The 53,917-nt window shown below is 70.0% G+C and carries 58 protein-coding genes (1 of these 58 running past the window's edge); 19 read left to right on the top strand and 39 right to left on the bottom strand.

The features are described from left to right. Positions 1–209: 209 nt before the first annotated feature. Positions 210–1,091: an outer membrane protein gene (locus tag MKK54_RS05320; protein WP_244009672.1), complete on the bottom strand. Its 882-nt coding sequence runs from the start codon at positions 1,089–1,091 to the stop codon at positions 210–212. Positions 1,092–1,342: 251 nt separating this feature from the next. On the opposite strand from MKK54_RS05320, the gene MKK54_RS05325 reads away from it, so the two are divergent. Beyond that, positions 1,343–1,669, top strand: coding sequence for an MmcQ/YjbR family DNA-binding protein (locus MKK54_RS05325; RefSeq protein ID WP_244009805.1), 327 nt, complete (start codon positions 1,343–1,345; stop codon positions 1,667–1,669). Positions 1,670–1,703: 34 nt separating this feature from the next. Here MKK54_RS05325 and glmM read toward each other — a convergent pair whose 3' ends face one another. The 6 genes from glmM to MKK54_RS05355 form a co-directional block, all read right to left on the bottom strand. Next, positions 1,704–3,047 (bottom strand): phosphoglucosamine mutase, encoded by a 1,344-nt coding sequence (glmM, locus tag MKK54_RS05330; RefSeq protein WP_244009674.1) that lies wholly within the window; start codon positions 3,045–3,047, stop codon positions 1,704–1,706. 250 nt (positions 3,048–3,297) lie between these two features. Then, entirely contained in the window at positions 3,298–5,214 is a 1,917-nt protein-coding gene (gene ftsH, locus MKK54_RS05335) for an ATP-dependent zinc metalloprotease FtsH (protein WP_244009676.1), read from the bottom strand. Between the two features lie 232 nt (positions 5,215–5,446). Then, the gene (gene tilS / locus MKK54_RS05340; RefSeq protein WP_279597193.1) at positions 5,447–6,514 is read right to left on the bottom strand and encodes a tRNA lysidine(34) synthetase TilS; all 1,068 of its coding nucleotides are present in this window, start codon (positions 6,512–6,514) and stop codon (positions 5,447–5,449) included. Then, positions 6,502–7,452 (bottom strand): tol-pal system protein YbgF, encoded by a 951-nt coding sequence (ybgF, locus tag MKK54_RS05345; RefSeq protein WP_244009679.1) that lies wholly within the window; start codon positions 7,450–7,452, stop codon positions 6,502–6,504. Before ybgF ends, tilS begins: the two co-directional genes overlap by 13 nt. A gap of 98 nt (positions 7,453–7,550) precedes the next feature. Continuing rightward, the gene (pal, locus tag MKK54_RS05350; RefSeq protein WP_244009681.1) at positions 7,551–8,051 is read right to left on the bottom strand and encodes a peptidoglycan-associated lipoprotein Pal; all 501 of its coding nucleotides are present in this window, start codon (positions 8,049–8,051) and stop codon (positions 7,551–7,553) included. Positions 8,052–8,370: 319 nt separating this feature from the next. Then, the gene (locus MKK54_RS05355) at positions 8,371–8,712 is read right to left on the bottom strand and encodes an Hpt domain-containing protein (RefSeq protein WP_244009683.1); all 342 of its coding nucleotides are present in this window, start codon (positions 8,710–8,712) and stop codon (positions 8,371–8,373) included. 205 nt (positions 8,713–8,917) lie between these two features. Between MKK54_RS05355 and MKK54_RS05360 the strand changes: the two genes are divergently transcribed. After that, positions 8,918–9,328 carry a response regulator gene (locus tag MKK54_RS05360; protein ID WP_244009684.1) on the top strand — a complete coding sequence of 137 codons (411 nt, stop codon included), beginning with the start codon at positions 8,918–8,920 and terminating at the stop codon, positions 9,326–9,328. An 11-nt stretch (positions 9,329–9,339) separates the two neighbouring features. Here MKK54_RS05360 and hemC read toward each other — a convergent pair whose 3' ends face one another. After that, on the bottom strand, positions 9,340–10,263 hold the full coding sequence (gene hemC / locus MKK54_RS05365) for a hydroxymethylbilane synthase (RefSeq protein ID WP_244009685.1): 924 nt from the start codon (positions 10,261–10,263) through the stop codon (positions 9,340–9,342). Positions 10,264–10,492: 229 nt separating this feature from the next. Between hemC and MKK54_RS05370 the strand changes: the two genes are divergently transcribed. Both MKK54_RS05370 and MKK54_RS05375 read left to right on the top strand, forming a co-directional pair. Then, positions 10,493–10,843, top strand: coding sequence for a hypothetical protein (locus MKK54_RS05370; RefSeq protein WP_244009686.1), 351 nt, complete (start codon positions 10,493–10,495; stop codon positions 10,841–10,843). Positions 10,844–10,998: 155 nt separating this feature from the next. Next, positions 10,999–11,454 (top strand): hypothetical protein, encoded by a 456-nt coding sequence (locus MKK54_RS05375; RefSeq protein WP_244009687.1) that lies wholly within the window; start codon positions 10,999–11,001, stop codon positions 11,452–11,454. Between the two features lie 4 nt (positions 11,455–11,458). Here the strand turns inward: MKK54_RS05375 and MKK54_RS05380 are convergent, their stop codons facing one another. Both MKK54_RS05380 and MKK54_RS05385 read right to left on the bottom strand, forming a co-directional pair. Next, positions 11,459–11,758 carry an antibiotic biosynthesis monooxygenase family protein gene (locus tag MKK54_RS05380; protein ID WP_244009688.1) on the bottom strand — a complete coding sequence of 100 codons (300 nt, stop codon included), beginning with the start codon at positions 11,756–11,758 and terminating at the stop codon, positions 11,459–11,461. 34 nt (positions 11,759–11,792) lie between these two features. After that, a complete protein-coding gene (locus tag MKK54_RS05385; protein WP_244009689.1) occupies positions 11,793–12,659 on the bottom strand; it encodes a Kdo hydroxylase family protein in 867 nt (288 codons plus the stop codon). Positions 12,660–12,944: 285 nt separating this feature from the next. Here MKK54_RS05385 and MKK54_RS05390 point away from each other — a divergent pair, with 285 nt between their 5' ends. Together MKK54_RS05390 and MKK54_RS05395 are read left to right on the top strand one after the other, a co-directional pair. Further along, a complete protein-coding gene (locus MKK54_RS05390; RefSeq protein ID WP_244009691.1) occupies positions 12,945–13,403 on the top strand; it encodes an RNA polymerase subunit sigma-70 in 459 nt (152 codons plus the stop codon). 88 nt (positions 13,404–13,491) lie between these two features. Continuing rightward, on the top strand, positions 13,492–13,794 hold the full coding sequence (locus MKK54_RS05395; protein ID WP_244009692.1) for a hypothetical protein: 303 nt from the start codon (positions 13,492–13,494) through the stop codon (positions 13,792–13,794). 64 nt (positions 13,795–13,858) lie between these two features. Here MKK54_RS05395 and MKK54_RS05400 read toward each other — a convergent pair whose 3' ends face one another. Beyond that, positions 13,859–14,332 (bottom strand): Hsp20 family protein, encoded by a 474-nt coding sequence (locus MKK54_RS05400; protein WP_244009694.1) that lies wholly within the window; start codon positions 14,330–14,332, stop codon positions 13,859–13,861. A 179-nt stretch (positions 14,333–14,511) separates the two neighbouring features. On the opposite strand from MKK54_RS05400, the gene MKK54_RS05405 reads away from it, so the two are divergent. Then, the gene (locus MKK54_RS05405) at positions 14,512–15,492 is read left to right on the top strand and encodes an alpha/beta fold hydrolase (RefSeq protein WP_244009696.1); all 981 of its coding nucleotides are present in this window, start codon (positions 14,512–14,514) and stop codon (positions 15,490–15,492) included. 3 nt (positions 15,493–15,495) lie between these two features. Here MKK54_RS05405 and hisN read toward each other — a convergent pair whose 3' ends face one another. The 5 genes from hisN to MKK54_RS05430 form a co-directional block, all read right to left on the bottom strand. After that, the gene (gene hisN / locus MKK54_RS05410) at positions 15,496–16,284 is read right to left on the bottom strand and encodes a histidinol-phosphatase (protein ID WP_244009698.1); all 789 of its coding nucleotides are present in this window, start codon (positions 16,282–16,284) and stop codon (positions 15,496–15,498) included. Positions 16,285–16,395: 111 nt separating this feature from the next. Next, positions 16,396–18,348: an AI-2E family transporter gene (locus MKK54_RS05415; RefSeq protein ID WP_244009700.1), complete on the bottom strand. Its 1,953-nt coding sequence runs from the start codon at positions 18,346–18,348 to the stop codon at positions 16,396–16,398. 282 nt (positions 18,349–18,630) lie between these two features. After that, complete coding sequence (gene pncB, locus MKK54_RS05420) at positions 18,631–19,923, bottom strand: nicotinate phosphoribosyltransferase (protein WP_244009702.1); 1,293 nt, start codon at positions 19,921–19,923, stop codon at positions 18,631–18,633. 209 nt (positions 19,924–20,132) lie between these two features. Beyond that, positions 20,133–20,636, bottom strand: a complete 504-nt coding sequence (locus tag MKK54_RS05425) for a pyridoxamine 5'-phosphate oxidase family protein (protein ID WP_244009704.1) — start codon at positions 20,634–20,636, stop codon at positions 20,133–20,135. A 119-nt stretch (positions 20,637–20,755) separates the two neighbouring features. Further along, entirely contained in the window at positions 20,756–22,024 is a 1,269-nt protein-coding gene (locus MKK54_RS05430; RefSeq protein WP_244009706.1) for a sensor domain-containing diguanylate cyclase, read from the bottom strand. A gap of 384 nt (positions 22,025–22,408) precedes the next feature. On the opposite strand from MKK54_RS05430, the gene MKK54_RS05435 reads away from it, so the two are divergent. Together MKK54_RS05435 and mobA are read left to right on the top strand one after the other, a co-directional pair. Then, positions 22,409–23,542 carry an Mrp/NBP35 family ATP-binding protein gene (locus tag MKK54_RS05435; protein WP_244009708.1) on the top strand — a complete coding sequence of 378 codons (1,134 nt, stop codon included), beginning with the start codon at positions 22,409–22,411 and terminating at the stop codon, positions 23,540–23,542. A gap of 7 nt (positions 23,543–23,549) precedes the next feature. After that, positions 23,550–24,170, top strand: a complete 621-nt coding sequence (mobA, locus tag MKK54_RS05440) for a molybdenum cofactor guanylyltransferase MobA (RefSeq protein ID WP_244009710.1) — start codon at positions 23,550–23,552, stop codon at positions 24,168–24,170. A 22-nt stretch (positions 24,171–24,192) separates the two neighbouring features. On the opposite strand, the gene MKK54_RS05445 is transcribed toward mobA, so the two are convergent. The 9 genes from MKK54_RS05445 to MKK54_RS05485 all read right to left on the bottom strand — a co-directional run bounded on the left by MKK54_RS05445 (position 24,193) and on the right by MKK54_RS05485 (position 33,435). After that, positions 24,193–25,104, bottom strand: coding sequence for an EamA family transporter (locus MKK54_RS05445; RefSeq protein ID WP_244009711.1), 912 nt, complete (start codon positions 25,102–25,104; stop codon positions 24,193–24,195). Between the two features lie 105 nt (positions 25,105–25,209). Then, positions 25,210–25,668, bottom strand: a complete 459-nt coding sequence (locus tag MKK54_RS05450) for a peptidylprolyl isomerase (protein WP_055950543.1) — start codon at positions 25,666–25,668, stop codon at positions 25,210–25,212. A 4-nt stretch (positions 25,669–25,672) separates the two neighbouring features. Continuing rightward, positions 25,673–26,179 (bottom strand): hypothetical protein, encoded by a 507-nt coding sequence (locus tag MKK54_RS05455; RefSeq protein WP_244009809.1) that lies wholly within the window; start codon positions 26,177–26,179, stop codon positions 25,673–25,675. Positions 26,180–26,288: 109 nt separating this feature from the next. After that, the gene (locus tag MKK54_RS05460) at positions 26,289–26,846 is read right to left on the bottom strand and encodes a peptidylprolyl isomerase (RefSeq protein ID WP_244009712.1); all 558 of its coding nucleotides are present in this window, start codon (positions 26,844–26,846) and stop codon (positions 26,289–26,291) included. Positions 26,847–26,881: 35 nt separating this feature from the next. Continuing rightward, positions 26,882–27,382 (bottom strand): pantetheine-phosphate adenylyltransferase, encoded by a 501-nt coding sequence (gene coaD / locus MKK54_RS05465; RefSeq protein WP_244009713.1) that lies wholly within the window; start codon positions 27,380–27,382, stop codon positions 26,882–26,884. Between the two features lie 125 nt (positions 27,383–27,507). Continuing rightward, entirely contained in the window at positions 27,508–28,329 is an 822-nt protein-coding gene (locus MKK54_RS05470; RefSeq protein WP_244009714.1) for an outer membrane protein, read from the bottom strand. Between the two features lie 200 nt (positions 28,330–28,529). Further along, the gene (gene gyrA, locus MKK54_RS05475; protein WP_244009715.1) at positions 28,530–31,265 is read right to left on the bottom strand and encodes a DNA gyrase subunit A; all 2,736 of its coding nucleotides are present in this window, start codon (positions 31,263–31,265) and stop codon (positions 28,530–28,532) included. A 314-nt stretch (positions 31,266–31,579) separates the two neighbouring features. Continuing rightward, entirely contained in the window at positions 31,580–32,164 is a 585-nt protein-coding gene (gene ssb, locus MKK54_RS05480; RefSeq protein ID WP_244009716.1) for a single-stranded DNA-binding protein, read from the bottom strand. Positions 32,165–32,418: 254 nt separating this feature from the next. After that, positions 32,419–33,435, bottom strand: a complete 1,017-nt coding sequence (locus tag MKK54_RS05485; RefSeq protein ID WP_244009717.1) for an NADP-dependent oxidoreductase — start codon at positions 33,433–33,435, stop codon at positions 32,419–32,421. Positions 33,436–33,634: 199 nt separating this feature from the next. Between MKK54_RS05485 and MKK54_RS05490 the strand changes: the two genes are divergently transcribed. After that, positions 33,635–34,087: a DUF4174 domain-containing protein gene (locus tag MKK54_RS05490; RefSeq protein ID WP_244009718.1), complete on the top strand. Its 453-nt coding sequence runs from the start codon at positions 33,635–33,637 to the stop codon at positions 34,085–34,087. Between the two features lie 7 nt (positions 34,088–34,094). On the opposite strand, the gene MKK54_RS05495 is transcribed toward MKK54_RS05490, so the two are convergent. Beyond that, the gene (locus tag MKK54_RS05495) at positions 34,095–34,583 is read right to left on the bottom strand and encodes a hypothetical protein (protein WP_244009719.1); all 489 of its coding nucleotides are present in this window, start codon (positions 34,581–34,583) and stop codon (positions 34,095–34,097) included. Between the two features lie 232 nt (positions 34,584–34,815). On the opposite strand from MKK54_RS05495, the gene MKK54_RS05500 reads away from it, so the two are divergent. Then, positions 34,816–35,616, top strand: a complete 801-nt coding sequence (locus tag MKK54_RS05500) for a phosphodiester glycosidase family protein (protein ID WP_244009720.1) — start codon at positions 34,816–34,818, stop codon at positions 35,614–35,616. 38 nt (positions 35,617–35,654) lie between these two features. Here MKK54_RS05500 and MKK54_RS05505 read toward each other — a convergent pair whose 3' ends face one another. From MKK54_RS05505 to MKK54_RS05530, 6 genes are all read right to left on the bottom strand, one after another. Continuing rightward, entirely contained in the window at positions 35,655–35,969 is a 315-nt protein-coding gene (locus tag MKK54_RS05505) for a hypothetical protein (RefSeq protein WP_244009722.1), read from the bottom strand. Between the two features lie 25 nt (positions 35,970–35,994). Then, positions 35,995–36,162, bottom strand: a complete 168-nt coding sequence (locus tag MKK54_RS05510) for a hypothetical protein (protein WP_244009724.1) — start codon at positions 36,160–36,162, stop codon at positions 35,995–35,997. A 36-nt stretch (positions 36,163–36,198) separates the two neighbouring features. Continuing rightward, a complete protein-coding gene (locus MKK54_RS05515; protein WP_244009726.1) occupies positions 36,199–36,558 on the bottom strand; it encodes a hypothetical protein in 360 nt (119 codons plus the stop codon). Between the two features lie 2 nt (positions 36,559–36,560). Beyond that, positions 36,561–37,679: an NADH:flavin oxidoreductase/NADH oxidase gene (locus tag MKK54_RS05520; protein WP_244009728.1), complete on the bottom strand. Its 1,119-nt coding sequence runs from the start codon at positions 37,677–37,679 to the stop codon at positions 36,561–36,563. 56 nt (positions 37,680–37,735) lie between these two features. Further along, positions 37,736–39,697 carry a propionyl-CoA synthetase gene (locus MKK54_RS05525; RefSeq protein WP_244009730.1) on the bottom strand — a complete coding sequence of 654 codons (1,962 nt, stop codon included), beginning with the start codon at positions 39,695–39,697 and terminating at the stop codon, positions 37,736–37,738. Positions 39,698–39,884: 187 nt separating this feature from the next. Then, a complete protein-coding gene (locus MKK54_RS05530) occupies positions 39,885–40,067 on the bottom strand; it encodes a YdcH family protein (RefSeq protein WP_244009732.1) in 183 nt (60 codons plus the stop codon). Between the two features lie 195 nt (positions 40,068–40,262). Here MKK54_RS05530 and MKK54_RS05535 point away from each other — a divergent pair, with 195 nt between their 5' ends. The 4 genes from MKK54_RS05535 to MKK54_RS05550 all read left to right on the top strand — a co-directional run bounded on the left by MKK54_RS05535 (position 40,263) and on the right by MKK54_RS05550 (position 43,498). Continuing rightward, positions 40,263–40,481, top strand: a complete 219-nt coding sequence (locus tag MKK54_RS05535; protein ID WP_244009734.1) for a YdcH family protein — start codon at positions 40,263–40,265, stop codon at positions 40,479–40,481. A gap of 140 nt (positions 40,482–40,621) precedes the next feature. Next, the gene (purE, locus tag MKK54_RS05540) at positions 40,622–41,119 is read left to right on the top strand and encodes a 5-(carboxyamino)imidazole ribonucleotide mutase (protein WP_244009735.1); all 498 of its coding nucleotides are present in this window, start codon (positions 40,622–40,624) and stop codon (positions 41,117–41,119) included. 13 nt (positions 41,120–41,132) lie between these two features. Further along, on the top strand, positions 41,133–42,248 hold the full coding sequence (locus tag MKK54_RS05545; protein WP_279597189.1) for a 5-(carboxyamino)imidazole ribonucleotide synthase: 1,116 nt from the start codon (positions 41,133–41,135) through the stop codon (positions 42,246–42,248). Positions 42,249–42,622: 374 nt separating this feature from the next. After that, complete coding sequence (locus MKK54_RS05550) at positions 42,623–43,498, top strand: tetratricopeptide repeat protein (RefSeq protein WP_244009737.1); 876 nt, start codon at positions 42,623–42,625, stop codon at positions 43,496–43,498. 54 nt (positions 43,499–43,552) lie between these two features. Here the strand turns inward: MKK54_RS05550 and ntrC are convergent, their stop codons facing one another. From ntrC to dusB, 3 genes are read right to left on the bottom strand one after another with little or no spacing between them, the layout of a single operon-like run. Next, the gene (gene ntrC, locus MKK54_RS05555) at positions 43,553–45,019 is read right to left on the bottom strand and encodes a nitrogen regulation protein NR(I) (protein ID WP_244009739.1); all 1,467 of its coding nucleotides are present in this window, start codon (positions 45,017–45,019) and stop codon (positions 43,553–43,555) included. A gap of 9 nt (positions 45,020–45,028) precedes the next feature. Further along, complete coding sequence (locus MKK54_RS05560; RefSeq protein ID WP_244009741.1) at positions 45,029–46,186, bottom strand: two-component system sensor histidine kinase NtrB; 1,158 nt, start codon at positions 46,184–46,186, stop codon at positions 45,029–45,031. Further along, a complete protein-coding gene (dusB, locus tag MKK54_RS05565; RefSeq protein WP_244009742.1) occupies positions 46,183–47,235 on the bottom strand; it encodes a tRNA dihydrouridine synthase DusB in 1,053 nt (350 codons plus the stop codon). Before dusB ends, MKK54_RS05560 begins: the two co-directional genes overlap by 4 nt. Positions 47,236–47,417: 182 nt before the next feature. Between dusB and MKK54_RS05570 the strand changes: the two genes are divergently transcribed. The 4 genes from MKK54_RS05570 (at position 47,418) to MKK54_RS05585 (ending at position 51,619) form a co-directional block, all read left to right on the top strand. Further along, entirely contained in the window at positions 47,418–48,713 is a 1,296-nt protein-coding gene (locus tag MKK54_RS05570) for a bifunctional 2-C-methyl-D-erythritol 4-phosphate cytidylyltransferase/2-C-methyl-D-erythritol 2,4-cyclodiphosphate synthase (protein ID WP_244009743.1), read from the top strand. Then, entirely contained in the window at positions 48,710–49,213 is a 504-nt protein-coding gene (locus tag MKK54_RS05575) for a CinA family protein (protein WP_244009744.1), read from the top strand. The genes MKK54_RS05570 and MKK54_RS05575 overlap by 4 nt, the downstream gene beginning before the upstream one ends. Before the next feature lie 289 nt (positions 49,214–49,502). Beyond that, complete coding sequence (locus MKK54_RS05580) at positions 49,503–51,290, top strand: ABC transporter ATP-binding protein (RefSeq protein WP_244009745.1); 1,788 nt, start codon at positions 49,503–49,505, stop codon at positions 51,288–51,290. Beyond that, the gene (locus tag MKK54_RS05585) at positions 51,287–51,619 is read left to right on the top strand and encodes a low molecular weight protein tyrosine phosphatase family protein (protein ID WP_244009746.1); all 333 of its coding nucleotides are present in this window, start codon (positions 51,287–51,289) and stop codon (positions 51,617–51,619) included. Before MKK54_RS05580 ends, MKK54_RS05585 begins: the two co-directional genes overlap by 4 nt. Before the next feature lie 3 nt (positions 51,620–51,622). On the opposite strand, the gene MKK54_RS05590 is transcribed toward MKK54_RS05585, so the two are convergent. The 4 genes from MKK54_RS05590 to lpdA form a co-directional block, all read right to left on the bottom strand. After that, the gene (locus tag MKK54_RS05590; protein ID WP_244009748.1) at positions 51,623–52,078 is read right to left on the bottom strand and encodes a type II toxin-antitoxin system RatA family toxin; all 456 of its coding nucleotides are present in this window, start codon (positions 52,076–52,078) and stop codon (positions 51,623–51,625) included. A gap of 7 nt (positions 52,079–52,085) precedes the next feature. Then, entirely contained in the window at positions 52,086–53,048 is a 963-nt protein-coding gene (lipA, locus tag MKK54_RS05595) for a lipoyl synthase (protein ID WP_244009750.1), read from the bottom strand. A 129-nt stretch (positions 53,049–53,177) separates the two neighbouring features. Further along, positions 53,178–53,462, bottom strand: coding sequence for a GlsB/YeaQ/YmgE family stress response membrane protein (locus MKK54_RS05600; RefSeq protein WP_244009752.1), 285 nt, complete (start codon positions 53,460–53,462; stop codon positions 53,178–53,180). Positions 53,463–53,627: 165 nt separating this feature from the next. Continuing rightward, a protein-coding gene (gene lpdA / locus MKK54_RS05605; RefSeq protein WP_244009753.1) for a dihydrolipoyl dehydrogenase crosses the window boundary here: on the bottom strand, positions 53,628–53,917 show its 3' end. 1,150 nt of this gene lie beyond the right edge of the window; only the last 290 of its 1,440 coding nucleotides appear in the window; the start codon falls outside the window, past its right edge; its stop codon occupies positions 53,628–53,630.

Here is a 53,917-nt window from a genome sequence, read left to right on the forward strand (position 1 = left end):
GCTCCGTAACCTTGCATGGAAACGTTAGAGAGGGCTTAACCCTAACGTTTCGTCGCCCCTAGGCCCGGAAGGGCCGGTCGGTTCTGGCCGGCGTCGGCTCCGGAGGTGAAACGCGCGAGGGCGCGGATCGAAATCCGCGCCCTCGCTCCCGACATATCCGGGTCGTGACAGATCGTCCGGCCGTCGCCGCCGATCCGATGTCCTCGCGCTCAGTACTTGCGCACCAGCGGACCCGGCTCGGGCTGATACTCCGCGACCACCGGCGCGACGATGCCGCCGAGCAGCCAGCGCATACCGATCTTCACGTCGTGCGAGGTGATTTCCTTGGCCGAGTAGCTGTAGGGCAGGTTGCAGCCGGCGTTGAAGCAATTGATCGTGCCGAGCTTGGCTTGACCGAGGTTCATGTAGCGGTAGCCGACTTCGAGCTTGACGTTCGGTGTGACGCTGTAGGCGAAGCCGGCCTGAGCGTTCCAGGCGAAGTTCGTGAAGTGCTTCTCGGGGGCGACACCGAACCCGCCCGAGGCGGCACCGGCACCGATGTCCGAGAAGCCGCTCACGTGGTGGAAGGCCGAGCCGACGCCGCCGCCCACGTAGGGGGTCACGCCGTACCAGGTCCCGAGATCGACGTAGCCGTTGGCCATCACGACGACGGAGGACAGGTTGGCCGTGTAGTTGTCGATGGACTTGTAGGGGCTTCCGTCGGGGAGGACGAAGCCCGTGAAGGCGCTGTCGGTGAAGCCCAGATGGGCACCGCCGCGATATTCGGCCGAGATGTCGCCGCGCAGGAAGGCGTTGAACTGGTATCCGACGCCGCCGCCCGCGAAGTAGGAGTCGCTGATCGACTTCTGCTCGATCCGATAGCCGCCCGGAAGACTTCCGCCCACCTGCGTGGTGACGATCTTGTCGACCTGCGTCGCGCCGACGCCGACGTCTCCGCGCAGGTACCAGCCGCCACCGACTTCGATCGGCGGGGGCAGCGGCTCGGGTGGCAGGGGTGGCAGCAGATCTGCCGCTTGGGCGAGGCAGGGCGCTGCCACGCTCGCAATGAGCGTGAGCGAGCGCGCCAAGGCAGACAGCTTGGTGCGGCGCATCGGATGTCCTTCAATCGACCGTGTGCCGGAAGCGCGAAACGCCGGCGGGATGACGAGGACATGATGGCTCGGAAGGGTTAAGTCGGGTTTAACGTTAAATCTTATCCTTGCTGGATCGTTGACCCGCGACGATGCTGATGCGCGGCGCGAGATCTTCGGCGCTCAAGTCCTCGTGAAATCGTCGAGCACGGAATCCCGCCGACGATCTCGTCGTGTGGTGCAGGAGACGAAGGCGGCAAGGGATCGGTATGATGAAACCCGAGGACGTCCGACGCCTTGCGACAGCCCTGCCGGAGACGGTCGAGGGCGCCCATAGCGGCCATCCCGACTTCCGGGTCGGCGGACGCATCTTCGCGACGCTGTGGGTCGACGAGGAGCGGGTCGTGCTGCGTCTCGGCCCGGCGGAGCAGGCCGCCTGGATCGAGGCGGAGCCCGATCTGTTCGAGCCGCTGGATGGGGCCTGGGGTCGGCGGGGCTGGACCAGCCTCGCCCTGTGGGATGCCGGGGAGACCATCCTCGCGCAGGCCCTCCTCGCCGCTTGGCGCGGTGTCGCCGCGGACGCCTATGACCGGATCTGATCGGTGGCGCCGGACATCCGCGCGTCGGGTTTCTTCAGGCGGCGGCCCGCGTCACGGCGTCCACGACCTCGTCCACGACTTCCAGAACGAGGCCACGATCGTCCCCTTCCGCCATGACGCGGATCACCGTCTCGGTGCCGGAGGGGCGGATGACGAGGCGGCCGCCGTTGCCGAGGCGCTCGCGCGCATGGGCGATGGCGGTGACGACCGAGTCCGCGCGCAGCGGCTCGCCGGAGCGGTAGCGCACGTTCTTCAGGATCTGCGGCAGCGGCTCGAAGCAGTGGCAGACCGCGCTCACGGGCCGCTCCTGGCGTTTGACCACGCTGAGCAACTGCAGGGCCGCCACGAGGCCGTCGCCGGTGGTGGCGTAATCGGACATGATGATGTGGCCGGACTGCTCGCCGCCGAGATTGTAGCCGTGCTCGCGCATGTGCTCGAGCACGTAGCGGTCGCCCACCGCCGTGCGGGCGAGGTTGAGGCCGATGCCGCCGAGATAGCGCTCCAGGCCGAGATTGGACATGATCGTGGCGACCAGCCCCGGCTGGGTGAGGCGGTCGTCCTCCTTCCACGAGCGGGCGATCACGGCCATCAGCTGGTCGCCGTCGACCGACTGGCCCTTCTCGTCGACGATGAGGACGCGGTCCGCGTCGCCGTCGAGGGCGATGCCGATATCGGCGCGCAGCTCCCGCACCTTGGCGGCGAGCGCCGCCGGGGCGGTGGAGCCGACATCCTGATTGATGTTGAAGCCGTCGGGATCGACGCCGATGGCGATCACCTCGGCGCCGAGTTCCCACAGGGTCTCGGGCGCGACGCGGTAAGCGGCGCCGTTGGCGCAATCCACCACGATGCGCAGGCCGTCCAGGGTGACGTTGCGCGGCAGAGAGCGCTTGGCGAACTCGATGTAGCGGGCATGCACGCTCTCGATGCGCTTGGCGCGGCCGAGATCCCGCGAGCCGGCGAGGCGCTTGTGCAGCTCGCCATCGATCAGGGCCTCGATCTCCCGCTCGACATCGTCGTTGAGCTTGAAGCCGTCGGGACCGAACAGCTTGATGCCGTTATCCTCGAACGGGTTGTGCGAGGCCGAGATCATCACGCCGATATCGGCGCGCATCGAGCGGGTCAGCATCGCGACCGCCGGGGTCGGCATCGGGCCGAGCTGCAGCACGTCCATGCCCACGGAGGTGAAGCCGGCGATCAGCGCCGTCTCGATCATGTAGCCGGACAGGCGGGTGTCCTTGCCGATGACCACGCGATGGCGGTGGTCGCCGCGCTGGAAGACCAGACCCGCCGCCTGGCCCACCTTCAGGGCGAGCTCGGGGGTGATGACGCCGTTGGCTCGACCCCGGATGCCGTCCGTGCCGAAATACTTGCGCGACATGGTCTTCGCGTCCCGTCTTCTGTTCGCCGTATAGGGGAGCTGAGTTCGCCTCAAGACGCAATCCTCACGCGCACCATCCGGGATGATGCTTCGGGATTAGATCGTCCGCTTCGCTTAAAGATCCGGTTTCCGGACGCATCGCGGGATGCGTGGATCGGCGAGGAACGCGCGGTAGCGTTAGCGGGGTCTTGATACGAACGAGCCCGCCGGCGGCGGGCTCGTGGTCTCGATGGATCGGGTCGAAGGCCGGTCAGGCCTGGGGCTGGGGCTCCAGACCGTCGCTGCCGCGCGGGCGGCCACGACCGGCGGAAGGCACCGAGGAACCGCGCAGGGTGGTGGGTCCGTCGCCCGCATCGCGGATCGGCGGCTTGCCGGCGATCAGGTTGCGGATCTCGTCGCCCGACAGGGTCTCGTATTCGAGCAGTCCCTGCGCCAGGGCCTCGAGGTCGTCCTTGTGCTCGCCGAGGATGCGGCGGGCCTCTTCCAGGCCGGTCTCGACGAGGCGGCGGACCTCCGCGTCGATCTTCTGGGCGGTGGCTTCCGAGACCGTCTGCTGACGGCCCATGGACATGCCGAGGAAGACCTCGTCGTTGTTCTCGCCGTAGGCAACGGTGCCGAGCTCGGGCGAGAAGCCCCAGCGGGTGACCATCATGCGGGCGAGACGCGTGGCCTGCTCGATGTCGGATTGGGCGCCCGAGGTCACCTTGTCGGCGCCGAAGGTCATCTCTTCGGCGATGCGGCCGCCCATCATGATAGCGAGACGCGAGGTCATCTGCTCGAAGCTCATCGACAGCTTATCGCGCTCGGGCAGCTGCATGACCATGCCCAGCGCCCGGCCACGCGGGATGATCGTCGCCTTGTGGACGGGATCGGTGGCCGGCACGTTGAAGGCGACGATGGCGTGGCCGCCTTCGTGATAGGCGGTGAGGCGCTTCTCGTCCTCGGTCATGACCAGGGTGCGCCGTTCGGCACCCATCATCACCTTGTCCTTGGCATCCTCGAACTCGTGCATCGTGACGATGCGCTTGCCGCGACGCGCGGCGAGCAATGCGGACTCGTTGACCAAGTTCATCAGGTCGGCGCCCGAGAAGCCGGGGGTGCCGCGCGCGATGACCTTGAGGTCGACGTCCGGCGCCAGCGGCACCTTGCGGACGTGGACGCGCAGGATGCGCTCGCGGCCGACGACGTCGGGGTTCGGCACCATGATTTGGCGGTCGAAGCGGCCCGGACGCAACAGGGCGGGATCGAGCACGTCGGGCCGGTTGGTGGCTGCGATGATGATCACGCCCTCGTTGGCCTCGAACCCGTCCATCTCGACGAGGAGCTGGTTCAGGGTCTGCTCGCGCTCGTCGTTGCCGCCGCCGAGGCCGGCGCCGCGGTGACGGCCGACCGCGTCGATCTCGTCGATGAAGATGATGCAGGGTGCGTTCTTCTTGGCCTGCTCGAACATGTCGCGGACACGCGATGCGCCGACGCCCACGAACATCTCCACGAAGTCGGAGCCCGAGATGGTGAAGAACGGCACGTTCGCCTCGCCCGCGACGGCCCGGGCGATCAGGGTCTTACCCGTGCCGGGAGGTCCGACGAGGAGCACGCCGCGCGGGATGCGGCCGCCGAGGCGCTGGAACTTCTGCGGATCGCGCAGGAACTCGACGATCTCCTGCAGATCCTCCTTGGCCTCCTCGACGCCGGCGACGTCGTCGAAGCTCACGCGGCCGGACGCCTCGGTGAGGAGCTTGGCCTTCGACTTGCCGAAACCCATGGCGCGGCCGGCCCCCGACTGCATCTGCCGCGACAGGAAGATCCAGGCGCCGATGAAGACGAGGATCGGCAGCCAGCTCACGAGCAGCTGGATGAACCAGGGCGTGTTGTCGGAGGGCGGACGCGCGGTGATCTGCACGCCCTTGCTCTGGAGCTTCGACACCAGGCTCGGATCGTTGGGGGCGTAGGAGGTAAAGTTACCGCCGCCGACATAGGTGCCGCTGACGTCCTGCCCGGAGATCACAACCGTCTGGATCTTGCCGGAATCGGCATCGTTCAGAAGCTGGCTGTAGGCGATCTCGGAGCCGCCACCGCGATGACCCGGATTCTGGAACAGGGTCACGAGGGCGAGCACGAGCAGGAAGATGACGACCCACAAGGCGAAGTTGCGGAAATTCGGGTTCATCGATCAATCCCTGGAGGCATCCGGATCCGCAGCGCGATCGGGGCGTATCATTCCGGACGCTTGGGGCCAATGTAGGCAGAGCGTCCCCCCTTGCCAAGTGAACGCACCCGCTGTGCCGTTCGCTGGCCCTGCGGCACGGCTGCTCCGGTCTCAGTGTCTCTCACAAAACTCCTGCTGCGCTGCCGTACCCAGAGTGAGGACCGGCGGTAGTCGAGAGTTTTGTGAGGCACTCTCAGTCCCGTCTGGTCTCGGGCGCTCTTCCAGCCCTCCCCCGACGCAAGGGCGCGCGCGACAGAGCCACATCACCGGCCATGTCACCGGCCACGTCACCGGCGTGGGTTACCTCCACCAGCGAGCCGCGCAGGGTTCGCCGCAGGGGGGCGCCCGCGCGCAGGGCCGGCAGGATCGCGTCGAGAACGAGGCGCTCCAGGCGTTCCAGGCGTTCCGCACCGTCCGGGCTCACCCGCTCCAGGGCGAGGCCGACGACGCGCAGGGCGATGGCCTCCGGCAGAGCCTTCAGGGTTTGGCCGTTGAGGCGGATGCTCCCCTCGGGCGACGGCCTTTCCGCCCCGGCGAACGCGGCCTCGGCCGCCGCCTCCAGCGCGGCCGTATCACGGGCGCACCGCTCGGCGAGCCGGCACAGGCGCGTGGCGGAAAGGCCCTCCCCCGCCAGGACCGGCATCAGCGCGCGCAGACGCGCGCGCGCGAAGCGGTCGTCGTGGTTCGACGGGTCGCGGGTGAAGCCGAGGCCGCGCGCCTCGCAATAGGCCACCAGGTCGGCCTTCGGGAGGGTCAGGAAGGGCCGCGCGAGGCGGAGTCCTCCCGGAAGGACCCGTTCGGCCCGCATGCCCGCCAGCCCGGCCGGGCCGCTTCCGGCGATGAGCCGCATCAGCACGGTCTCGGCCTGATCGTCGCGCGTGTGGCCGGTGAGCAGGAGGCGGGCCCCGATCCTGCTCGCATGGGCGGCGAGGAGGTCGTAACGGGCCGTCCGGGCCGCAGCCTGGAGGCCGCGCGCGGGCTTCGGCCCCGTCCAGGCCAGGGTCCGGTGCGGCAGGCCGAGGCGGGCGCTGAGGTCGGCCACGGCCCGGGCTTCCGCGGCGGATTCGGGTCTCAGCCCGTGGTCGACGGTCGCGACCGCGACCGCGATCGTGTCGGCCGTGCCGATCGCGGCGGCGGCTGCCAGGAGGGCCGTCGAATCGGGGCCGCCCGAGACTGCGAGCAGCACCCTGCCCCGCTCACCCGCGAGATGGGGACGAAGCGCGGCCTCGATGGCGGCGTCGGCCGGGCTCAGGCGCTGCAGCGCGCGCGCTTCTGCTCGCGCGTCACGCCCTGGCGAACGGATGCGCTGGCGGAGGGGAACTTGCGCTCCAGTTCCGCCAGGGTGGCGCAGGCCTGCTCGCGGGCGCCGAGGGCGTGGAGCGAGGCGCCGAGCTTCAGCATGGCCTCGGGGGCCTGGGCCGAGCGGGCATAGTCGGTGGAGACCTTCAGGAACTGCTCCGCCGCCTCGCGGTTGCGGTTGCGCTGGAGATAGCTCTCGCCGAGCCAATAGGTCGCGGACGGCACCAGGGCGTCGCGCGGATGCGACTGGATGAACTGGCGCAGGCCCATCTCGGCCTGCTCGTACTGGCGTTGGAGGATGTAGGCGTAGGCCGTCTCGTAATCGGCGCGCGCGTCGCCCGATCCGGTGGACGCGACGCTGGGCGCGCGGGGCGGGTTCGGCAGGGCGCCGGTGGTCGGCACCCGGCCGGGCGGCGCGAGGTCGACCGGACCGCCGAGGCCCGGCGGTGTCAGGCCCGGTTCCTCCTCGTCGGCCTCGACCACCGTCGGGGGCACGCTGCGCCCGCGCGGTGCCTCGGCCACGGGGACGCTCGGCGTGGTGGTGCCGAGCTGCATCGGCGTGCCGGGGCGGCCGGGATTCTGCTCGGGATCGAAGGCGTCGCTGCGCTTCTGCGGCTTCGTCGCGGCCGGATTGGTGCCGGACGGCGCGCTCGGGCGCCCGCCCTTCGCCTCTTGCAGGCGGAATTCCACGTCCTCCTGGAACTTGCGCAGCTGCTCCTTCAGCTGCCGGTTCTCGTGTTGAAGGGTCTCGATCTGCCCGGCGGTCTGGCGCGACTGGTTCTCGAGCCGGTTCAGCCGGACGACGAACTCCGAGGCGTCCTGCGCCATCGCCGGCCCCGGGGAGCCGGAAACGAGGCAGGCTGCGGAGGCGCAGGTTGCGAGGAGGAGGCGGCGGAGCATGGCGGTCGTCACCGATGATCGGATGGTGGAAGGGCGCTGGATAACAGTGGCGCCCCTCCACGGCAAAAGTCGGGCCTCGCGTGCCGGTCGGGTCGTCCCTACGAGCCGGCGCCGCGATCGAGGACGGTGACGGCGCGGCGGTTCTGCGACCAGCACGAGATGTCGTTGCACACCGCCACCGGGCGCTCCTTGCCGTAGGAGACGGTGCGGATGCGGCCGCCCGCGATGCCGCGCGAGGCGAGGTAGTCCTTCACCGATTGGGCCCGGCGCTCGCCGAGCGAGAAGTTGTACTCGCGCGTGCCGCGCTCGTCGGCATGGCCCTCGATGAGGAAGGTGTAGCGCGGGTAGCGCTGCAGCCAGTTCGCCTGCTTGTCGAGGGTGGCGGTGGCGGTCGGGGTCAGGTCGGTGGAATCCGATTCGAAGAACACCCGGTCGCCGACATTCACCACGAAGTCCTGGGCGCTGCCGGGCGTGTTGGCGCCACCGCCGAAGCCGGACGCGTCGGCGAGATCCTTGTCGTTGGTGCAGGCGGCGACGCTGAGCGCGGCGCAGAGGGCGGCCGCCAGCGGAAACACGCGGAAGCGCGCAATCATGGACATGATCCTGTTCTCCTGGGACGCAATCACCGACGGGGCCGAGGCGGGGCCGGTGATGTCGCCGCGTGGGCCCCCACGGGGCCACGTAGATGCCGGTACTTAGCGAGACTCGGTTAAGCGAAGGTTCCGTCAACCCTGATGGGGCCTTCGCTCGACGGGATCTTGCCGGATGCGAACGCGTCGAAAGCCTGACCGGCCGTCGATGTCACGCCTCCGGCCATCGGCCGAGATTGCGGCGGCGGCGCGTCGCCCGGCCGGTCGTGAACGATTACGGTCAAGCTGTTGCGGCGGCGCAACAGGCCGGATGGCGGCGCTCGTGCCGTCAGGCCCCTGCCTCGATCACGCCGATCGCCGAGATGGCGCGCGCCGCCGCCCGGCGGGCGGATTCCAGGGGGGCTGTCAGGTCGGCGCCGCCCAGACAAGCCTGTTCCATCTCCGAGCAGCGCTTGGAGAGGTCGTGAAATCCCAGGGACCCGCTGACCGAGAGCAGGGTGTGGGCGTCGTGCCCGAGCACGCCACGCTCCGAGGGAGACGCAAGCAGACGCTGGCCGATCTCGACCTTCAGGCGTCCGAGCAGATCCAGAAGCCGGTCGGCTCCGAAGATCTCCTCCAGTTCGCCGAGGGTGCGCGGGTCGTAGACCGCCTGGTCGGCGGGCGCGATCACGCCATCGGGAGTCGAACCGGACTTCGGAGCATTGGAGGAGCCGTCCGGGTCTGCTTCCGCCTGCGGTCTCTCAAGGGGCGGATCATTCGGCATGGCATCGTCCAGAGGTCTTCAGCCCGCAGGTGTGCGCGGAAACACTGCACCCGTTGATCGGGGCTTAACGAATATCTGACCAATTCGGCGTTGCAAAGATTTGGTGCGACCGATGCGACAGCGTCAAGTGCTCATCGTGGAAGACAATTACCTCCTGCTCGACATGCTCACGGGCGTGTGCGAGCGCTATGGCCTCGCTGTCGTCTCGGCGTCCAGCGGCGAGGCCGCGGTGGCGGCGATCCGGCAGGCGGGGTCCGACCCACGCGGCGGCGATCTCGCGCTGCTGATCACGGACATCCATCTTCCCGGGCTGATCGATGGCTGGGCCGTGGCGGATTCCTACCACGCGCTCAATCCCGGACTGCCGGTGATCTACACCTCCACCGGCGGCCGCAGCGATCGGCGCGCCGTGCCCAACAGCATCTTCCTCAGCAAGCCCTTCCGCATCCAGGACGTGGTCGCCCTCGCCGGCGTGATGATGCAGGCAGAGCCCCCGTCGACGGCGCTTCGCGCCGCGGGCTGAGTCGAGACCGTCTACTGGAGGTGCCGGGCGTAGGTATCGCCCGCCGCGCGCTTCAGTTCGGCGCCGGCCTCCTGCCCGATCCGGGCCGCATCGGCCACGGCGCCCGAGCGCCGCACGGCCCAATGGGCGCTGCCGTCGGGAAGGAACAGCAGGCCGTCGAGATCGAGCCTGTCGCCGTCGATGCGCGCGAGCGCCGCGATGGGGGTGCGGCAGGAGCCGTCGAGTTCCGCGAGCAGGCCCCGCTCGGCGGCGAGTTCGGTCGTCGCGCGCGCCGAGACCAGGGGTTCGAGCAGGGCGCGCACCGGCGCATCCGCCTCGCGGCACTCGATGCCGAGCGCTCCTTGCGCCACCGCCGGCAACATCTCCTCCACGGACAGGACGCTGCGCGCCATGTCGGCCATCCCCAAGCGCTCCAGGCCGCAGAGCGCCAGGAGGGTCGCGTCGCAGGTCCCCTCCTCCAGCTTGCGCATCCGGGTGTTGGCGTTGCCGCGCAAGGGCACGATCCGCAGGTCGGGCCGGCGCATCAGGACCTGCGCGGCCCGGCGCAGGGAGGAGGTGCCCACCCGCGAGCCGGGTGCCAGATCGGCGAGGCCGGCCGCCGCGCGGGACAGGAAGGCGTCGCGCGGGTCGTCCCGCTCCAGGATGCAGGCGATGATCAGCCCGTCCGGCAGCCAGGTCTCGACGTCCTTCATCGAGTGGACGGCGACATCGACGGCGTCAGCGTAGAGCGCCTGCTCCAGTTCCTTGGTGAACAGGCCCTTCCCGCCGATCTCCGACAGGGGACGGTCGAGGATGCGGTCGGCCACCGTGTTGACCACCACGATCTCGGTTTCCAGTCCCGGATGGGCCGCCACGATCTTGTCGCGGACCATGCCGGTCTGAGCCAGGGCCATCGGGCTGCCGCGTGTGCCGATACGCAGGGGACGTTGGATCATGGACGCGGATCACTCGGGCGCGGGACGAAGACGGTTGCTCTAGGTACGCAGTCCGGGCGGCGCTGTCACCGCCATCCGTCGCAACCGCGCGATCATCGGAACCCTTTCGAAACCACATCCACAGGTCGCAATCCATGACCCTGGCCGTGTTAAGGTGGTTCTCACCGCGTTCCGGCCAAGTTCCGCGTCACGGACACCCTCGGGATCGAGGCATCGCGGACGCCGGGTGATGAAGCGCAGCAAGCTCGAGGCCTATTACCGCGACCAGTTCGGTGCTCCCGAGAGCGACGCGGTCGAGCCGGACGACGCCCCACCGGTCCGCCGGCGCCGGCCCGAGCCCAGGCGGCGGGATGCGCGGCGGGGCGGATTCGGCGTGTTCCGGATGCTCAAGCTGACGCTGATGCTCGGTCCGATGGCGCTCCTGCTCGGCGCGACCCTGTTGATGGATTGCAACCGCTCGGCGCAGGGATCGTGGGTGCCGGAGATCCTGCGCGGCACGGCCTGCGCCCGCCGCGATCTCGCGGGCCGTGTCTTCTCCCTGGACAGCAACCTGCGCACCGTCGCCAACGCGATTCGCTAGGCTCGTGAAGGGGAAGGGCGAACATGGTTTGTCGCGAGAACGCCGCGCCCTCCGGGCATCCGGCCGGCGCGGGGACGGTCGCAGACCGAAGCCAAGTCGTCGCGCGCGCGTGACGGCAGGATCGTCGAGAAGTCCGGCGCAGCCGTGAGGTCGGAATGGAACGCTTGAGGGGCGCGATGGCCGCCGACGACACGATGCCGGGACGCGTGGCCGAAGCGCCGATCGGCGGCCCGACCGCGGAAGAACTCCGAAGGGACGAGGAGGCGCGGGCGCGTGAGCGTGCGATGCGGGAGCGCCTCGCCAGCGGCACGTCCCATGTGCCGTCCGCGCGGAGGGGGCCGTCCTGGTCCGCCGCGCTCCGCGAGGATGAGGAGTCGCGCCCGATCAGCCTCGGCTGGAAGGCCTCCCTCCTCCTCAACCTCGTCCTGCTGACCGGGCCGCTCGGCCTCGTCATCGCCCTGCCGCCGCTGCTGGAGTGCCGAGCCCGCGAGGCGCGCTTCGGGTTCTTCACCGGCGAGACTCTCGGGAACTGCACCGCCCGGGGCATCGAGGGCCGCCTCCGGCGGCTCGACGATCGCATCAAGATGCTGGTGCGCGGTTCGGGCCGCTGAGCCGTCAGAAGGCCTGTAGCGTCAGCTCGGTGTGCTCGACGCTCGGCGGCGCCTCGAAGCAGGGCGAGACCATCGCACGGTAATCCTTCCAGGCCTGCGAGCCGGTGAAGTCCACGGTGTGGTTCTCCAGGGTCTCCCACTCGATGTGCAGACGGTAGCGCTGCGGCTTCTCGATGGAGCGGCGCACCGCGAAGCTGCGGCAGCCCTTGGCGGCCTTGAAGATCGCCGAGGCCTTGGCGATGCCGGCCTCGAACTCGGCCTCCAGGCCGGGCTTGACGTCGATCTGTGCGATTTCGAGGATCATAGGGGGGCTCCGTCCGGAAGGGATGATGAGGGGGTCAGCGCAGGGGGCGTCCCAGCGCCTTGGCGAGGAGGCGCTGCGGGCTGCGCTCGGGCCGGGCCTGGTCGGCCACCGCGAGGTAGCCGGTCTGTTCCAGCATGTACTGTCCGCCCATGGCGCCGTGCATCACGAGGTCCGAGAAGGTCACCCAGGTCTGGCCGGGGGCGAAGCGCACGTCGGCCTGAGGGGCGGTTTCCTGGTAGGCCATGTCCTGCTTCAGGGCGTCGTGCAGGTGCAGCATCAGGTGGTCGTATTCCGAGCGCCGGGCCTTGGTGATCTTCAGGGCGGCCAGGAGCCGGGCCGAGAGCGGCGAGTAGCCGGGCAGGCGCGGCAGGAACTTCTCCGCCATGGCGGAGAAATCCTCGCCGACGCGCCAGTGGCGCGGCTGCCCGTTCGGATTGATGTTGCGGAAGATGCGCAGGATGCGCTTCTCGCCGATCGGGTTCGACGGAAAGGCATCGACGTGGAGCCGGGTGTCGTCGCGCCGCCAGCTCAGCTTGCGCTTGTCGACGTCGAAGGGGCGGTAGGACGTGCCGGCCAGCGAGACCTTGCCCATATAGGCTGGCAGGTGCTCGGCGATCAGCGCCTCGGCGAAGGCCCGGTAGCGGATCAGCACCTGGCGCAGGGCCTCCTGCTCCTCGGGTGTTCCGGCGGCCCCCCTCAGGGTCGCGGCCGGACCCCGGATGTTGACGTTCTTGGCCTTGCCGTCGGCGAAGGGGCGCTCGACGAAGCGCTGCTCGAAGGCGCTCAGGGGAAAGTCGAGATCGGGGAACATCAGCACCGCGCCGTCCTCAAGGGCATCCACCAGGGCGGGCGCTCCGGGCGCCGGGCCGTGACGCGAGACGGAAACGATCGGGCTGATCATCGGGCGGGGATCCTCGAAATCCGCGGCGGGACCGGCGGTTTAGCCGAAGAGCGAGCCGCTGACCACGCGGTTCCCGGCCGGCCCGACGCCGCGGACATTCGCGGGACCCCTTTAGCGAGTGCCGGTGCGAATACCGGTGGATGACGCGGCGGGCCCGTTGTCAGGGCGGGCGCGTCGGCTCAACCCTCGTCGCCTGGGCGGCGCAACCCTGGCGTTTCGGTGGCGTTGATGCAACGGTCGCGGTTCCGGATTTCACGGAACCCTGCGGCGATGAGGATGCCGACGATGGCGACGTTGAAGGAATTCGAGGACACCCTGCGCGAGCACGGCATGCACATGGCCCTCGCCCTGCTCGAACGCCTGCGCGACCGCGATCGGGCGACGCGCACGGTCAAGCCCGCCCGCCGCCTCACCGGCCAGAAGATGACCCCGGACCTCGCCCGCGCCATCCTGGAGCTTCATGCCTCCACCGGCATGACCCAGCAGGAAATCGCCTTCAAGGTCGGAGTGAACCAGGGCCGGGTGAACGAGGTGATCAAGCGCGGCAAGTGGCTCGACGACGATCCGCATGCGCCCGAGGCCATCGCCCGCGACAAGGCCAAGGCGCGGATGCGGGCAGACCCCGTCGCGAAGCGCCCGCCCACGCAGCGCGGCCCGGCCAAGGTGACCGCCAGGCGCGGCAAGCCGGCGCTCGGCGTCCGGCGTCCGAGCCCGCAGGGGCAGTTGGTCTTCGGAGATCTCTAGGTCACGGACCGGGCCTGGACATGGATCGGGCCTGGCCTCGGGCGCGTTTTCCGGGCCATGGCCGTCGCAGCATTCGGGGAGGCCCAGCATGCGCATCGCCGTCGCCCCCGTGGTCCTCTGCCTGGCGCTCGCCGCCACGCCTTGCCTGGCGCAGCGCCCCTCGACCACGGCAATGACCTGCCGTCAGGCCAAGTTTCTCGTCGACAGACGCGGTGGCCTCGTGCTCGGTACGGGCGGGCAGACCTATGACCGCTTCGTGCGCGACCGCAGTTTCTGCGAGGTGACCGAGATCACGGTTCCGGCCTTCGTGCCGGCGGGCGACACGCCGCGCTGCTTCGTCGGCTACCGCTGCATCGAGCCGGGGCGCGGCGACCGCTTCGACGATTTTTGATGTCACGGGACGGCGCCCCGGTTCGAGGGAACCGGGGCGCCTCCGCGCAGGTCTGTGAGGCGGATTACGCGGCCTGCTGCACCGATCCCTCGATCACCGGGGTGCTCGGAGCCCGGCCCGTGGCGATCTGGATCTGGCGCGGCTTCTTGGCCTCGGGAATCTCGCGCACGAGGTCGATGTGGAGGAGGCCGTTCTCGAGGACGGCGCCCGTCACCTGGACGTAGTCGGCAAGCTGGAACCGGCGCTCGAAGGCGCGGGCCGCGATGCCCTGGTGCAGGAACTCCGCCGGCTTGTTCACATCGGACTTGCGCTCGCCCTTGAGGGTCAGCGCATTCTCCTTGACCTCGATGGCGAGATCGGAATCCGTAAAGCCCGCCACTGCTACGCTGATGCGGTAGGCGTTCTCGCCGGTGCGTTCGATGTTGTAGGGCGGATAGGTCGGGGCCGCGTCGGCGCTCACGAACTGGTCGAGGGCCGAGAACAGGCGGTCGAAGCCGACAGTGGAGCGATAGAGGGGAGCAAGGTCGAACTGGCGCATGACATATTCTCCATAAGAAGCAACATGCTGGTTTCGGGTCCGCCCGAGGGCCGGACTTGTCGCGCCGCCGTATTGGCCGGCGCCTCCGTGATATTGGCGTGTCCCCTCACCCTCGCAAGAGCTTGGGACAGGTCCGAATCCGAATTTTCTTCGCCCCGCTGCCGCGTGAGTCCCTGCCGATGCTGACCCTGCGCTCCACGCCCGACAATCCGGTCCCGCCGGGCGGCGCCCTCAAGGCCGTCCGCACCGATGACGGCATCGAGTTGCGGGCCGCCCATTGGCGCCCGACCACCCGCCTCGTGAAGGGCACGGTCTGCCTGGTGCAGGGCCGGGCCGAGTTCATCGAGAAGTATTACGAGACCATCGCGGACCTGCGCGGTCGCGGTTTCGCGGTGGTGGCGTTCGACTGGCGCGGCCAGGGCGAATCACAGCGTCAGGTCGACGACCCGCACCGGGGGCACGTGGCGCATTTCGACGATTACCGGCGCGACCTGAAGGCGATCGAGGACGCGATCCTGCGTCCCTCGATGCCGCATCCGCACCTCTGCCTCGCGCATTCGATGGGCGGTGCCGTCGTGCTCACGGGCGCCCTCGAAGGCTGGCTGCCGTTCCGCCGCATCGTGGCGGTGGCACCGATGCTGTCGATCCGGATGGTGCGCTGGCCGGCGGGGGCCGCCCTGCTGGCGCGCGGGTTGCACGCCCTCGGCCAGGGACGGCGCTACATTCCCTTCGGCTCGGCGGTCTCGATCGCGACGAAGCCCTACCCCGACAATCGGCTGTGCCGCGATCCGCGGCGCTACGCGCGCAATGCGGCGGCGGCCCGCGACGTCGGGGCTGGGGCGGTCGGCGATCCGAGCATCGCCTGGCTCGCGGGCGCGTTCCGGGCGATGAAGCGTCTCGCCGATCCGCGGGTTCCGGGCCGGATCGCCACGCCGATCCTGATCGTCGCGGCCGGAGCCGACCCGGTCTGCGGGACGCCGACCATCGAGCGGTTCGCCCGCAATCTCCGGGCCGGCCACCTCTTGGTCCTGCCGGATGCGCGCCACGAGATCCTGTCGGAGCGCGACGGCATCCGCCAGGATTTCTGGGCGGCCTTCGACGCCTTCATGCCGGGCTCGGACGCCTCCGAGATCAGCGAGCGGGAGCGCGCCGAAGCCTGAGTCTCACGGGTTGAGGTGGCGCAGGGCCGCCTCGTGCAGGCGCCGGTCGCCGGCCGCCACGATGCGCCCGCCCCCCGTCGCCGGGCCGCCGTCCCAGGTGGTGACGACGCCGCCGGCCCCCTCGATGATCGGGATCAGCGCAACGATGTCGTAGGGCTTGAGCCCGGCCTCGACCACGAGGTCGATCTGCCCGGCCGCCAGCATGCAATACGCGTAGCAATCGGTGCCGTAGCGCGACAGACGCACGGCGCCCTCGAGACCGAGGAAGCCGTCGCGCTCCGCGCCCTCCGTGAACAGGCGCGGATCGGTGGTGGCGAGGATCGCCTGATCGAGCGCCGTGCCGCGCCGCGTGAACAGGGGCCGCTCGCCGCGCGGGGAGCGCAGGCGCGCGCTCGCGCCGTCCCCCGAGAAGTGCTCGCCGAGGTAGGGCTGGTGCATCAGGCCGCGTACCGCCGCGCCGTGATGCGTCAGGCCGATCAGGGTGCCCCAGGTCGGAAGACCGGCCACGAAGGCGCGGGTGCCGTCGATCGGGTCGAGCACCCAGACGCATTCGGCGTCGAGATTCTCCGAGCCGAATTCCTCGCCCAGGATGCCGTGGGTCGGCAGGGTGCGCCGGATCATGCCGCGCATCGCGACCTCGGCCGCCCGGTCGGCCTCGGTCACGGGGTCGAAGGCTGCACCCCCGCGCGCCTTGTCGTCCATGCCGAAGGAGGCCCGGAAGAAGGGCAGGATCGCCTGCCCCGATGCGGCCGCGAGGTCGTCCATGAACCGCGCGAGATCGACGACGCTCATCGGCACTCCCTTCTCCGAAACGCCCGAGAGCGAAGCGGACGCGAGGTCCGGTCGTCAAGCCCAAACCGAGCGGGCGCGCCGTATCAGGCCGGCATGATCAGACTGGCATGATCAGACTGGCATGGGCTGAACGGGCGCGAGGGCGCCATCGGCGGGCTCCGGGGCCTGCGTCCGCTCGCCGTGAGCGGCCGCCACGACGGCCTCTACGGCGGCCCGCAGGGAGGAGACGTGTATGTCGGCCTCGACTGCGCGGTGGCGGGCCGCCTCGTCGATGCCCGCATCGTCCGCCTGCCACAGGCCGAGGACGAGGCGTGCCTCGGGCAGCCTGCGCCGCAGGCGCTCGGCAAGCCTGCGCAGGTGCGTCGGCTCCCCGCTGATCGCCATCGAGACGATGCAGAGGAGGCGGGCCGGGCCGGGATCGAATGCATCGATCCGCAAGCGCGCGACGTCGGAGAACGGGACCACCCGCGCGCCGATTCCGCGCTTGCCCAGGAGCTGCGCCAGGATCGCGCAGGCGGCCTCGTCGACGAAGCTGCGTCCCGCGACGCACAGGACGGTGCCCTCGGGGCGCCAAATCTCCGGCACCGGCGCCGGGCGTGGGGCGTCCGGGTCGGCCTTGGCCTCGATGTCGCCGCGCAGGTCGTCGCGATCCGCGAGTTCGTCGATGAGTCCGGCGACGCTGGCGCGGATATCGCCCTTCTGCTCGGCGGTGAGCACGCCGCGCGCCGCGTCGCGGGCGGCGAGTTCGAGCCCCTTGACCACGACCTCGTCGTAATAGGCCGTCAGCGAGCAGGTCTTCAGGATGAGCTCGGCGTGCTCCTGAACCTCCTCCGGGTCGTCGGCGAGGATGCGCTGGTAGAAGTTCTCCACCGGCGTCAGGGCCGGCCGATCGCCGAACAGCACATCGAGGAATTCGAGCTTGTCGACGTGGCGCCCCAGCACCACGAGGCAGACCGTGAGCGGCGTCGAGAGCAGCAGCCCGACGGGCCCCCACAGCCAGGTCCAGAACAGGGCGGAGACGAGCACGGCGAAGGGGGACATGCCGGTGGACTGGCCGTAGAGCATCGGCTCGATGAAATGTCCGACCAGGGGTTCGAGGATCAGGAACAGGATCAGCGTCCCGATCACCATCGACCAGCCGGGATCGATCGCCGCCGCCAGCGCCAGGGGGAACAGGGCCGAGACGAAGGCGCCCACATAGGGCACGAACCGCATCAGCGCCGAGAAGATGCCCCACAGCACCGGGCTCGGCACGCCGAGGACATAGAGCCCGACGCCGACCACGATGCCGAAGCAGGCGTTCAGCCCGAGCTGGACCAGGAAGTAGCGGCTGAGGCGCTTGGCGGCGTCATCCATCGCCACCGTGGTGCGGTGGAGGTCGCTGGAGCCGGCGAGCCGGATCATCCGGTCGCGCAGGTCCTCGCGCTGCATCAGCAGGAACAGCAGAACCACGAAGACGATGCCGATCGTCGCCAGGGGGTGCAGGATCGGCGAGAGCAGCGTTCCGGCCATCGTCACCGGTCCGGGCACGCGCTCCTTCACCTCGACCAGGATCGCCTTGTCCGGCGGGGCCGCATCGGTCCGCGGCGCGGGCTTCGGGGCCGCCTCGGGCTTCGCCTCGTCGCGACCCTCGTGCATCGTCCGGCCGATGCTGGCGACGTAGCCGGCGAGGCGCCCGGCCGGGGTGTCGCCGAGGCCCTCGACCTTGCGCTCGATGGTGCTGCGGTAGCGCGGCACGTCCTTGGCGATGTCGGCGAGTTGCACGCCGATCAGCGTCGCCAGGGCGGCGGCGGTGCCGAGCGCGATCAGGACGGAGGTCGCCACCGAGAGGAAGCGCCCGAAATGCCAGCGCCGCAGCAGGTTCACCAGCGGGCCGAGGACGAAGGAGAGCAGGATCGCGATGGCGATCGGGATCAGGACGTCGCGCCCGACATAGAGGCCGACCATGATCAGGGCGGCGACGACCAAGGGGGATGTCAGGGCCTGCGGCGGTGTGCCCGCCGCCGCGATGCGCGTCGGGCGCGGCGGGACCAGGGATGGCTTCGGGGTCGATCTGAGGGCCATTCCGGTTCCGATTCTCGACGCGACGCGCGGCCGACCGTCCATCCGTCGGGACGTCGCCGCGTTGAGAACGGTGGCCTTGGCGAAATCGATCCCTCCACGGCGTCCGCGCCGTCACGGAACCGTGAATGCGTTGCCTCGGGCCTGCATCGAATGCATGGCGCGCGCGACGCCGCGTTCGATGTCCGGATGGTTACGGGCACCGCTCCCCATCGCGACCCCGGATACGATGCCCGGCCGGTACGGGGCATCGTTCGGACGGACCGGGTCGGGCCGGAGACGTGCTCAGACCACGACCGGCATGGCCGTTTGATCCTGGACGCCGAACACGCGCGTGTAACGGGCGATTTCCGCCTCGGGGCCGATCGCCTTCGAGGGGTTGTCCGAGATCTTCACGGTCGGTCGTCCGTTGGCGGCGATCACCTTGCAGACGATGGAGATCGGGTCGAGCCGCCCGTCCGGCACGAGGCCCCGGAAGTCGTTGGTGAGCAGGGTGCCCCAGCCGTAGCCGATCCGCATGCGGCCGTGGAAATGCGCGTGGATCGCCTCGATCGTGTCGATGTCGAGTCCATCGGAGAAGATCGCGAGCTTGTCGCGCGGGTCGGAGCCGCGCGCGCGCCACCAGGCGATGGCCTCCTCGCCCCCGGCGATCGGCTCCTTCGAATCGATGCGGATGCCGGTCCAGGCATTCATCCAGCCGGGGGCGTTCGCCAGGAAGCCGGTGGTGCCGTAGGTGTCGGGCAGCATGACGAGGAGGTTGCCGGCGTAATCCTGCTGCCAGTCGGCGAGCACCGCGTAGGGCGCCTCGGCGAGCCCGCCATCGTCTTCGGCCAGGGCCGCGTAGACCATCGGCAGTTCATGGGCGTTGGTGCCCACCGCCTCGACCTCGCGGCGAAGCGCGATGAGGCAGTTCGAGGTGCCGAGGAAGCGCTCGCCGAGCGCCTCGTGCATCGCCTCCACGCACCAGTCCTGCCAGAGGAAGCCGTGGCGCCGCCGCGTGCCGAAATCCGCGATGGAGAGGCCGGGCAGGCGCTGCAACCGTACGATCTTCTCCCAGACCCGCGTCATGGCCCGGGCGTAGAGCACCTGCAGGTCGAGCTTGCCGAGATGGCGCACGACGCCGCGCGTGCGCAACTCGTTGAGGATCGCCAGGGCCGGCACCTCCCACATGGTGGTCTCGAGCCAGGGGCCGTGGAAGGTCAGCACGTACTGCCCGTCGCGGGCCTCCAGTTCGTATTCGGGCAGCCGGAACGCCTCCAGCCAGTCCATGAAATCGGCCGAGAACATCTGGCGCTGGCCGTAGAAGGTGTTGCCGCGCAGCCAGGTCGATTCGCCCCGGCTCAGGCGGACCGAGCGCGCATGATCGAGTTGTTCGCGCAATTCGCCCGCGTCGACGAAGTCGGCGAGGCGCACCTGCCTCGAGCGGTTCTGGATGCCGAAGGTGACGCGGGCATCGCGATGGCGGCGGAAGATGGTCTGCGCCATCAGGAGCTTGTAGAAATCCGTGTCCAGCAGCGAGCGGACGATCGGATCGATCTTGAAGCTGTGATTGTACACCCGCGTGGCGAGATCGAGCATGTTCGGATCGCGGCCCCCCGTGCGGGCCTCCGGCGCCCGCGAGGCCGAAAGAGGCGCATGGCGGCCGGAGGCGAGTCAATCGCGCGCGGCGCATCGCTGCCGTGAAAGGCGTCCCGGGCGTGGGGTTTCGAAGGCGCCGACGAAAAAAGGCGGCGCGCCCCTCGGCACGCCGCCCCATCGCTCGGGCCTCGGTCGATCTCCGGCCCGGATCAGGCGAGGTCGACCTTCCTGGTCTCGGTCTTGGGCGATTCCCCGGTCACGGCGGCCTTCACGTAGCCGTAGAGGTGCAGCATCGTGGCGTTCGGGCTGTCCCAGTACTCGCCCTTCTCGGGATGCACGCGGAGGAGCGCCACCTCGGGATCCTCCTTGCCGTTCGGGAACCAGGTCTTCAGGCTCTCGCTCCACTTGTCGTCGATGGTCGCCTGCTCGGTGACGATCTCGGCCTTGCCGGCGATCGACACGTAGGTCTGGCTGGACGGGTCCGAATAGGCGAGGTTGATCTGGTTGTCCTTGCTGATCTCGGCGGTCTTCGGGGAGTGCAGCTTGGTGAAGAACCACAGGTCGCCGTTCTCGTCCGCCTCCTGGCACCACATCGGACGGCTGTAGAGCTTCCCGTCCTGGTCGGCGGTGGTCATCATCGCGACCTTGACGTCCTTGATGAGGGCGAAGAGCTTCTTGGCGCCCTCGTGGTCGCGGTGGTTGCCCTGGTGCATGGGATCGCAGTCTCCAACTCGTCGAAAGGCGTGTCCGGCGCGGTGATCCTGCGCCGGTTCGTGTGCTCAACGAGCCAGGGCGGCATTGGTTTCGGGCCGCGTCGCGTCCGCCTGCCCGCCTACGCCGCGGTCCGCGCGGGCACGCGCTGCAGGATGGCCAGTCGGCCGAGCCGCCGTTCCCTGACCGGGAGCCCGGCCTCGCCGATCTCCCGGACGACGTGGCGGTTCCGGCCGCGCCGTTTGGCCTCGTAGAGGGCGCCATCGGCCTCCGCCAGGAGTTCCGCCGGCGTGGAGGTCCGGCCCGACGCCTTCAGGGCCACCCCGATGCTCACCGTGACGAACCCGATGCCGTCGCCGCGGTCGCGATGCGGGATCGCGAGGCCGGCGATCGCCGCGCGCAGGCGCCGCACCACGCGCTCCACGGTCCGCGCGTCGCCGCCCTTGAGGAGGATGGCGAATTCCTCGCCACCGTAGCGCGCCACCACCTCGCCCCGGCTCCGCGTCGCGCCCGCCAGGGCCTCGGCGATGCGGCGCAGGCCGTCGTCGCCCGCCGGGTGCCCATACGTGTCGTTGAAGCGCTTGAAGTGATCGACGTCGATCATCAGCAGGGCGGTCCCGCGCGTCTGGCCGGCTGCGGCTTCCAATCCGGCGTCCAGCGCCCGGCGGTTCGCGAGGCCCGTCAGGGCATCGGTCTGCGACAGGATGGTGAGCACCCGCCGGTCCCGCTCGAGGCCGGCCGATCGCAGGATCTCCCGCAGGCTGACGAGGTAGGCGCGACGGCGCACGCCCTCGATCTGGTGGTTCCCATAGAGGACGAAGAAGCTTCCCGCCACGGTCTGGAAGGCGAGGCACAGGGCGAGTTCGGACGCGAGATCCGCGCGCAGCCCGATCACGGCCAAGGAGGCGAGGCCGCTCACGACCGTGAGGACCAGGGCGTGCGGGAAGCGCAGAACCAGCATCATGGTGGCGAACACCATCATGAGCGGATACTCGACGTAGCAGACCGCGCTCATCGCATCCCGGTCCAGGGCGAACAGCAGGATCGGCACGCCCGTCACGAGGAGCATCCCGGCGGTGACGGCGCGCTCGCGCATCGGCCCGGGCATCCGGGTCACGGCCCAGGCCAGGAGGAGGCCGAGCGGCGTCACCAGGAGCAGCCGCAGGCAGACCGCCAACGGCAGCATCGCGGGCATCAGGAGCGCCGTGGTCAGGTTGTAGGCGTTGTGGAAGCAGAGGCCGATCAGGATCGTGCGGCGCAGGTGGAGCGCCCGCTCGCGGCCGTTGTCGACCTCGTAACGGGCCGAGACGGGGCGAGAGAAGCGCAGGAGGCAGGGGCTCACCGTGAGGTCGCCATCGGAGACCTCGGCGCCCGAGCGCGCGCGCCTCATCCACGCGGCGTCCGGAGACATGCGACGAAACCAATGGCGCAAGGCGAAGTCGTCCTGAATCGATCTGGGCTCCCGTGGGAAGCCGCCCCCTGTTGCCAGCACGAACGTCGCGAGGCGGGAACTGGACCCAAGCCGGTCGATGCCGCCTTCCCACATGCCTAGCAAATCCTGAATCCCATTCGGTAGCGAGGGCGCCCGGGCGGCGCCGGCGCGACGGGCTGTCTCGCCCCGGATGCGGGGTCAGCGCTTGCGCTCGGGCGCCGCCTGTGCTGTCGCATGGGACCTCGCGCGGACGGAACGGCGATGGCCGGTCCGGTCGCGATCCCTGAAATTGTCCCCGCGCCGAGGCTTGACCGCCGGAAGAGCGCGGCAAGGAGCCGGCCTTTGGCGATCACCCGTGACGATGTGCTGAAGGTGCTCTCGACCGTGACGGTCGATGCCGGAGGGACGACCCTGCCGGCCTCCGGGCGCCTGTCCCAGGTCGTGGTCGACCCGACGAACCGGGTCATGTTCTCGATCCTCATCGATCCGAGCGAGGCCGAGCGCTTCGAGCCGATCCGACGCCGGGCCGAGGGCGCGATCCTGGCGACGCCCGGCGTCTCGGGCGTGTTCGCGAGCCTGACCTCGGAACGTGGGCCGAACCAGCCGGCGCAGGCCGCGCCGCCGCAGGCCCCTGCCCCCGGACGCCCGGCGGCGGCGGCCCCGCGCACCGGCCCTGCCCTGCCGGGCGTCCGCCACATCGTGGCGGTGGCCTCCGGCAAGGGCGGCGTCGGCAAGTCCACGACCGCCTGCAACCTCGCCCTCGCGCTGGCCGCGCAGGGCCTGAAGGTCGGGTTGCTCGACGCCGACATCTACGGCCCCTCGGTGCCGAAGCTGTTCGGGCTGTCGGGCAAGCCGAAGGTCATCGAGGAGCGCCTGCTCGCCCCGATGGAGGGCTTCGGCATCAAGGTGATGTCCATCGGCTTCCTGATCGAGGCCGAGACCGCGATGATCTGGCGCGGGCCGATGGTGCAGTCGGCGATCACCCAGATGCTTCGGGAAGTCGCCTGGGGCGAACTCGATATTCTCGTGGTCGACATGCCGCCCGGCACCGGCGACGCGCAACTCACCATGGCGCAGGCGACGCCCCTCTCCGGGGCGGTCATCGTCTCGACGCCCCAGGATCTCGCGCTCATCGACGCGCGCCGGGGCGTCACGATGTTCCGCAAGGTCGCGGTGCCGATCCTCGGCGTGATCGAGAACATGGCGACCTTCATCTGCCCGCATTGCGGCACGGCCTCGCACATCTTCGGGCATGGCGGCGCGCGGGCGGAGGCCGAGCGCCTGGACGTGCCGTTCCTCGGCGAAGTGCCGCTCAACATGACCATTCGCGAGACCTCGGATGCCGGGCGTCCGGTGGTGGCGGTCGATCCCGACGGACCGCACGCGCAGATCTATCGCGGCATCGCCGCCAAGCTCTGGGCCAACCTGACCGGCGGCCCCGCGCCCCGCGCCGCGCCGCGCATCGTCATCGAGTAACCCCGCGATGCCGCCGGTGCTGGGTCTGGTCCTGGCCGGAGGCCTCGCACGGCGCATGGGTGGGGGCGACAAGCCGCTGCGCCTCTTGGCGGGACGCAGCCTGCTCGACCGGGTGGTGTCGCGCCTGGCGCCGCAATGCGCGGCCGGAATCGTCCTCAACGCCAACGGCGACCCGGACCGCTTCCCGGATTTTCCGGGCTCGATCGTGCCCGACGACGTTCCGGACAATCCGGGCCCGCTCGCCGGCATCCTGGCCGGGCTCGACCATGCGGCGGCCCGCCATCCCGCGATCGCGCACGTGGTCAGCGTGAGCGGGGACGCCCCCTTTCTCCCGCTCGATCTCGTCGATCGTCTCGCGCGGCAGGCCGGCCCCGGGCGCGCCATCGTCATGGCGGCATCGGGCGAGCGCGAGCATTTCACGGTCGCCCTCTGGCGCGTCTCCCTGCGGGCGGACCTGCGCCGTGCTCTCGTGGAGCGCGGGGAGCGCCGGGTCGGCGCCTTCCTGAGGCGTCACGAGGCGGTCTCGGTGTCCTGGCCGACGCTGCCCCTGGACCCCTTCGCCAACATCAACACGCCCGAGGACCTGGCAGCCGCCGAGGCGACGCTCGCCCGGTTCGAGCCGGACTGACGCCCGGCCCGCCGACCGCGCGTCAGCGACCGCGTGCCCGCCAGCGCGGGTAGAGGATGCCGAGGGCCAACCCGCTGAGCACGAGCCCGGCCGCGCCGATCTTCCAGCCCGGCAGCGCCTCGCCGAGCCACAGCGCGGACGCCCCCATGCCGAAGACCGGAACGAGGAGCGCCATCGGGGTGATCAGCGCGGCGGGATGGCGGGACAGCAGCCAGCCCCAGACCGCGTATCCGAACATCGTGTTGCCGACGGATTGCCAAATCACCGCCCCCCAGGTCGCCGCATCGGCGCGCAGGATTCCGTCCCGGATCGCGTCCCAGCCCTCGAGAACGAAGGCGAGCGCGAAGAGCGGCGGCGCCGAGAACAGGCTCGCCCAGACCACGTAGGGCAGCATGGCGGTGACGCCGCTGCGCTTGGCCGCGATGTTGCCCCCGGCCCAGCTCATCGCCGCGAGGATCACCAGCCCGAGGCCGAACGGTGTGGTGGTGGCGTCCGCATGCAGCGCGATGACCCCGATGCCCGTGGCGGCGAGCGCCAGGGCCGCCCATTGGTAGCCCGGCACCCGCTCGCCCGTCATGCGGATCGAGAGGCCGATGGTGAAGAAGACCTGGATCTGGATCACCAGCGAGGCGAGGCCCGGGGAGATGTGGCCGCGCATGGCGATGAACAGGAGCCCGAACTGCCCCGCCCCGATCAGCAGGCCGTAGGCGGCGAGGTTGCGCCAGGGCACGGCGGGCCGCGGCAGCAGGAACACGCCGGGCAGGGCCGCCAGCAGGAAGCGCAGGGCGGCGAACAGCAGGGGCGGCAGGTGGTCCAATCCGATCCGGATGACCACGAAATTGGTGCCCCAGACCGCCACCACCGCGACGGCGAGGCACAGATCGCGAAGCGGAAGGCTGGCGGCGGGCAGCGGCGAGGGGATGGACGGGCGCATGGGCGAGGGCCTTCTCAGGCCGGAGCCGCGTTGCCAAGGGCCGCCACCGCACCGCGATGGGGGACGTGTCCGCTCCGTCGGGCGGACACGTCCCGCGTCATGGGGTCAGGCGGCGCCGACGGTCGCCTTGACGATCTTGTCGGGAGAGCGCGGCGGCTCGCCCTTGTTCAGGGTGTCGACCACGTCCATGCCCTCCACGACCTTGCCCCAGACCGTGTACTGCTTGTCCAGGAAGCGGGCATCGCCGAAGCAGATGAAGAACTGCGAGTTGGCCGAGTGCGGGAAGTTGGTGCGGGCCATCGAGCAGGTGCCGCGCACGTGCGGCTCGGCGTTGAACTCGGCGTTGAGGTCGGGCAGGTCGGAGCCGCCCGAGCCGGTGCCGGTCGGGTCGCCGGTCTGGGCCATGAAGCCGTCGATGACGCGGTGGAACGGCACGCCGTCGTAGAAGCCCTGCGCGGCCAGCGTCTTGAGGCGCTCGACATGGTTCGGGGCGAGGTCGGGGCGCAAGCCGATCACGACGCGGCCCTTGGTGGTCTCCAGGATGATGGTCTCGGTCTCTGCCATGGGTCTAGACTCCTTGTCCCTTGGGTCCTTGGTAGATGAAGCGGAGCGCGATGGGGCGCCCCGCGATGGCCGCGCCGAGGCCTGGGGTGATCCGGGCCGGCGTGCAGCGCCGGATCGCCGCCAGGGTCGCATCGGTGAGGATGCGGTAGGCGCGGGTATCCGTGCCCTGCGTCGAGAACGTCACGCGCGGCGTGCCGATGACTGACCCGTCGCGTCGAAGCGAGAAGCGCGCCGTGATCTCGGTCCGCTCGAAGCGGGCGAGTCCCTGAGGAACCTCCCAGCAGGCGGCCAGGATCGGATAAAGCTCCTTCAGGGTGTCGGCGGCCCTGGTCTCGGCCATGCCCCCGTGCGGTTCTTGCGAACCGGGCGGTTCTTGAGAACCGGGCGGCTCCTGCGAACCGAGCGGCCCTTGCGGGCGAAGCGGCACCTGCACGGTGCCGCGCAGGGTTTCCGGCAGGGTCAGGAGGCCGGTCGACGGAGCGCCCTGCGCCGATGCCGGGACGCCGAGCATCGTCGCGGCGATCGCCGCGAGCAACGCTCCGATGCGTCCGACACCGACGATCAAACGATCCCCTCCCGGATACCGCGCCGCGCGCCTGGCCGCGCGCCTAGCCGCGCGCCTACTTGGCCCCCAGGGCCATCTGCATCTTCACGATCTTGTCGGGGTTCTGCACGGCCCCGCCCGGTGCGCCCGGCGCCGCCTTCTTGATCGCGTCGACGGCCTCCATGCCGGAGGAGACGAGGCCGACCACGGTGTACTGGCCGTTGAGGAACGGCGCGTCGCCGAGGCAGATGAAGAACTGCGAGTTCGCCGAGTTCGGATCGGAGGACCGGGCCATGCCGACCGTGCCGCGCCGGAACGGGGATTGCGAGAACTCGGCCGGGATGTTCGGAAGGTCCGAGCCGCCGGTGCCGTTGCCCTTCGGGTCGCCCGTCTGGGCCATGAAGCCATCCATCACGCGGTGGAACTTGAGGCCGTTGTAGAAGCCCTTCTTGATCAGGGTCTTCAGCTGCGCCACGTGCTTGGGCGCGAGGTCGGGCCGCAGCTCGATGGTGACGCGGCCGTCCTTGGTGTCGAGGAACACCGTGTTGTCGTCCGCCGCGACGGCCTGGGAGGCCGTGCCGATCAGGGCGGCGAGGCTGAGAAGGGCGATCCGCCGGTTGAGTCCGAAGTTCATAGGCACGCGGTCTCTCTATCGAATGACACGGGAAGTCAGGGTTGTGCGAAGCGCTGGGCCAGGCGCTGGGCCACGAGGGGCGGCACGAAGGGCGAGACGTCGCCGCCCATCGCGGCGATCTGCCGGACCAGCGTCGCGGTGATCGGCCGGACCCCGGTGGAGGCGGGCAGGAACACCGTCTGGACCTCGGGCGCCATCGCGCCGTTCATGCCCGCGAGCTGCATCTCGTAATCGAGGTCGGTCCCGTCGCGCAGGCCCCGGATGAACACGGTGGCGCCGACCCGGCGCGCCGCCGTCACCGCGAGATCGTCGAAGGGGACGATGGTCAGTGCGGTGCCCTCGGCCTCGGCGAGGGGGGTGCAGGTGGCCCGAAGCAGGTCCGTCCGCTCCTCCGGCGTGAACATCGGCGCCTTGCCGGGATGCACGCCGATCGCGATGACGAGGTTGTGCACGAGCCGGCACGCCTGACGGATGACGTCGAGGTGTCCGTTCGTGACCGGGTCGAACGAGCCGGCATAGAGGGCGGTGCGGATCATCGCGGCCCGAGGTAGAGCATTTCGCCCGAGAACGGAACCTCCGACCCCGTAACGAAAAAGGCGGACCCCCGTCAGGGAGCCCGCCCGCCTCGGAATGGGAGCCGGTGGCCCGGCTCCGAACGATCCTAGTAGGTGCCGAACTTGTAGTTGATGCCGGCGCGGGCGATGCTGCCCTCGGTCCGGACGCGGGCGATGTAGCCGGCGCCGGGGAAGACGGCCGTGTTCGTGTTGGCCACCGTGATGGCGCGCGAGCCGAGATCGTAGCGCAGGTACTCGGCCTTGATCGTCACGGCGCTGGACTTGAAGAAGTTCAGGAACGAGTCGGTGGGCAGGGCGTATTCGATGCCGCCGCCATAGGCGTAGCCCGTCTCGATGTTGGAGCGGGAGCCGAAATAGGCCACGGGCGTGTTGGTCTGGAAGGCCACCGACTGGTTCACGTCGCCGTAGGCGAAGCCGCCGGTGCCGTACACCAGGAACCGGTCGAAGGCGTAGCCGATGCGGCCGCGCACCGTGCCGAGGAACGACAGCTCGCTCCGGTAGGTGTTCGTCAGCGTGTTCGGGTTGAAGCGGATGTCGGTGCGGGTCCGCTGCAGGTCGGTGTAGGCCGCATCGGCCTCGAGACCGACGACGATGCCGCTGCCCGGCGTGAACTGATAGTTGTAGCCGACCTGGCCGCCGGCGGTGAAGCCTTCCTGCTGAAGACCGATGGCCGCCTGACGGAAGCCGCGATCGACGTTGGTCTGGAGCGCGCCGATGCCGGTGGTGCGGACGGTGTCACGCTCGCTGAAGGCGTAGCCGGCATTCACGCCGAGATAGGCGCCGGTCCAGGTGAAGACCGGGACCGGAACGAAGACCGGCGGCGCGGCCCGGCGCGGCAGATCGGCGGCCGAGGCGGTGCCGGCGAACAGAGCGGCGCCGGCGCCGGCGAGGAGGAAACGCTTCAGCACGATGAAAATCCTGCGGGTGTCTGGATGAGCTTGACCGCTGGGATACATCGTTGCCGAATGTTTCACTATGATATTACTGCCACACCGAAAAGCAAAGCTCTATCGAACCTCCAGTCAATATCCGGCACGAGCGAGCTGTTTCGGTAATCCTCGCGAGCACGAAAACGTGATGCTCGCGAGGAATTCGAATTTTTGCGTGGCTATGAAGCGTCTTCGGCGGCTTCGCTCTCGTCTTCACCTTCGATGTGCTCGACGGAAACCACCCGTTCTGTCTTCTCCGTGTTGAAGACGGTCACGCCCTGCGAGGCGCGCCCGACGATGCGGATATCGTCAACCGGCACGCGGATGAGCTGGCCGCCATCGGTGACCAGCATGATCTGGTCGGACGGCTGGACCGGGAAGGAGGCCACGAGGTTGCCGTTGCGCGGGTTCACCCGCATGGCGGTGATGCCCTTGCCGCCGCGGCCGGACGTCCGGTACTCGAAGGACGAACTGCGCTTGCCGAAGCCGCGCTCGGACAGGGTCAGCACGAACTGCTCGTGGGCGCCCATCTCGTTGTAGCGCTCCAGCGAGATCGCGGTGGCCTCGGCCGTGCCGTCCTCGGCCTCCGCGCCCGTCTCCTCACCCTCGACGCCGTCGCCGATGACGGCCCGGCGCATCTTGAGATAGCCCGCGCGCTCCTCCGGCGAGGCGTCGAAGGCATTCAGGATCGTCATCGAGATGACGCGGTCGTCCTTGGCGAGGCTGATGCCGCGCACGCCGGTGGAATCGCGGCCCTTGAAGACGCGCACGTCCTCGACGGGGAAGCGGATGCACTGGCCGGCCTGCGTGGTGAGCAGCACGTTCTGGTCCGCCCGGCAGATCTCGACGTGGACGATGTGGTCGCCCGCGTCGAGCTTCATCGCGATCTTGCCGGCGCGGTTCACCTGCACGAAGTCCGAGAGCTTGTTGCGCCTCACCCCGCCGCTGGCGGTGGCGAACATCACGTCGAGGGTCTCCCAGGAGGCCTCGTCCTCGGGCAGCGGCATGATGGTGGTGATGCGCTCGGTGCCGGCATCCATCGAGAGGATGTTGACGAGCGCCTTGCCGCGCGCGTTCGGCGCCGCCATCGGCAGGCGCCAGACCTTCTCCTTGTAGACCTGACCCTGGTTCGAGAAGAACAGCACCGGCGTGTGGGTGTTGGCCACGAACAGGCGGGTGACGAAATCCTCGTCGCGGGTCGCCATCCCCGAGCGGCCCTTGCCGCCCCGGCGCTGGGCCCGGTAGGTCGAGAGCGGAACGCGCTTGACGTAGCCCGCGTGGGACACGGTGACGACCATGTCCTCGCGCTGGATCAGGTCCTCGTCCTCGACGTTCGAATCCCAATCGAGGATCACGGTGCGGCGCGGGGTGGCGTAGGCCTCGCGCACCTCCGCGAACTCGTCCTTGACGATGCCCATGATGCGCAGGCGCGAGCGCAGGATGTCGAGGTAATCGGCGATCTCGTCGGCGAGCTTCTTCAGCTCGTCGCCGATCTCGTCGCGGCCGAGCGCCGTGAGACGCTGCAGGCGCAGGTCGAGGATGGCCCGGGCCTGCACCTCGGAGAGGCGATAGGTGCCGTCCTCGGCGACGCGGTGGCGCGGATCGTCCACCAGCGCGATCAGCGGCGCGATGTCGTGGGCCGGCCAGTCGCGCGCCATCAGCGCGTCGCGGGCGGTGTTGGGATCGGGCGAGGTCCGGATCAGGCGGATGACCTCGTCGATGTTGGCGACCGCGATGGCGAGGCCGCACAGGACGTGGGCGCGTTCGCGGGCCTTGTTGAGCAGAAACTTGGTGCGCCGGGAAACGACCTCCTCGCGGAAGTCGACGAACGCCTGGAGCAGGTCCTTCAGGTTCATCAGCTCGGGGCGGCCGCCGTTCAGCGCCACCATGTTGCAGCCGAAGGAGGATTGCAGCGGGGTGAAGCGGTAGAGCTGGTTCAGCACCACGTCCGCCATGGCGTCGCGCTTGATCTCGATGACGATGCGCATGCCGTCGCGGTCGGATTCATCACGAAGGTCCGAGATTCCTTCGACGCGCTTCTCCTTCACCAGCTCGGCGATCTTCTCCATGAGCGTCGCCTTGTTCACCTGATACGGGATCTCGGTGAAGATCAGCGCCTCGCGCTCCTTGCGCAGTTCCTCCACGTGGGACTTCGCCCGCATGATGATGGAGCCGCGCCCCGTGGCATAGGCCTGCCGTGTGCCGGCCCGGCCCAGGATCGAGCCGCCGGTGGGGAAGTCGGGCCCCGGCACGTACTCGGTGAGCTGCTCGATGGAGAGGCCGGGATCGTCGATCAGCGCGATGCAGGCATCGATCAGCTCGCCGAGATTGTGCGGCGGGATGTTGGTGGCCATGCCGACCGCGATGCCGCCGGCGCCGTTGACGAGGAGGTTGGGAAAGCGCGCCGGCAGGACGGTCGGCTCCTCGCGCGACTCGTCGTAGTTCGGCTGGAAGTCGACGGTGTTCTTGTCGATGTCGGCCAAGAGCGCGTTGGCGGGCTTGGCCAGGCGCGATTCGGTGTAGCGCATGGCCGCCGGCGGATCGCCGTCGACGGAGCCGAAATTGCCCTGCCCGTCGATGAGCATCAGGCGCATCGAGAAGTCCTGCGCCATGCGGACCAAGGCGTCGTAGATCGATTGGTCGCCGTGCGGATGGTAGAGACCGATCACGTCGCCGACGATGCGGGCCGACTTGACGTATTTGCGCTCGGGCAGGTGCCCGCTCTCGTAGGCCGAGTAGAGGATGCGCCGGTGCACCGGCTTGAGGCCGTCGCGCGCGTCCGGCAGCGCCCGGCTCACGATCACGCTCATAGCGTAATCGAGATAGGAGCGCTTCATCTCGTCGGTGATGGAGACGGGCTTGATGTCGGAGGCGGGCGGCGGCGTGCCGGCACCCGGAATGTCGTTCTCTGCCAAGGTCTTCGGTCTCTGCTGGTACGAGGCCCGGAGCACCGGCGGCGGCTGTCAGCCGCGCCCGCTCACGGGGTTGTTGCGCGCGTCTCCGGCAGGGGCACCGAACCGCGCTGGAACCTGCCCGAACCCATAGCACATCGGATCGGCCCGGGCCAGAAAAGCGCCCTTAACCCTCTGGCAACCAACGACTTGCCCGCAGGATTCCGCCGGGCGCCCCGGCGCCCGTCCGGCGGTCCGGCCCCCAGGGCGCTCGAAAACGAACGGGCGCGGCCCCGATGGAGCCGCGCCCGTGATCGCCGTCGAGGATGCGACGCTCCCTAGAACGGAATGTCGTCGTCGAGGTCGTAGTTCGGCTTCGAGCCGCCACCGCCGCCGCCGCCGGAGGGGCGCCGGTCGCCGCCGCCGGAGGGGCGGCCACCACCGCCGCCGCCGTACTCCCCACCCCGGTCGCCGCCGCGTCCACCGCCGCCGCCGCCACCGCCGCCGAAATCGCCGCCCCGGCTGATCTGGCCGCCGCTCTCCTCGTCCATGCCCATCTCGCCGCCGCCGCTGCGGCCGTCGAGGAGGGTGAGTTCACCCCGGAAGCGCTGGAGCACGACTTCGGTGGTGTACTTCTCGACGCCGGACTGGTCCGCCCATTTGCGGGTCTGGAGCTGGCCCTCGATGTAGACCTTCGAGCCCTTGCGCAGGTACTGCTCGGCCACGCGGGCGAGGTTCTCGTTGTAGATCACGACCGAGTGCCACTCGGTCTTCTCCTTGCGCTCGCCCGACATCTTGTCCTTCCAGGACTCCGATGTGGCGATGCGCAGGTTCACCACCGGATCGCCCGAGGCGAGGCGCCGCGTCTCGGGGTCGCGCCCGAGATTGCCCACCAGGATCACCTTGTTCACGCTGCCGGCCATGCCGCTCTCTCCTGCCGATCGATCTCACTGTGCGCCGCAAGGCTCCCGGACCCTTCATCCGGACACCCGCGATCCCGCCTTCATGAGCTTCCGAAGCGTCGGCGGCAATCGCGGTCGAGCGACTGTCCCCGAGACTCCCAGGGACTCGGCGCACCTGAATGTTCTATATTTGTTCCATCTCAAGGGCAAGACACCCTTCCGTGAGCGAAGTGCCAGTTGAGGGACTCGCCGGTTGAGGGACTTGCCGGCTTCGTTCACCCGATGCGGACGATGAGCTTGCCGAAGTTCCGGCCCTTCAGAAGGCCGGCGAAGGCTTCCGGCGCGTTCTCCAGGCCGTCGACGATGTCCTCCCGGTGGACGATCAGCCCGTCGCGCAGCCAGCCGCCGACCTCGCTCAGGAATTCCGGTTCCTGCGCGGCGAAGTCCCAGACGATGAAGCCCTGGAGGTGCAGGCGCTTCGACAGGACCGCCCGCATCAGGACCGGCACGCGGTCGGGGCCGGGCGGCAATTCGGTGGCGCTGTATCCGGAGACGAGGCCGCAGACGGGCACGCGGGCGAAGTTGTTCAGGAGCGGCAGCACCGCATCGAACACCGCGCCGCCGACATTCTCGAAATAGACGTCGATGCCGCTCGGGCAGGCCGCCGCCAGCGTGTCGGGAAAATCCTCGGCGCGATGGTCGATGGCGGCGTCGAAGCCGAGCGTGTCGACGAGGTAGGCGCATTTCTCGGGCCCGCCCGCGATGCCGACCGCCCGGGCACCCTTGCGCTTGGCGATCTGCCCGACGAGGGAGCCGACCGGACCGGCGGCGGCGGCCACCACGACGGTCTCGCCGGCCTTCGGCCGGCCGATGTTGAGGAGGCCCGTATAGGCCGTCATGCCGGGCATGCCTAGGACGCCCAGCGCGGTGGTGACGGGGGCCGCCGCCGGATCGAGCCGGCGCAGGCCGCGCCCGTCCGAGATCGCGAAATCCTGCCAGCCGCCGAAGCCCACCACGGTCTCGCCGACCCGGTAGTCGGGATGGTGCGAGGCGACGACCTCCGCCACGGTGGCACCCACCATGGTCTCGCCGATGGCGACGGGCTCGGCGTAGGATTTCGCGGCGCTCATGCGCCCGCGCATGTAGGGGTCGAGGGAAAGATAGCGGTTGGCGAGGAGCACTTCTCCCTCCCGCGCCACCGGCATCCGCGTCTCCTCCAGGCGGAAATGCGAAGGGTTCGGTTCACCGTGCGGACGGGCGGCCAGGACGATACGGCGATTCGCGGTGGTCATGGGGGCTCCGGGGTTGGGCACTTGTGCGGGCACGATCAGGGATGCGCGGCCAGTCGGACGGTCCCAGACAGATGGGACGAGCCCGCCCGATGACAATTCCGCGCGGGCTCCCCGCGTGGGGGGTGTGCGTTGTCCGGGATGGATGCGTTCGCATCGCGAAGCGCGGGGAGACTCAAGGATGACGGGTCGTGGGTGGGTGATGGGCGCGACGCTGCTCGGTGTCGGTGCGGCGCAGGCCGCGGAGAATCCGCCGGCACGCCACCAGTGGCGTTCGCGGGTCCTGGTGATTTCGGCGCCGGAACGGAACGACCCGAAGCTCGCCGCGCAGCGGGCCGCCTTCGAGAAGGTGCGCGACGGTCTGAAGGAGCGGGACCTCGTCACCCTGGAAGCCGTGGGCGACGGCGCGGCCGCGAGGGATCTGCGGGCCAGGCTGAAGCTGCCGGCAGATGCCTTCCGCGTCGTCCTGATCGGCAAGGATGGGGGCACCAAGCGCACCGAGGCGGTGCCGCTGACCGCCGACGCTCTGTTCGAGACCATCGACGCGATGCCGATGCGGCAGGACGAGAAACGGCGCAGAAACCTTGGACGTGGGCCGGATTCAACGAAAAAGGGGCCGCGCCAGGCGGCCCCTCGATCAGGATCGGAGTACTAAGCGCCGATCAGTAGCAACGCTCGACCAGCACGCGGCGGTAGCCGTAGGGCGTCCATCGGACGCGCGGAACCGTGTAGCAGCCGCCGCCGTAGCCGTAATCATAGGCCCCGTAGCCGACGGGCGCGTAGCCGCCGCCATAGCCGTATCCGTAGCCCGGACCATAGCCTCCGTAGAGACCGCCCGCCGCCAGACCGAGGCCGACGCCGAGGCCCAAGCCGCCGAGACCGTAGCCGTAGCCACGCCCGTATCCGCGACCATAGTAGCCGCCACGATAGCCGCCGAACCCACCCCGGTAGCCACCGAAGCCCGCGTTGCGGAAGCCGCCACCGAAGCCACCCCGATAGCCGCCGAAGCCGCCACGGAACCCACCGCCGCCACCGTGGAAGCCACCGCCGTGGAACCCGCCACCACCGAACCCGCCGCGCGCCTCGGCCGTGGCCGGGATCATCGCGAGCGCGCCGAGCATCGCTGCCGAGGCCAGAACAACTCGTTTCATCACATCGTCTCCGAGAGAAGCCGAAACGTCCCCTTCAGCGCTAAAACGCGGTGGTGCCGAAAACGGTTCATGGACGTTTTGCCTCTCCCGCATTCGTGATGACCGTTGAGGTGCCGGCGCTCCCGATGCCGGCCTTGAAATTGCGGCGGGTTTCGGGCGAGGGAGCGTGGCCGGCCGACGCGGTCCCTCGGTGAGCCTCGGGCCCGGCTGACGTGGGTGATGGACGTGGGTGATGATGGTGCAGAACGTCGCGTCGACCCGGTTTCGCGTCCGCTTGTCTCCGCTCCGGGCGCTTCTCGGCGCGGCCTGGATTGGACTGGCACTCGTCGGCGACGCCGGCGCCGCGCCGGCTTCCGCTCCTGTCCCCGCCCCTTGCCGCGCCGTTCAGGCGGAGGGCGAAGCCTACACGGTCTGCACCGTCGATCTGCGCCGCGAGCGGGTGCGGGTGTTCTGGCTCGGTGCCGACGGCCTGCCCTATTCCTCACTGTCGACGCTGGCCGAGAAACAGGGGCCCAAGCTGCGCTTTGCCATGAATGCGGGCATGTACGACAAGGGCCAGGCTCCGGTCGGCCTCTATGTCGAGGACGGGCGTGAGCTGAAAGGGGTCTCCACCGCAAACGGCCCCGGCAACTTCCATCTCAAGCCGAACGGCATCTTCTGGGTGAAGGGCGACCGGGCCGGTGTGATGGAGACGGGCCGCTACCTGCGCAGCCTCCCGAAGCCGGACTTCGCCACGCAATCGGGGCCGATGCTGGTGGTGGACGGTCACATCCACCCGAAGATCTCCGCAGACGGTCCGAGCCAGAAGATCCGCAACGGCGTCGGCGTGCGCGACGATGGCCGCACGGCCGTGTTCGCGATCTCCGAACGGCCCGTGAGTTTCGGGGCCTTCGCCCGCCTGTTCAAGGACACGCTCGGCTGCCGCAACGCCCTGTTTCTCGATGGCAGCGTGTCGAGCCTCTACGCGCCCTCGATGAATCGCCAGGACCTCAGCCGTCCGCTGGGCCCGATGGTCGGGGCCGTGGCGCGCTGAGATCGTCTTCCGCTCGATCGAGCGGAAGACGGTCCCGCTCAGGCATCGTCCTCGCGGCCGAAGACCTCGCCTTCCTCGGCGAGGCGTGCATCGGCTTCGTCGCTCCTCAGGACCTGAAGGGCGCGGAACTGCCGCAGCAGGCCGCGCAGGCGGATATTCGCCTCGGAGCAATCCGCCGCGGGCTCGGTGCCGTCCGATCCCGCCTCGCCCGGGGCGCAGCCCTCGATGGTCTCGGCCGTCTGCCGGTCGACGGCGGCCCGGTCCGCCGCGCTCAGACCGTCGAGGTCGCCGAAGCCGAGTTCCAGGGCGATCAGTTCGGCGATCTCGCGCCGCTTGGCCTCGAGCTCGGACATGGACCCCTCCCGTTTTTCCGTCTCTCTACAGAACCGTGAGCGCCTTCAGGTCGATCCACGCTTCCTGCTCGTCGCCGTCGACGTCCCCATCGACGAACCAGCGGCAGAGGGCGCGGTCGCCCTCCACCGCCACCACCGTCATGGTCGCCTCGTTGTCGTCGGAGGCGACGTAATCGCCGGCCTTGATGTCCATCGACGTCCTCTTCGCGTGTGAGACTCGGCTGTCTGTTCAGGCGCGTTTCGCCCGCTTGCCGAAGGCGACCGAGAGGCGCGCGCGGACACCTTCCGGGATCTCGGTCTGCGATTCGACCCGTACGGCGGGCATCTCGGCGCCGATCGTGCTCGCGGGATCGAAGTCGAAGCGGAGATGGCGCAGCCCGAGTTCCAGCCCGGTGACGCCGTCCGACTGCGTCAGGTCCTCGCCGAACACCTCGATCAGCGGCCCGTCCGGGTCGCCCTTCTCGATCTGGATGATGAAGTAGCCGGCCGGCTCCTCCTCGTCGTCGGCTCCCGAGATCAGGGTGATGCCGTTCTCGATGTCGAGGCGCACCCGCTCCACCGTGAAGGTCGTGACGTCGTCGTCGTCCATGCTCAACGTTGCCCGTGCTTGGTGTCGGTGAAGAGGTCCTTGAACTGGCGCGGCTGCGAGCGCCAGTATTGCCGGGGCGCGCGCACCCGGGCGCCGAGTTCGGCCGCCGCGTGCCAGGGCCAGCGCGGATCGTAGAGCAGCGCGCGGGCCAGCGAGATCGCGTCGGCCTCGCCCTTCTGGAGGATCGACTCCGCGTGGGCGGCTTCCGTGATCAACCCGACCGCGATCGTGGTCAGGCCGGTCTCGGCCCTGATCCGCTCGGCGAAGGGCACCTGATAGCCCGCCGAGAGCGGGATCTGCTGGCGCGTCGAGAGCCCGCCGGTGGAGACGTGGATGGCCGCCGCGCCCCGGCGCTTCAGGGCATGGGCGAGTTCCACCGTCTCCTCCAGGGTCCAGCCCGCCTCGACCCAGTCGGTGGCCGAGACGCGCATCCACACGGGCTTGCCCGCCGGCACGGCGTCGCGCACCGCCTCGAAGCATTCCAGCGGAAACCTCATCCGGTTGGCGAGCGAGCCGCCATACTGGTCCGTGCGCCGGTTGGAGAGCGGCGACAGGAACTGGTGCAGCAGGTAGCCGTGCGCCCCGTGCAGCTCGATGCCGTCGATGCCGAGATGCATCGCCCGCCGCGCCGTGGCGACGAAGCCGTCGCGGATGCGCTTCAGCCCCTCCGCGTCGAGGGCGTGCGGGGCCGCCTCCCCCTCCCCGTGCGCGAGCGCCGAGGGCGCCTCGGTGCGCCAGCCGTCCGGCGCCTCCGGGTCGATCTGGGCCCCGCCCTCCCAGGGCGCGCGGCTCGAGGCCTTCCGGCCCGCATGGTTGATCTGGATCGCGACGGGAACCGGCGCGTAGCCCCGCACCGCGTCGAGGACCCGGCCCAGCGCCCGCTGGGTCTCGTCGGAATAGAGGCCGAGGTCGGTGGGGGAGATCCGACCCTCCGGCGAGATCGCGGTGGCCTCCAGGGTGAGGAGGCCGGCCCCCGACATCGCCATCTGCCCGAGATGCATCAGGTGCCAGTCGCCGGCCTGGCCCGCATGGGCCGAGTACTGGCACATCGGCGCGACGATGATGCGGTTCTCGAGGGTGAGGTCGTCGAGGCGCAAGGGCTCGAACAGACGGGCGGTCATGCGGGGCTCCGGCTTGGCGGCAACGCCCCATAGGTGGCGCGCCGGCCTTCGCTTGGCTAGCCGCCCCGGGGGTCCCGCGACCCCGGCCCGATCCCCCTCCCCCTCAGGCTGGCGCCGATCTCGTCGAGGGCGCCGGCATCGTCGATGGTCGGCGGGGTCGTCCAGGGCTCGCCGTCGGCGATCCGCTTCATGGTCCCGCGCAGGATCTTGCCCGAGCGGGTCTTCGGCAGCCTCTGGACGGTGAGCGCCAGCTTGAAGGCCGCGACGGGGCCGATCTGGTCCCGGACCAGGGCCACCAGCTCGCGCTCGATGCCTTCCGCCGGGCGCTCGACCCCGGATTTCAGGACCACGAAGCCGCAGGGCTGCTCGCCCTTCAGGGCATCGCGAATGCCGATGACCGCGCATTCGGCGACATCCGGGTGGCTCGCCAGAACGGCCTCCATGCCGCCGGTGGAGAGCCGGTGACCGGCGACGTTGATGATGTCGTCGGTGCGCCCCAGCACGGTGACGTAGCCGTCCGCGTCCACGACGCCGGCATCCGAGGTGTCGTACCAGCCCGGGAAGGTGGTGAGGTAGCTCGCCCGGAAGCGTTCCTCCGAGCCCCAGAGGGTCGGCAGGCAGCCCGGCGGCAGGGGCAGCCTCAGCGCGATGGTGCCCATCGTGCCGGCGGGCACCGGCTTGCCCGCCTCGTCGAGGACCGCGAGATCGTAGCCCGGCATGGGCACGCAGGCGCTGCCGTGCTTGACCGGCAGCTGTCCGAGCCCGACCGGATTGCCCGCGATGGCCCAGCCCGTCTCGGTCTGCCACCAATGGTCGATGACCGGACGCGCGAGGGCCCGCTCGGCCCAGGCCACCGAATCCGGGTCGGCCCGCTCGCCGGCCAGGAACAGGCTGCGGAAGGCGGAGAGGTCGTGGTCGCGGACCCGCTCGGCGCGGGGGTCCTCCTTCTTGATCGCCCGGAGCGCGGTCGGCGCCGTGAACAGGCAGGCGGCGCCGTATTCCGAGACCACCCGCCAGAGCGCCCCGGCATCCGGCGTGCCCACCGGCTTGCCCTCGTAGAGCACCGTGGTGCAGCCGTGCAGGAGCGGCGCGTAGACGATGTAGGAATGCCCCACCACCCAGCCGATGTCGGAAGCGCAGAAATAGGTCTCGCCGGGCCGGACGTCGTAGAGGTTGGGCATCGACCACGCGAGGGCGACGCAATAGCCGCCCGTGTCCCGCACCACGCCCTTGGGTTTGCCCGTCGTTCCGGAGGTGTAGAGGATGTAGAGCGGATCGGTCGCCGAGACGCTCGCGCACGGCGCGCTCCGGCCCTCGGCCGCGGCGCGGGCCACGGTCTCGGCCCAGTCGTGGTCGCGCCCCGCCACGAGGTCCGCCGGCGCCTGGGGGCGCTGGAGGACGAGGCAGGCGGCGGGCTTGTGCGCCGAGGCCGCGATGGCGGCGTCGAGCAGCGGCTTGTAGGCGACCACCCGACTCGGCTCGATGCCGCAGGAAGCCGCGAGCACGACCTTCGGCGCGGCGTCCTCGATGCGGACCGCGAGTTCGTTGGCGGCGAACCCGCCGAACACCACGGAATGGACCGCCCCGAGCCGGGCACAGGCGAGCATCCCGAAGAGGGCCTCGGGGACCATCGGCATGTAGAGGACGACCCGGTCGCCCCGGGCGACGCCGAGATCGCCGAGGACCGCCGCCAGCACCGCTACCGCGTCGCGCAGTTCCGCGTAGGTGATCCGGCTCTTGGTGCCGGTGACGGGCGAATCGTAGAGGATCGCGGCCTGATCCCCCCGTCCGGCCGCGACGTGGCGATCCACCGCGTTGTGGCAGGCATTCAGGGTCGCATCGGGAAACCAGCGGCCATAGGCGCCGGCCCCGGCATCGAAGGCGCGCGTCGGAGGCGTCGTCCAGGCGATCGCCCGTGCCGCGTCGAGCCAGAACGCCTCCGGATCATCGAGCGAGGCCGCGTGGGTCCGCGCGTATCGCCCGGGCGGCGGGTTCGGAGCGTGGCTCGTGGAATCCATGGCGTTGTCCTGAGAGCCGGTCGTGCGCGCCGGCTTTCCGGTACTCTACGCGGGTTTCGCGCCGCCGGGGATTCCCCGATCCTGCATTCCGGGTCGGAGCGTCCCGGCCCGAAAACGAAAACCGCCGCCCTGGAGACCAGCGGCGGCGGCGAACACTCAGAGACCTAGATTGGGATCGGAACGGCCGCTAATGCAGCGCGTCGGTGTCGGTTCGCAGGCGGTTGATCTCGTCCTTGAGATGCAGCTTGCGTCTCTTGAGTTCTGCGATGCGCAGATCGTTCGCCGATGGACTGAGGGTCGCGTCGTGGATTTCCCGCTCGAGGGCTTCGTGCTTGCGGGTGAGCTGGGTCAGGTGCGTCTGCAGTGACATGAGCCATATCTCCTGTCTCGTTTCGACGGGGGTAGACTGGCACATGATCAGCCGGCTGTCGAAGCCTATCGACGGCCATGCTTGACGGATTTTGTGCGGGCGGATGTTTGTGCAGGAGCGATGCCGGGTTCTTGCCGAGGCCGTCGGCCTGTCGCATGGTCGGCACGCGTAAGGCGTCCCGGGACATCAGGTGCGATGGCGGTCCAGTTCGATAACGATGCATCGGTGGAGCCGGCCGACGAACTCGCGCGGCTGAAGCTGGAACATCGCGACCTCGACGAGGCGATCGATGCGCTGGAACTCGGGGTCGTCGCCGACCAGTTGCAGATCCAGCGCCTGAAGAAGCGCAAGCTCTCGCTGCGCGACCGGATCTCGTACATCGAGGATCAGATCACCCCCGATATCATCGCCTGACGGCGACGGGGTTCGGGCTCGGTATCGTGCCGCGCGGGCTCGCGCCTTGCGGGGGCGCCGCCGCTTTTGTATTCGGCGTTTCGGCAGGCTCGGCGCGGCGCCCGGCTTGTTCGACGTGATCGCGAAGGGATGTGACGACGATGGCGGGAGCCTCCCCGGTCGCGATCATCATGGGCAGCCAGTCCGACTGGGCGACCATGCGGCATGCCGCCGAGACGCTGGATGCGCTCGGCGTCGCCCATGACGACCGCATCGTCTCGGCCCATCGCACGCCCGACCGGCTCGTCGCCTTCGCCAAGGGCGCCAAGGCGGAGGGGTTCCGGGTGGTGATCGCGGGCGCCGGCGGTGCCGCCCACCTGCCCGGCATGACGGCGGCCATGACCTCCCTTCCCGTCCTCGGCGTGCCCGTCGAGTCGAAGGCGCTCTCGGGGCAGGACAGCCTCCTCTCCATCGTGCAGATGCCCGCCGGCATTCCGGTCGGCACCCTGGCCATCGGGCGGGCCGGCGCGGTCAACGCGGCCCTGCTCGCCGCCGCCATCCTGGCCCTCACCGACGCGGACCTCGCCGCACGCCTCGAATCCTGGCGTGCCGCGCAGACCGCGAGCGTCGCCGAAACCCCGCGAAGCGATCTTCCCTAGGAAGCGATCTGTCTTGACCTCCATTCCCGACATCCGGCCCGGCGCGACCCTCGGCATCGTGGGCGGCGGCCAGCTCGGCCGCATGATCGCCCTCGCGGCGGCGAATTACGGGCTGAAGGTCCACATCTTCGCCCCCGACGCGGACAGCCCGGCCTTCGACGTCTCGGCGGAGCGGACCGTCGCGGCCTATGACGACGTCGCCGCCCTGGCGCGCTTCGCCGCCGACGTGGACGTCGTGACCTACGAGTTCGAGAACATCCCGGCCGAAGCCGCCGAGGCCCTGGCCGCGAAGGCGCCGCTGCATCCGAACGCCACCGCGCTCGCGACCACGCAGGACCGGCTCGCCGAGAAGCGCTTCATCAATGCTCTCGGCATCGAGACCGCGCCGTTCCGCGCCGTCGATACGGCCGAGGACCTGACCCGCGCCCTCGCGGAGATCGGCCGGCCGGCGGTGCTCAAGACCCGCCGCTTCGGCTATGACGGCAAGGGCCAGCGCATGATCCGGGCCGAGGCCGACGGGGACATCGCCGCGATCCTGGCCGAGTTCGGGGGCGTGCCCTGCATCCTGGAGGGGTTCGTGCCCTTCGAGGCGGAAGTCTCGGTGGTGGCCGCGCGCGGGACCGACGGCGCCTTCGCGGCCTACGACCCGTGCGCCAACGAGCACCGCGACCACATCCTCGCCGTCACGCGCGTTCCCGCGCCCGGCATCGCCCCCCAGACCGAGGCCGCCGCCATCGGCATCGCCCGGCGCATCGCCGAAGCCCTCGACTATGTCGGCGTGCTCGCGGTGGAGATGTTCCTGGTGCCCCAGGCCGACGGACCGGCCCGCGTCGTCGTCAACGAGATCGCGCCGCGCGTCCACAATTCGGGTCACTGGACCATCGAGGGCGCGACGGTCTCGCAATTCGCCCAGCACGTCCGGGCCGTCTGCGGCTGGCCGCTCGGCGATCCGGCGCGGGTCGGCGGCATGGCCGTCGAGATGCACAATCTCATCGGCGGCGACGTGGAGGACTGGGCCGCGATCCTGGCCCGGCCGGGGGCGCAGCTTCACCTCTACGGCAAGGGCGAAGCCCGGTCCGGACGCAAGATGGGGCACGTCACGCGCCTGATCTCCACGCCGCGCGTCTGATCTTCACGGCGCGCGTCTGATCTCCGCGACCTGATCGCGTCGTCCGAATCGTCGTCTGATCCATGTGCATCCCGCTCGCGCCGGGGCGCGTCCGAGTGGTCGCCGCGCGGCGGTGGGTGCCCGAAAACCGCGTCCCGCTTGCTACACCCCGGTGCCCGCGATCCTTCCGGAGCGGGTTTGCGGAGGCCGACACGCGCCGAGCCATACCTTCGCCACATCGAACCGCTTGAGCCAAACCGGCCGCCGGTCTTAAGCGCGCATTCACCGCGACGCGGGATTGTGCCGGCGCGCGAGGTCCGAGGGGTTCGGACCTCCGCTGATGCGATACGGTTTCAGGGGCGGCGTCGTGCGCGGCGCCGGGGGGAGCGAAGACCATGACGGTTGTCAAGCTGCGGGCATCGAAGGCGGGGCTGATCGGGGCCACGGCGCTCGTGGCGGCCGCTTTGGCCGGTTGCGAGACCTATGGCGGCGGTGCCACCGCGTCGCGCCAGTTCGCCGTGCTCGAATCCGACAAGACGGGCGCCACCACCGTCAACATCGCCTCCCTCAGCGAGGTGATCCAGCGCAACCCGAACGATGCGGCCGCCTACGTGACCCGGGGTGCCGCCTATGCCCGGTCCGGCCAGTTCAACGACGCCATCGGGGACTTCACCAAGGCGGTGCAGATCGATCCGAACTCGGCCTCGGCCTACAACAACCGCGCGCTCGCCAACCGCCAGATCGGCCGCAACGACGCCGCGCTCCAGGACTTCTCGAAGGCGATCTCGGCCGATCCGAATTACGGGCCGGCCTATATCGGCCGCGCCAACGTGCTGCGCGCCCAGGGCGATCTCGATGGGGCGAGCTCGGACCTCAACCAGGCGATCCGCCTCGCACCGGAATCGGCCGAGGCCTACCATGCCCGCGGCCTCGTCCGTCAGAAGCAGGGCCAGAACACGCAGGCCATCGCGGATTTCGACGCCGCCATCGACCGCAACCCCTTCGTCGCGGCGCCCTACGCCGCGCGCGGCCAGAGCCTGATCGCCACCAACCAGTACGACAAGGCGATCGAGGACTACAACGCCGCCCTCAACGTCAACAACAAGGACGCGACCTCCTGGGCCTATCGCGGCGTCGCCTACGAGAAGTCGAACCGCAAGAAGGAGGCGATGGAGAGCTACCAGCGCGCCGCGCAGCTGGAGCCGGGCAATCCCATCGCCAAGCAGGGTCTCGGCCGCGTCCAGGGCGGCGTCGGCTCGCTGTTCAACTGAAGCGCGTCGCGCACCCGACCCGACGCCGGGCGAGATCCCGCCCGGCGATCGGCCTCACCGCGCGTTGCGGAACACCTGCAGATCGAGATCCCGCACCTTCTTGCGCAGGGTGTTGCGGTTGACGCCCAGCAGCTCCGCCGCGCGGATCTGGTTGCCCCGCGTGGCGGCGAGGGCCGCCCCGATCAGCGGGCCTTCGATCTCGCGCAGGATGCGGTGGTACAGGCCGGGCGGCGGCAGCGTGTCGCGATAGCCGCTGAAATATTCGGCCAGATGCCGTTCCACCGCGCCCGACAACGTCTCGGCCTCGGACCCGCCCTTGCGGGGACCGCTCCCCGTGCCGCTTTCCTGGCTCTGCGCCAGCGGAAGCGTATCGAGTTCCGCATCGATCACCGGACCCGTGATGGTCTCCTGCGGGTAGAGCGCGGCGAGGCGCCGGACGAGGTTCTCCAGTTCGCGCACGTTGCCGGGCCAGCGATAGCGCTTCAGGCGCTCCATCGCCTCGCCGTCGAGCTGCTTGCGGCTCAGGCCCTCGCGCTCGACCAGCACGAAGAAGTGGCGGATCAGGTCGGGCACGTCCTCGGAGCGCTCGCGCAGGGCCGGCAGGCGCAACGGCACGACGTTGAGCCGGAAGAACAGGTCCTCGCGGAAGATGCCCTGCTGGATCGAGACGCGCAGGTCCTTGTTCGTGGCCGCGATGATGCGCACGTTGGTCTTGATCGGCACGCGGCCGCCCACCGTGGTGTACTCGCCCTGTTGCAGCACGCGCAGGAGGCGGGTCTGGGCCTCCATCGGCATGTCGCCGATCTCGTCGAGGAACAGCGTGCCGCCCTCCGCCTGCTCGAAGCGGCCGGCGGAGCGCGACAGCGCCCCCGTGAAGGCGCCCTTCTCGTGGCCGAAGAGTTCCGATTCGATGAGGTCGCGCGGGATCGCCGCCATGTTCACGGGCACGAACGGGCCGGTGCGGCGGCGTCCGTAATCGTGCAGCGCGCGGGCCACCAGCTCCTTGCCGGTGCCGGACTCGCCCGTGATCATGACGGTGAGGTCGGTCGGCATCAGCCGGGCCAGCGCCCGGTAGATCTCCTGCATGGCCGGTGAGCGGCCGACCAGCGGGATGTCCTCGTTGCCCGCATCCGCGCTCTGTGCGGGCGCCCCGCGCGGGCGCGACAGGGCACGCCCGACGATGGCGATGAGCTCCTTCAGGTCGAAGGGCTTGGGCAGGTATTCGTAGGCCCCGCGCTCCGAGGCGCGGATCGCCGTCATGAACGTGTTCTGCGCGCTCATGACGATGATCGGCAGTTCGGGCCGCACCCGCTTGATGCGGGGCAGCAGGTCGAAGACGTTCTCGTCGGGCATCACCACGTCGGTGATGACGAGGTCGCCCGCGCCCTCGGCGACCCAGCGCCAGAGCGTGGCGCAGTTGCCGGTGGAGCGGACCTCGTAGCCCGCCCGCGACAGCGCCTGGTTGAGAACGGTGCGGATGGCGGCGTCGTCGTCCGCGACGATGATGTGTCCGTTGGGCATGACGCGACTCTACAGCTCCGCGGACGATTCGCGCCCGTCGCGGGCGCTCGACATGGGGAGAAGAAGACGAAAGGTGGTTCGGCGCGGGACCGGATCGCACTCGACGATACCGCCGTGGTCCCCGACGATCTTGGCGACCAATGCAAGTCCGAGGCCGGATCCCTGCGCCTTCGTGGTGACGAAGGGATCGAACAGGTCGGGCAGCAGGTCCGCCGAGACGCCGGGACCGTTGTCCCGCACCGCCACCTCGATGGGCAGGCTGACCCGCTCGCGCGAGCCCGGCACCTGGAGGCGCAGGCCGGTGCGAAAGGCCGTGGACAGGGTGATCTCGCCGTCCACCGCATCCGCGCCGACGGCCTCCGCGGCGTTCTTCACGAGGTTGAGGATGACCTGCACCAACTGGTCGCGATTGCCCAGCACCGGCGGCAGCGAGGGGTCGTAGGTCTCGACGAAGCGGATGTGGCGGGCAAAGCCCGATTGCGCCGAGCGCTTCACCTGATCGAGAACCCCGTGCACGTTCACCGAGCCGCGCTCCACCGGCCGCTCGTCGCCGAACAGTTCCATGCGCTCGACGATGCGCACGATCCGGTCGGATTCGTCGCAGATCAGGCGCGTCAGCAGGCGGTCGTCCTCGTTACCGGATTGTTCGAGCAGTTGCGCCGCCCCGCGAATGCCGGCGAGCGGGTTCTTGATCTCGTGCGCCAGCATGGCGCCCAGCGCCACCATCGAGCGGGCGGCGCCCCGGTGCGTGAGCTGGCGGTTCATCTTGTCGGCGATGGTGCGCTCCTGGAGCATCAGCACCACCACCTCGTCGTTGTCGCCCAGCGGCGTCGCGAAGACGTCGACGCTGCGCTCCAGGCCGGAGCGCGGCTGCACCAGTTCGACGCCGTACTCGCTGACGCTGGCCCTGCGCCGGCGCACCTCCGCCACGAGGGCGATGATCGGCGAGGCGAAGGGGATGATGTCGGACAGACGCCGCCGCTGCATCAGCCGCGCGGAATGGTCGAAGAAGGTCTCGCCCGCGTGGTTCACGTGCAGGATGCGATCGTCCGAGCCCACCGTCAGGACCGGCAGCGGCAGGGCGTTGATCACCGCCTCGCTGGTCGGAGCGGCGAGATCGGTTCGCGCCGCTCCGCCCCGACCGGATATCGGCTTGCCCGAACTCATGCGGCTTCCCCGATCATCCGTTGCGCGGCTTCATCCCCGCTCGCCGCGAAGGCGCGTGTCAGCAGATCGACGGCCACGGCCGGATCGGTGGTGGTGAGCAGGCGCATGCGCTGCTCGCCGCTCAGCCCGCCCCCGACCTCCGCATAGGCCGCCAGATGCTTGCGGGCATGGCGCACGCCCATGCGCAGGCCGTAGAGGGCGAGCAGACCCTGGTAATGCTCGACCGCGACGGCGGCCTTGTCGGCGGCGGTCAGGGCGGGGGCCGGGCGCCCGGCGAGGTCGGCCGCGATCGCGCCGACGAGCCAGGGCCGGCCGAGCGCCGCCCGACCGATCATCAGCCCGGCGGCGCCGGAGCGCGCCAGGCAGGTCCGGGCCTGATCCGGCGTGCCGACATCGCCGTTGGCGATGACCGGGATCGCCACCGCCTCGACCACGGCGCGGATCGCGTCCCAGTCGGCGTGATCCTTGTAGAATTGCTGTCGGGTCCGGCCATGCACCGTCACGGCATTGAGTCCGAGGCCTTCCGACCGGCGGGCGAGCTCGGACGCATTGAGGGTGGCGTGATCCCACCCGAGCCGCATCTTCACAGTGACGGGGACCCGCACCGCTCCCCGGACCGCCGCGAGGATGCGGGTCGCCCCCTCGATGTCGCGCATCAGGGCCGAGCCCGAGGCCACCCCCGTGACGACCTTGGCGGGGCAGCCCATGTTGATGTCGATGACGTCCGCCCCGTTTGCCTCGGCGATGCGGGCCGCCTCGGCCATCGGCTCAGGCGCGCAGCCGGCGAGCTGGACGATGTGGGGATCGACGCCGCTGCCCTCGGCGCGCAGGCGTGCCTCCGCGTCGCCGCGCGCAAGCTCGGCCGCCGCGACCATCTCCGAGACCACCGCGCTGGCGCCGAGGCGCCGGGCGATGCGCCGGACATGGAGATCGGTGACGCCGGAGAGCGGCGCGAGCAGGACGGGGACGGGCCTGCCCGTGCCGAGGGCGGCCGGATCTCCGGAGATCTCGGGCGAGCGCAGAACGCTCAAATAATCATCAGGCCACATTGTGCTCAACGAATAGACAAATCGGCTCGCGGCGCAAGCGCTTCCGTGGATTTGATTTCGGCTTCTTCCCCGCTTAAACGACAGGCCTTCCTGCCGGTGGGGTGTCCAGGCGCTCGCGTCGCAGGTTCGCGGCGACCCGGCGAGGGTGGTCCCATACGTACCCGAAGCGCGGGAGCATAGTCATGTCCGGCACCGCGTGGAATGCGGCAGCGGTCGTCGTCGCGGCCGGTCGGGGCATCCGCATCGGTGGCGATACCCCGAAGCAGTACCGCCGGGTCGGCGGTCGGGCGGTCCTCACCCGGACGCTGGCGGCCCTCGCGGCCCATCCGGGGATCGGCCGCATCCAGCCCGTCATCGCGCCGGATGCCGCCGCGTTCTATCGATCCTGCCTCGACGATCTCGACGCCGCGACCCGCGCAAAGCTCGCCGCGCCGGTCCCGGGGGGCGCGACCCGCCAGCAATCGGTCCGCGCCGGGCTCGAAGCCCTCGACGGCGCGGGCGCACCCGATCTCGTGCTGGTCCACGATGCCGCGCGCCCGCATGTCGACGTCGCGCTGATCGAGCGGGCCCTGGTGGCGGGGCGCGACCATCGCGCCGCCGTGCCGGGCATCGCCGTCACCGACACGATCAAGCTCGTGGACGACCTGGGCGACGGCAGCGGCCGGGTGCGGGAGACGCCGGTGCGCGAACATCTGCGCGCGGTCCAGACGCCCCAGGCCTTCGCCTACCCGGCCCTGCGGGACGCCCATCGGCGCGCGGCCGAGGCCAACCTGCACGGCTTCACGGATGACGGCGCCCTGGCCGAGTGGGCCGGGCTCTCCGTCGTCGTGTTCGAAGGCGACCCGCGCAACCGCAAGATCACCCAGCCGGCCGACCTGATCGAGGCCGATCGCGGCTTCTCCGGCGAGACGCCATCCGTACCGAGCGAGGCTCACTCCATGACCACCTACGTCACCCGCCTCGGAACCGGCTTCGATGTGCATGCCTTCACGCAGGGCGATCACGTCTGGCTCGGCGGCGTGAAGATCCCGGCCGACCGGGGCGTGCTCGCGCATTCGGACGGCGACGTCGCGCTGCATGCCCTCACCGACGCCCTGCTGGGCGCCATCGCGGACGGCGATATCGGCACGCATTTCCCGCCCAGCGACGAGCAGTGGCGCGGCGCCTCCTCCGATCGCTTCCTGGCGCATGCGGTGGAACTGGTGCGCGCGCGCGGCGGCAAGATCGACCATCTCGACATCACGGTGCTCGCCGAGGCGCCCAGGATCGGCGCGCATCGCGAGGCCATCCGCGCCCGCATCGCCGAGATCGCGGGCGTGCCGCTCACCGCCGTCTCGATCAAGGCGACCACCACGGAGAAGCTCGGCTTCGTCGGTCGCGCCGAGGGGCTCGCCGCCCAGGCCGCCGCCACCGTGCGCCTGCCCGAGGTGACCGCCGAACTGAACGCCGCCGACGAGACGGCCGAGCGCCGCGCGTGATCGACGATCCCGTCCTGCTCGCGCGGGCGGAGGCGCTCGTCGCTGCCTACGCGGCGGCGGGGCTGACGGTCGCCACGGCCGAATCCTGCACCGGCGGCCTCGTCGCCGGACTGCTCACCGCGATCCCCGGCTCCTCGGCGGTGCTGGAGCGCGGCTTCGTGACCTACTCGAACGCGGCGAAATCCGAGAGCATCGGCGTGGCCGCCGACCTCATTGCCGCCCATGGCGCCGTGAGCGCGCCGGTGGCGCGCGCCATGGCCGAGGGGGCCCTGGCCCATTCCGCCGCGTCGGTGGCCGTGGCGATCACCGGCATCGCCGGTCCCGGCGGCGGCAGCGCCGACAAGCCGGTCGGCCTCGTGCATTTCGGACTCGCCGTGGAGGGGGCCACCGTCCGCCACCTCGAGCGCCGCTACGGGGACATCGGCCGCACCGCGATCCGCCGGCGGGCGGTGGACGACGCCCTCGGCCTCCTCGAATCGGTCCTCGCACCGACGTCTTGAAACCGACACGCTGGCCTGACAGGTTGCGAATCACGGCGCCTCGTTCCGCGCCGGGTTCACTCTCGAGCCATTTTCATGCTCGAGCCATCGGGGGAGGCTGCATGACATCGGTATCGATCGCCCCCCCGGCCCGCCCGCGCCGCGTGCGCCTGCCGGCCTGACGCCGCCGCGCGCCTGAGCGCGCCGCGCCCGTCCCCGTCCCGTACCTCGTCCATCCCCATCGGCCGGTCGCCCGTGCGTCCGTGCCGCCCTCGGAGTCGGCGCCCGTCCCGCGCCGTAATCGCATCCCATGCTCCTCGACCGCCTTCACGGCGCGGAAGCCTATCGGGCCGTCCTCGCTTTCCTCGTCCGCCAATGGCGGACCCGCCTCCCCCTCGTCGCCGGAATCGTCGCGGCGATCGTCGGCTCGACCCTGGCCGACGTCTTCCTGCCCCTGTTCGCCGGACGGCTGGTCGACGCCCTCTCGGTTGCCGACCGAGACGCCGCCCGCTGGAACGCGCTCATGGCCTTCGCCGCGATGGGCGCACTCGGGTTCGTCACCCTGGGCCTGCGCCACGTCGCCTGGAGCCTCGTGGTGCCGCTGAGCCTCTCGACCATGCAGGCGGTGGCGCAGGCCGGCTTCCACCGGGTCCAGCGTCTCTCCACCGACTGGCACGCCAACAGCTTCTCGGGCTCCACCGTGCGCAAGGTCTCGCGCGGCATGTGGGCCCTCGAAGGGCTGAACGACACGCTCCTGCTGGAACTGCTGCCCGCCTTCGTCGTGCTCGTCGGAACCATGCTGCTCCTGGGCCTGCAATGGCCCGTGATGGGGCTTGTGATCGGGCTCGGATCCCTGGTCTATCTCGGAATCGTCGTGATGCTCGCCACCCGCGTCATCGCGCCGGCGGCCGCGCTCTCCAACGTCTGGGATTCGCGGCTCGGCGGCGCCCTCAGCGACGCCGTCGGCGCCAACGCCGTGGTCAAGGCCTTCAGCGCCGAGGCTCGCGAGGATGCGCGCCTCGCCCGCCTCCTGGGCAAGTGGAACCGGCGCACCCACCGCACCTGGATGCGGATCACCTGGAGCATCACGGCGCAGTTCGCGCTGCTTCTCGTGCTGCGCACCGCCATCGTCGGCACGGCCCTGTGGCTTTGGTGGACGGGGGCGGCGAGCCCCGGCGACGTCGCCTACGTCCTCACCACCTACTTCGTGGTGCACGGCTACCTGCGTGACATCGGAAGCCACATCAACCGGGTGCAGCGCGGCGTGAACGAGATGGAGGAACTCGTCGCGCTCGATGCCGAGCCCTACGGCGTCGCCGACCGGCCGGGCGCCACGGCCATCGCGGTTCGGAACGGAGACCTGCGCGTCGAGCGCGTCACCTTCCACTATCCCGGGCACGAGACACCGCTCTACCGCGACCTGTCCGTGCACATCCCGGCCGGGCAGCGGGTCGGCCTCGTTGGTCGCTCGGGCTCGGGCAAGACGACCTTCGTCAAGCTGGTGCAGCGCCTCTACGACGTGACCGGGGGCCGCGTCTGCATCGACGGACACAACGTTGCCGCTGTCACACAGGCGTCCTTGCGCGCGCACATCGCCATCGTGCCGCAGGAGCCGGTGCTGTTCCACCGGTCGCTGGCCGAGAACATCGCCTATGCGCGCCCTGGCGCCTCGGCGGAGGCGATCACGCGCGCCGCCCGCCTCGCCAACGCGCACGACTTCATCGCGCGCCTGCCGAACGGCTATGCCACCCTGGTGGGCGAGCGCGGCGTCAAGCTCTCGGGCGGCGAGCGCCAGCGCGTGGCCCTGGCTCGCGCCTTCCTGGCCGATGCGCCGATTCTGATCCTCGACGAGGCGACCTCGAGCCTCGACTCGGAATCGGAGGCGCTGATCCAGGAGGCGATGGAGCGGCTGATGCGCGGCCGCACGGCGATTCTCATCGCGCACCGGCTCTCCACCGTGCGAACCCTCGACCGCATCCTCGTCTTCGATGGCGGCCGCATCGTGGAGGACGGCACCCATGACGATCTGCTCGGCCGGGACGGCGGACGGTATCGCGCCCTGTTCGAGCGACAGGCCGGCGGGGTGGTGGAGGCGTGAGACGCACGCGGCGCGTGCTCTTCGTGTCCAGCCGAAACCGGCTGCGCAGCCCGACCGCCGAGCAGGTGTTTTCGGACTGGCCCGATCTGGAGGTCGCCTCGGCCGGGACGGATGCCGCGGCCGACGAACCTGTCTCGGCGGAGTGGCTCGCCTGGGCCGACCTGATCGCGGTGATGGAGAACCGGCACCGGGCGCTGTTGCAGCGCCGCTTCCGCGCGAGCCTGAAGCACGCGCGGCTCGTCTGCCTCGACATTCCCGACGTCTATGGCTTCATGGACCCGGACCTCGTGCGGCTGTTGCGCGCCCGGGTGACGCCGCACTTGCGCTGACGCTCAGGCCGCGCCGTAGACCCGGTTCGCCCGCGCCTCGAAGGCGTCGGTGAACTTGCGGAAGGCGCGGTCGAACATCGTGCCCATGAGCATCCCGAGCGTCCGGCTCTTGAACTCGTAGGTGATGAAGAAGTCGATGGTGCAGGCACCGCCCTCGCCCGGCTTGAAGACCCAGCGGTTCTCGAGGTGGCGGAACGGGCCGTCGATGTACTCGGCGACGATGCGCAAGGCCTGCGGGTCGAGGGTGACGCGCGTGGTGAAGCGCTCGCGGATCGCCTTGTAGCCCACGCCCATCTCGGCCACGAGCACCTCCGTGCCGTCCGCGCCCGGCTGGCGCCGCAGCACGCGCAAGGATTCGCAGAGCGGCAGGAAATCCGGGTATTGCTCCACGTCGGCCACGAGGTCGTACATCTGGCGCGGCGAGTGCCGCACCGCGCGGTTGATCCGGAATGAGGGCATCGAGGCTCTAAGCGTTGGCGATGCGGGCGAGACGGGCCGCCTTCAGCTTTGCGAAATCCTCGCCGGCATGGTGGGAGGAGCGGGTCAGGGGTGTGGCCGAAACGAGCAGGAAGCCCTTGGTGTAGGCGGTCGTCTCCAGGCCCTTGAACTCGTCCGGGGGCACGAAGCGCACCACCTCGTGGTGCTTCTTGGTCGGCTGGAGATACTGGCCGATGGTCAGGAAGTCGACATCGGCCGAGCGCAGGTCGTCCATGAGCTGGACCACCTCGTTCCGCTCCTCGCCCAAGCCCACCATGATGCCGGACTTGGTGAAGATGGTCGGGTCGAGTTCCTTCACCCGCTGGAGCAGGCGCACGGAGTGGAAGTAGCGCGCGCCGGGGCGGACGGTGAGGTAGTTGCCCGGCACTGTCTCCATGTTGTGGTTGAACACGTCGGGCCGGGCCTCGACCACGACTTCCAGCGCGCCGGGTTTGCGCAGGAAGTCCGGCGTCAGCACCTCGATGGTGGTCGCGGGGCTGCGCGCCCGGATCGCCCGGATGGTGCGGGCGAAGTGCTCGGCGCCGCCATCCGTGAGGTCGTCGCGGTCGACCGACGTGATGACCACGTGGTGCAGGCCGAGCTTGGCCACCGAATCCGCCACCTTGTCGGGTTCCGCCCGGTCGAGCCCCTCGGGCAGGCCGGTGCGCACGTTGCAGAAGGCGCAGGCCCGCGTGCAGGTGTCGCCCATGATCATGAAGGTGGCGTGCTTCTTCTCCCAGCACTCACCGATATTGGGGCAGCCCGCCTCCTCGCAGACCGTGACGAGGCCGTGCTCGTGCACGATCTTGCGGGTCTCGTCCCAGCCCTTCGAGCCGGGCGCCTTCACGCGGATCCAGTCCGGCTTGCGCTGGATCGGCTTGTCCGGGCGATGCGCCTTCTCGGGGTGGCGCGGGCGCTGGTCGTTGCGAAGGAGGTCGAGGACGACGGCCATGACAATCCACGGGATTCGCCCGCAAGACGCCGGCGCGTGCCCTCGACTTAAGACGTGACGCGCGCGACCGCAAACCCGCCGCGACGGGATGGCGCGACAGGAACTCCCGTTCGTCAGGCGCCCTGTGGATCAGTACCGGCGTCCGGCGATGGCCCGGTAGATCGTGATGATGATGATCGCGCCGACGGTCGCGGAGATCAGGTTGCGCCAGAACCCGAAGATCGGGATGTGCAGCTTGGTCGCCAGGAAATTGCCGAGCAGGCCGCCGAGGATGCCCATCACGATGTTGGCGAGAAGGCCCATATTGGCCGCCGTGAACCGCTCGGCGAGCCACCCCGCCAGGGCCCCGATGACGATCGCCATCAGAAAGCCGACGCCGGGTTGACCCATGGCGCCGTAGACCTGTCCGTCCATCGTATCGTTCTCCCGTGACGCGCGCGCCATCCGTGCGATCGCGGCCGCTCAGGTGTCCTCGAACGCGGCAGGTTGCAAGCACGCGAACCCGGCCGGCGAACGGTTTTTTCGCGGGACCGCGTCGGGAGGGACCTGCCGGGCCGCTCGGGGCCCGGCTCAGCGCCGTCAGGTGTGGATCACCTTCCCGTAGGCGTCGAGCACGCTCTCGTGCATCATTTCGCTCAGCGTCGGGTGCGGGAAGACCGTGTGCATCAGGTCTTCCTCGGTGGTCTCCAGGTTCATGGCGACGACGTAGCCCTGGATCAGCTCGGTGACCTCGGCGCCGACCATGTGGGCGCCGAGGAGCTGGCCGGTCTTGGCGTCGAACACCGTCTTCACCAGGCCGTCCGGCTCGCCCAGCGCGATGGCCTTGCCGTTGCCCGCGAAGGGGAAGCGGCCGACCTTCACCGAGAAGC

Source organism: Methylobacterium sp. J-068 (assembly GCF_022829445.1).
Classification (GTDB): domain Bacteria; phylum Pseudomonadota; class Alphaproteobacteria; order Rhizobiales; family Beijerinckiaceae; genus Methylobacterium.

Bases quoted from the DNA above. Each gene is read 5' to 3' on its own strand.
- MKK54_RS05485 (WP_244009717.1), bottom strand. From the start codon at position 33,435: ATGACCACCGCGAATCGCCGTATCGTCCTGGCCGCCCGTCCGCACGGT.
- hemC (WP_244009685.1), bottom strand. From the start codon at position 10,263: ATGATCCAACGTCCCCTGCGTATCGGCACACGCGGCAGCCCGATGGCC.
- MKK54_RS05600 (WP_244009752.1), bottom strand. From the start codon at position 53,462: ATGGACGGACAGGTCTACGGCGCCATGGGTCAACCCGGCGTCGGCTTT.
- MKK54_RS05360 (WP_244009684.1), top strand. From the start codon at position 8,918: ATGCGACAGCGTCAAGTGCTCATCGTGGAAGACAATTACCTCCTGCTC.
- MKK54_RS05445 (WP_244009711.1), bottom strand. From the start codon at position 25,104: ATGCGCCCGTCCATCCCCTCGCCGCTGCCCGCCGCCAGCCTTCCGCTT.
- coaD (WP_244009713.1), bottom strand. From the start codon at position 27,382: ATGATCCGCACCGCCCTCTATGCCGGCTCGTTCGACCCGGTCACGAAC.
- MKK54_RS05535 (WP_244009734.1), top strand. From the start codon at position 40,263: ATGGCGGTCCAGTTCGATAACGATGCATCGGTGGAGCCGGCCGACGAA.
- MKK54_RS05325 (WP_244009805.1), top strand. From the start codon at position 1,343: ATGAAACCCGAGGACGTCCGACGCCTTGCGACAGCCCTGCCGGAGACG.
- MKK54_RS05370 (WP_244009686.1), top strand. From the start codon at position 10,493: ATGAAGCGCAGCAAGCTCGAGGCCTATTACCGCGACCAGTTCGGTGCT.
- MKK54_RS05580 (WP_244009745.1), top strand. From the start codon at position 49,503: ATGCTCCTCGACCGCCTTCACGGCGCGGAAGCCTATCGGGCCGTCCTC.
- MKK54_RS05395 (WP_244009692.1), top strand. From the start codon at position 13,492: ATGCGCATCGCCGTCGCCCCCGTGGTCCTCTGCCTGGCGCTCGCCGCC.
- MKK54_RS05450 (WP_055950543.1), bottom strand. From the start codon at position 25,668: ATGGCAGAGACCGAGACCATCATCCTGGAGACCACCAAGGGCCGCGTC.
- glmM (WP_244009674.1), bottom strand. From the start codon at position 3,047: ATGTCGCGCAAGTATTTCGGCACGGACGGCATCCGGGGTCGAGCCAAC.
- pncB (WP_244009702.1), bottom strand. From the start codon at position 19,923: ATGCTCGATCTCGCCACGCGGGTGTACAATCACAGCTTCAAGATCGAT.
- MKK54_RS05385 (WP_244009689.1), bottom strand. From the start codon at position 12,659: ATGATCAGCCCGATCGTTTCCGTCTCGCGTCACGGCCCGGCGCCCGGA.
- MKK54_RS05390 (WP_244009691.1), top strand. From the start codon at position 12,945: ATGGCGACGTTGAAGGAATTCGAGGACACCCTGCGCGAGCACGGCATG.
- MKK54_RS05525 (WP_244009730.1), bottom strand. From the start codon at position 39,697: ATGGATTCCACGAGCCACGCTCCGAACCCGCCGCCCGGGCGATACGCG.
- MKK54_RS05550 (WP_244009737.1), top strand. From the start codon at position 42,623: ATGACGGTTGTCAAGCTGCGGGCATCGAAGGCGGGGCTGATCGGGGCC.
- MKK54_RS05380 (WP_244009688.1), bottom strand. From the start codon at position 11,758: ATGATCCTCGAAATCGCACAGATCGACGTCAAGCCCGGCCTGGAGGCC.
- MKK54_RS05590 (WP_244009748.1), bottom strand. From the start codon at position 52,078: ATGCCCTCATTCCGGATCAACCGCGCGGTGCGGCACTCGCCGCGCCAG.
- MKK54_RS05320 (WP_244009672.1), bottom strand. From the start codon at position 1,091: ATGCGCCGCACCAAGCTGTCTGCCTTGGCGCGCTCGCTCACGCTCATT.
- MKK54_RS05415 (WP_244009700.1), bottom strand. From the start codon at position 18,348: ATGGCCCTCAGATCGACCCCGAAGCCATCCCTGGTCCCGCCGCGCCCG.
- MKK54_RS05505 (WP_244009722.1), bottom strand. From the start codon at position 35,969: ATGTCCGAGCTCGAGGCCAAGCGGCGCGAGATCGCCGAACTGATCGCC.
- MKK54_RS05430 (WP_244009706.1), bottom strand. From the start codon at position 22,024: ATGAGGCGCGCGCGCTCGGGCGCCGAGGTCTCCGATGGCGACCTCACG.
- MKK54_RS05500 (WP_244009720.1), top strand. From the start codon at position 34,816: ATGATGGTGCAGAACGTCGCGTCGACCCGGTTTCGCGTCCGCTTGTCT.
- MKK54_RS05400 (WP_244009694.1), bottom strand. From the start codon at position 14,332: ATGCGCCAGTTCGACCTTGCTCCCCTCTATCGCTCCACTGTCGGCTTC.
- MKK54_RS05425 (WP_244009704.1), bottom strand. From the start codon at position 20,636: ATGCACCAGGGCAACCACCGCGACCACGAGGGCGCCAAGAAGCTCTTC.
- MKK54_RS05490 (WP_244009718.1), top strand. From the start codon at position 33,635: ATGGGCGCGACGCTGCTCGGTGTCGGTGCGGCGCAGGCCGCGGAGAAT.
- MKK54_RS05495 (WP_244009719.1), bottom strand. From the start codon at position 34,583: ATGAAACGAGTTGTTCTGGCCTCGGCAGCGATGCTCGGCGCGCTCGCG.
- MKK54_RS05405 (WP_244009696.1), top strand. From the start codon at position 14,512: ATGCTGACCCTGCGCTCCACGCCCGACAATCCGGTCCCGCCGGGCGGC.
- MKK54_RS05460 (WP_244009712.1), bottom strand. From the start codon at position 26,846: ATGAACTTCGGACTCAACCGGCGGATCGCCCTTCTCAGCCTCGCCGCC.
- pal (WP_244009681.1), bottom strand. From the start codon at position 8,051: ATGTCCATGATTGCGCGCTTCCGCGTGTTTCCGCTGGCGGCCGCCCTC.
- ntrC (WP_244009739.1), bottom strand. From the start codon at position 45,019: ATGCCCAACGGACACATCATCGTCGCGGACGACGACGCCGCCATCCGC.
- lipA (WP_244009750.1), bottom strand. From the start codon at position 53,048: ATGGCCGTCGTCCTCGACCTCCTTCGCAACGACCAGCGCCCGCGCCAC.
- ftsH (WP_244009676.1), bottom strand. From the start codon at position 5,214: ATGAACCCGAATTTCCGCAACTTCGCCTTGTGGGTCGTCATCTTCCTG.
- ybgF (WP_244009679.1), bottom strand. From the start codon at position 7,452: ATGCTCCGCCGCCTCCTCCTCGCAACCTGCGCCTCCGCAGCCTGCCTC.
- MKK54_RS05455 (WP_244009809.1), bottom strand. From the start codon at position 26,179: ATGCTCGGCGTCCCGGCATCGGCGCAGGGCGCTCCGTCGACCGGCCTC.
- dusB (WP_244009742.1), bottom strand. From the start codon at position 47,235: ATGTGGCCTGATGATTATTTGAGCGTTCTGCGCTCGCCCGAGATCTCC.
- MKK54_RS05530 (WP_244009732.1), bottom strand. From the start codon at position 40,067: ATGTCACTGCAGACGCACCTGACCCAGCTCACCCGCAAGCACGAAGCC.
- MKK54_RS05375 (WP_244009687.1), top strand. From the start codon at position 10,999: ATGGAACGCTTGAGGGGCGCGATGGCCGCCGACGACACGATGCCGGGA.
- MKK54_RS05520 (WP_244009728.1), bottom strand. From the start codon at position 37,679: ATGACCGCCCGTCTGTTCGAGCCCTTGCGCCTCGACGACCTCACCCTC.
- MKK54_RS05560 (WP_244009741.1), bottom strand. From the start codon at position 46,186: ATGAGTTCGGGCAAGCCGATATCCGGTCGGGGCGGAGCGGCGCGAACC.
- MKK54_RS05515 (WP_244009726.1), bottom strand. From the start codon at position 36,558: ATGGACGACGACGACGTCACGACCTTCACGGTGGAGCGGGTGCGCCTC.
- hisN (WP_244009698.1), bottom strand. From the start codon at position 16,284: ATGAGCGTCGTCGATCTCGCGCGGTTCATGGACGACCTCGCGGCCGCA.
- mobA (WP_244009710.1), top strand. From the start codon at position 23,550: ATGCCGCCGGTGCTGGGTCTGGTCCTGGCCGGAGGCCTCGCACGGCGC.
- MKK54_RS05510 (WP_244009724.1), bottom strand. From the start codon at position 36,162: ATGGACATCAAGGCCGGCGATTACGTCGCCTCCGACGACAACGAGGCG.
- ssb (WP_244009716.1), bottom strand. From the start codon at position 32,164: ATGGCCGGCAGCGTGAACAAGGTGATCCTGGTGGGCAATCTCGGGCGC.
- MKK54_RS05570 (WP_244009743.1), top strand. From the start codon at position 47,418: ATGTCCGGCACCGCGTGGAATGCGGCAGCGGTCGTCGTCGCGGCCGGT.
- purE (WP_244009735.1), top strand. From the start codon at position 40,622: ATGGCGGGAGCCTCCCCGGTCGCGATCATCATGGGCAGCCAGTCCGAC.